This window comes from Sphingobacterium puteale, assembly GCF_050986225.1.
In the GTDB taxonomy this organism is placed as follows: domain Bacteria; phylum Bacteroidota; class Bacteroidia; order Sphingobacteriales; family Sphingobacteriaceae; genus Sphingobacterium; species Sphingobacterium puteale.
Window position 1 is genome coordinate 4,729,055 of record NZ_CP158959.1, and the last position, 57,671, is coordinate 4,786,725.

At 39.7% G+C, this 57,671-nt stretch carries 45 protein-coding genes, 6 tRNA genes and 3 rRNA genes (2 of these 54 running past the window's edge); 20 read left to right on the forward strand and 34 right to left on the reverse strand.

What is annotated here, in order from left to right; all coding sequences use genetic code 11:
• From ABTV71_RS20130 to ABTV71_RS20150, 5 genes are all read left to right on the forward strand, one after another.
• Window positions 1–512, forward strand: partial view of an OmpH family outer membrane protein gene (locus tag ABTV71_RS20130; RefSeq protein WP_121124002.1) — the 3' portion only. It extends 22 nt beyond the left edge of the window; the window shows 512 of its 534 coding nt (coding positions 23–534); its start codon lies beyond the left edge, outside the window; it ends in the stop codon at window positions 510–512.
• A 104-nt stretch (window positions 513–616) separates the two neighbouring features.
• Window positions 617–1,183, forward strand: a complete 567-nt coding sequence (locus ABTV71_RS20135; RefSeq protein WP_121124124.1) for an OmpH family outer membrane protein — start codon at window positions 617–619, stop codon at window positions 1,181–1,183.
• A 441-nt stretch (window positions 1,184–1,624) separates the two neighbouring features.
• Entirely contained in the window at window positions 1,625–2,296 is a 672-nt protein-coding gene (locus tag ABTV71_RS20140; protein ID WP_433900835.1) for a TetR/AcrR family transcriptional regulator, read from the forward strand.
• A 194-nt stretch (window positions 2,297–2,490) separates the two neighbouring features.
• Entirely contained in the window at window positions 2,491–3,789 is a 1,299-nt protein-coding gene (locus tag ABTV71_RS20145) for a (Fe-S)-binding protein (protein ID WP_121124004.1), read from the forward strand.
• A gap of 7 nt (window positions 3,790–3,796) precedes the next feature.
• Complete coding sequence (locus ABTV71_RS20150; RefSeq protein WP_121124128.1) at window positions 3,797–4,591, forward strand: (Fe-S)-binding protein; 795 nt, start codon at window positions 3,797–3,799, stop codon at window positions 4,589–4,591.
• Between the two features lie 1,080 nt (window positions 4,592–5,671).
• Here the strand turns inward: ABTV71_RS20150 and ABTV71_RS20155 are convergent.
• Genes ABTV71_RS20155 through ABTV71_RS20165 form a run of 3 tightly spaced genes read right to left on the reverse strand, consistent with a single transcriptional unit; the run spans window position 5,672 to window position 8,647 of the window.
• Window positions 5,672–6,262, reverse strand: coding sequence for a TIGR00730 family Rossman fold protein (locus ABTV71_RS20155; protein ID WP_121124008.1), 591 nt, complete (start codon window positions 6,260–6,262; stop codon window positions 5,672–5,674).
• Between the two features lie 24 nt (window positions 6,263–6,286).
• Window positions 6,287–7,678, reverse strand: coding sequence for an aldehyde dehydrogenase family protein (locus ABTV71_RS20160; protein ID WP_121124009.1), 1,392 nt, complete (start codon window positions 7,676–7,678; stop codon window positions 6,287–6,289).
• Between the two features lie 30 nt (window positions 7,679–7,708).
• Window positions 7,709–8,647, reverse strand: coding sequence for an SO2930 family diheme c-type cytochrome (locus tag ABTV71_RS20165; protein ID WP_433900836.1), 939 nt, complete (start codon window positions 8,645–8,647; stop codon window positions 7,709–7,711).
• A gap of 219 nt (window positions 8,648–8,866) precedes the next feature.
• Between ABTV71_RS20165 and ABTV71_RS20170 the strand changes: the two genes are divergently transcribed.
• Both ABTV71_RS20170 and ABTV71_RS20175 read left to right on the forward strand, forming a co-directional pair.
• Window positions 8,867–9,538: a DinB family protein gene (locus ABTV71_RS20170; protein WP_433900837.1), complete on the forward strand. Its 672-nt coding sequence runs from the start codon at window positions 8,867–8,869 to the stop codon at window positions 9,536–9,538.
• A 4-nt stretch (window positions 9,539–9,542) separates the two neighbouring features.
• Window positions 9,543–9,992 carry an SRPBCC family protein gene (locus tag ABTV71_RS20175; RefSeq protein WP_121124015.1) on the forward strand — a complete coding sequence of 150 codons (450 nt, stop codon included), beginning with the start codon at window positions 9,543–9,545 and terminating at the stop codon, window positions 9,990–9,992.
• 89 nt (window positions 9,993–10,081) lie between these two features.
• Here the strand turns inward: ABTV71_RS20175 and ABTV71_RS20180 are convergent.
• The 4 genes from ABTV71_RS20180 to ABTV71_RS20195 form a co-directional block, all read right to left on the reverse strand.
• A tRNA-Leu gene (locus tag ABTV71_RS20180) sits at window positions 10,082–10,165 on the reverse strand.
• A 74-nt stretch (window positions 10,166–10,239) separates the two neighbouring features.
• Entirely contained in the window at window positions 10,240–11,118 is an 879-nt protein-coding gene (locus ABTV71_RS20185; protein WP_121124017.1) for an exopolyphosphatase, read from the reverse strand.
• A 308-nt stretch (window positions 11,119–11,426) separates the two neighbouring features.
• Window positions 11,427–11,972, reverse strand: a complete 546-nt coding sequence (locus ABTV71_RS20190; protein ID WP_121124019.1) for a hypothetical protein — start codon at window positions 11,970–11,972, stop codon at window positions 11,427–11,429.
• Window positions 11,973–12,047: 75 nt separating this feature from the next.
• Complete coding sequence (locus ABTV71_RS20195) at window positions 12,048–14,624, reverse strand: phosphoenolpyruvate carboxylase (protein ID WP_433900838.1); 2,577 nt, start codon at window positions 14,622–14,624, stop codon at window positions 12,048–12,050.
• A 259-nt stretch (window positions 14,625–14,883) separates the two neighbouring features.
• Here ABTV71_RS20195 and ABTV71_RS20200 point away from each other — a divergent pair, with 259 nt between their 5' ends.
• Both ABTV71_RS20200 and ABTV71_RS20205 read left to right on the forward strand, forming a co-directional pair.
• A complete protein-coding gene (locus ABTV71_RS20200) occupies window positions 14,884–17,076 on the forward strand; it encodes an FUSC family protein (RefSeq protein ID WP_245971314.1) in 2,193 nt (730 codons plus the stop codon).
• A 30-nt stretch (window positions 17,077–17,106) separates the two neighbouring features.
• Window positions 17,107–18,093, forward strand: coding sequence for a YpdA family putative bacillithiol disulfide reductase (locus ABTV71_RS20205; protein ID WP_433900839.1), 987 nt, complete (start codon window positions 17,107–17,109; stop codon window positions 18,091–18,093).
• Here the strand turns inward: ABTV71_RS20205 and ABTV71_RS20210 are convergent.
• A complete protein-coding gene (locus tag ABTV71_RS20210; protein WP_121124025.1) occupies window positions 18,090–18,704 on the reverse strand; it encodes a TetR/AcrR family transcriptional regulator in 615 nt (204 codons plus the stop codon). The genes ABTV71_RS20205 and ABTV71_RS20210 overlap by 4 nt on opposite strands.
• Window positions 18,705–18,808: 104 nt before the next feature.
• Here ABTV71_RS20210 and murB point away from each other — a divergent pair, with 104 nt between their 5' ends.
• The 3 genes from murB (at window position 18,809) to ABTV71_RS20225 (ending at window position 20,874) form a co-directional block, all read left to right on the forward strand.
• Entirely contained in the window at window positions 18,809–19,825 is a 1,017-nt protein-coding gene (murB, locus tag ABTV71_RS20215) for a UDP-N-acetylmuramate dehydrogenase (RefSeq protein ID WP_121124132.1), read from the forward strand.
• A 261-nt stretch (window positions 19,826–20,086) separates the two neighbouring features.
• On the forward strand, window positions 20,087–20,596 hold the full coding sequence (locus tag ABTV71_RS20220) for an RNA polymerase sigma factor (RefSeq protein ID WP_121124027.1): 510 nt from the start codon (window positions 20,087–20,089) through the stop codon (window positions 20,594–20,596).
• Between the two features lie 32 nt (window positions 20,597–20,628).
• Window positions 20,629–20,874, forward strand: a complete 246-nt coding sequence (locus ABTV71_RS20225) for a cytochrome b5 domain-containing protein (protein WP_121124029.1) — start codon at window positions 20,629–20,631, stop codon at window positions 20,872–20,874.
• Window positions 20,875–20,881: 7 nt separating this feature from the next.
• Here ABTV71_RS20225 and ABTV71_RS20230 read toward each other — a convergent pair whose 3' ends face one another.
• The 5 genes from ABTV71_RS20230 to mgtE form a co-directional block, all read right to left on the reverse strand.
• A complete protein-coding gene (locus tag ABTV71_RS20230) occupies window positions 20,882–21,796 on the reverse strand; it encodes a PfkB family carbohydrate kinase (protein ID WP_433900840.1) in 915 nt (304 codons plus the stop codon).
• A gap of 57 nt (window positions 21,797–21,853) precedes the next feature.
• Window positions 21,854–21,927 (reverse strand) — tRNA-Asn (locus tag ABTV71_RS20235).
• A gap of 94 nt (window positions 21,928–22,021) precedes the next feature.
• A tRNA-Asn gene (locus ABTV71_RS20240) sits at window positions 22,022–22,095 on the reverse strand.
• 49 nt (window positions 22,096–22,144) lie between these two features.
• Window positions 22,145–22,218, reverse strand: a tRNA-Asn gene (locus ABTV71_RS20245).
• A 254-nt stretch (window positions 22,219–22,472) separates the two neighbouring features.
• The gene (gene mgtE / locus ABTV71_RS20250) at window positions 22,473–23,849 is read right to left on the reverse strand and encodes a magnesium transporter (protein WP_121124033.1); all 1,377 of its coding nucleotides are present in this window, start codon (window positions 23,847–23,849) and stop codon (window positions 22,473–22,475) included.
• A gap of 644 nt (window positions 23,850–24,493) precedes the next feature.
• On the opposite strand from mgtE, the gene ABTV71_RS20255 reads away from it, so the two are divergent.
• Window positions 24,494–27,343 carry a hypothetical protein gene (locus tag ABTV71_RS20255; protein WP_433900841.1) on the forward strand — a complete coding sequence of 950 codons (2,850 nt, stop codon included), beginning with the start codon at window positions 24,494–24,496 and terminating at the stop codon, window positions 27,341–27,343.
• On the opposite strand, the gene ABTV71_RS20260 is transcribed toward ABTV71_RS20255, so the two are convergent.
• From ABTV71_RS20260 to sppA, 3 genes are all read right to left on the reverse strand, one after another.
• Window positions 27,340–28,182 (reverse strand): endonuclease/exonuclease/phosphatase family protein, encoded by an 843-nt coding sequence (locus ABTV71_RS20260; RefSeq protein WP_121124036.1) that lies wholly within the window; start codon window positions 28,180–28,182, stop codon window positions 27,340–27,342. The two genes, ABTV71_RS20255 and ABTV71_RS20260, sit on opposite strands and share 4 nt — an antisense overlap.
• A gap of 279 nt (window positions 28,183–28,461) precedes the next feature.
• Complete coding sequence (locus ABTV71_RS20265; protein WP_121124038.1) at window positions 28,462–29,652, reverse strand: phosphoglycerate kinase; 1,191 nt, start codon at window positions 29,650–29,652, stop codon at window positions 28,462–28,464.
• Window positions 29,653–29,763: 111 nt separating this feature from the next.
• The gene (sppA, locus tag ABTV71_RS20270; RefSeq protein WP_433900842.1) at window positions 29,764–31,530 is read right to left on the reverse strand and encodes a signal peptide peptidase SppA; all 1,767 of its coding nucleotides are present in this window, start codon (window positions 31,528–31,530) and stop codon (window positions 29,764–29,766) included.
• Between the two features lie 121 nt (window positions 31,531–31,651).
• On the opposite strand from sppA, the gene folK reads away from it, so the two are divergent.
• Window positions 31,652–32,155, forward strand: coding sequence for a 2-amino-4-hydroxy-6-hydroxymethyldihydropteridine diphosphokinase (gene folK / locus ABTV71_RS20275; protein WP_433900843.1), 504 nt, complete (start codon window positions 31,652–31,654; stop codon window positions 32,153–32,155).
• Window positions 32,136–32,480: an Hpt domain-containing protein gene (locus ABTV71_RS20280; RefSeq protein ID WP_433900844.1), complete on the forward strand. Its 345-nt coding sequence runs from the start codon at window positions 32,136–32,138 to the stop codon at window positions 32,478–32,480. Before folK ends, ABTV71_RS20280 begins: the two co-directional genes overlap by 20 nt.
• Here ABTV71_RS20280 and pssA read toward each other — a convergent pair.
• Together pssA and rho are read right to left on the reverse strand one after the other, a co-directional pair.
• Window positions 32,477–33,163 carry a CDP-diacylglycerol--serine O-phosphatidyltransferase gene (pssA, locus tag ABTV71_RS20285; protein WP_121124046.1) on the reverse strand — a complete coding sequence of 229 codons (687 nt, stop codon included), beginning with the start codon at window positions 33,161–33,163 and terminating at the stop codon, window positions 32,477–32,479. The genes ABTV71_RS20280 and pssA overlap by 4 nt on opposite strands.
• Window positions 33,164–33,239: 76 nt before the next feature.
• Window positions 33,240–34,742 carry a transcription termination factor Rho gene (gene rho, locus ABTV71_RS20290; RefSeq protein ID WP_121124048.1) on the reverse strand — a complete coding sequence of 501 codons (1,503 nt, stop codon included), beginning with the start codon at window positions 34,740–34,742 and terminating at the stop codon, window positions 33,240–33,242.
• Window positions 34,743–35,037: 295 nt separating this feature from the next.
• Between rho and ABTV71_RS20295 the strand changes: the two genes are divergently transcribed.
• From ABTV71_RS20295 to ABTV71_RS20305, 3 genes are all read left to right on the forward strand, one after another.
• Window positions 35,038–36,765: an MFS transporter gene (locus tag ABTV71_RS20295; protein WP_121124049.1), complete on the forward strand. Its 1,728-nt coding sequence runs from the start codon at window positions 35,038–35,040 to the stop codon at window positions 36,763–36,765.
• 241 nt (window positions 36,766–37,006) lie between these two features.
• Window positions 37,007–37,870: an N-acetylglucosamine kinase gene (locus ABTV71_RS20300; protein WP_104380805.1), complete on the forward strand. Its 864-nt coding sequence runs from the start codon at window positions 37,007–37,009 to the stop codon at window positions 37,868–37,870.
• A gap of 204 nt (window positions 37,871–38,074) precedes the next feature.
• Complete coding sequence (locus ABTV71_RS20305; RefSeq protein WP_433900845.1) at window positions 38,075–38,896, forward strand: UDP-2,3-diacylglucosamine diphosphatase; 822 nt, start codon at window positions 38,075–38,077, stop codon at window positions 38,894–38,896.
• A gap of 76 nt (window positions 38,897–38,972) precedes the next feature.
• On the opposite strand, the gene ABTV71_RS20310 is transcribed toward ABTV71_RS20305, so the two are convergent.
• Both ABTV71_RS20310 and ABTV71_RS20315 read right to left on the reverse strand, forming a co-directional pair.
• Entirely contained in the window at window positions 38,973–39,656 is a 684-nt protein-coding gene (locus tag ABTV71_RS20310; protein WP_121124134.1) for a metal-dependent hydrolase, read from the reverse strand.
• 10 nt (window positions 39,657–39,666) lie between these two features.
• On the reverse strand, window positions 39,667–39,972 hold the full coding sequence (locus ABTV71_RS20315) for a YbaB/EbfC family nucleoid-associated protein (RefSeq protein ID WP_121124053.1): 306 nt from the start codon (window positions 39,970–39,972) through the stop codon (window positions 39,667–39,669).
• A gap of 99 nt (window positions 39,973–40,071) precedes the next feature.
• Here ABTV71_RS20315 and ABTV71_RS20320 point away from each other — a divergent pair, with 99 nt between their 5' ends.
• The gene (locus tag ABTV71_RS20320; RefSeq protein WP_433900846.1) at window positions 40,072–40,698 is read left to right on the forward strand and encodes a hypothetical protein; all 627 of its coding nucleotides are present in this window, start codon (window positions 40,072–40,074) and stop codon (window positions 40,696–40,698) included.
• A gap of 80 nt (window positions 40,699–40,778) precedes the next feature.
• Here ABTV71_RS20320 and ABTV71_RS20325 read toward each other — a convergent pair whose 3' ends face one another.
• Entirely contained in the window at window positions 40,779–41,774 is a 996-nt protein-coding gene (locus ABTV71_RS20325) for a hypothetical protein (protein ID WP_433900847.1), read from the reverse strand.
• A 234-nt stretch (window positions 41,775–42,008) separates the two neighbouring features.
• On the opposite strand from ABTV71_RS20325, the gene ABTV71_RS20330 reads away from it, so the two are divergent.
• Window positions 42,009–42,614 (forward strand): thymidine kinase, encoded by a 606-nt coding sequence (locus ABTV71_RS20330; RefSeq protein WP_433900848.1) that lies wholly within the window; start codon window positions 42,009–42,011, stop codon window positions 42,612–42,614.
• A 339-nt stretch (window positions 42,615–42,953) separates the two neighbouring features.
• Here ABTV71_RS20330 and ABTV71_RS20335 read toward each other — a convergent pair whose 3' ends face one another.
• The 13 genes from ABTV71_RS20335 to ABTV71_RS20395 all read right to left on the reverse strand — a co-directional run.
• Window positions 42,954–45,677, reverse strand: a complete 2,724-nt coding sequence (locus ABTV71_RS20335; RefSeq protein WP_433900849.1) for a carboxypeptidase-like regulatory domain-containing protein — start codon at window positions 45,675–45,677, stop codon at window positions 42,954–42,956.
• A gap of 118 nt (window positions 45,678–45,795) precedes the next feature.
• Complete coding sequence (gene cls, locus ABTV71_RS20340) at window positions 45,796–47,259, reverse strand: cardiolipin synthase (RefSeq protein WP_121124061.1); 1,464 nt, start codon at window positions 47,257–47,259, stop codon at window positions 45,796–45,798.
• 57 nt (window positions 47,260–47,316) lie between these two features.
• Window positions 47,317–48,006 (reverse strand): sulfite exporter TauE/SafE family protein, encoded by a 690-nt coding sequence (locus ABTV71_RS20345; protein ID WP_121124063.1) that lies wholly within the window; start codon window positions 48,004–48,006, stop codon window positions 47,317–47,319.
• Between the two features lie 9 nt (window positions 48,007–48,015).
• Window positions 48,016–48,438 (reverse strand): FixH family protein, encoded by a 423-nt coding sequence (locus ABTV71_RS20350; RefSeq protein ID WP_433900850.1) that lies wholly within the window; start codon window positions 48,436–48,438, stop codon window positions 48,016–48,018.
• 11 nt (window positions 48,439–48,449) lie between these two features.
• The gene (gene ccoG, locus ABTV71_RS20355) at window positions 48,450–49,838 is read right to left on the reverse strand and encodes a cytochrome c oxidase accessory protein CcoG (RefSeq protein ID WP_433900851.1); all 1,389 of its coding nucleotides are present in this window, start codon (window positions 49,836–49,838) and stop codon (window positions 48,450–48,452) included.
• 15 nt (window positions 49,839–49,853) lie between these two features.
• Entirely contained in the window at window positions 49,854–50,747 is an 894-nt protein-coding gene (locus ABTV71_RS20360; RefSeq protein WP_433900852.1) for a cbb3-type cytochrome c oxidase N-terminal domain-containing protein, read from the reverse strand.
• A 3-nt stretch (window positions 50,748–50,750) separates the two neighbouring features.
• Window positions 50,751–50,945, reverse strand: coding sequence for a hypothetical protein (locus tag ABTV71_RS20365; protein ID WP_108632970.1), 195 nt, complete (start codon window positions 50,943–50,945; stop codon window positions 50,751–50,753).
• A gap of 4 nt (window positions 50,946–50,949) precedes the next feature.
• A complete protein-coding gene (ccoN, locus tag ABTV71_RS20370; RefSeq protein ID WP_433900853.1) occupies window positions 50,950–53,088 on the reverse strand; it encodes a cytochrome-c oxidase, cbb3-type subunit I in 2,139 nt (712 codons plus the stop codon).
• A gap of 565 nt (window positions 53,089–53,653) precedes the next feature.
• A 5S ribosomal RNA gene (gene rrf / locus ABTV71_RS20375) occupies window positions 53,654–53,765 on the reverse strand.
• 172 nt (window positions 53,766–53,937) lie between these two features.
• Window positions 53,938–56,821, reverse strand: a 23S ribosomal RNA gene (locus ABTV71_RS20380).
• Window positions 56,822–57,099: 278 nt separating this feature from the next.
• Window positions 57,100–57,173: transfer RNA gene (locus tag ABTV71_RS20385), tRNA-Ala, on the reverse strand.
• A gap of 12 nt (window positions 57,174–57,185) precedes the next feature.
• Window positions 57,186–57,259 (reverse strand) — tRNA-Ile (locus tag ABTV71_RS20390).
• 121 nt (window positions 57,260–57,380) lie between these two features.
• Window positions 57,381–57,671: ribosomal RNA gene (locus tag ABTV71_RS20395) — 16S ribosomal RNA — on the reverse strand (it continues 1,239 nt past the right edge of the window).
• Together the 16S, 23S and 5S rRNA genes with 2 tRNA genes alongside form the textbook arrangement of a ribosomal RNA operon.

Consider the following 57,671-nt stretch of genomic DNA (forward strand, 5'->3'; position numbering starts at 1 on the left):
TAGCTTTTGTAGTCGTGAGTGCTACAGCGACATTTGCTCAACAGCTTGCGTATGTAGATTCAGAATATATCCTAAAACATGTCCCCGAATATACCGCCGCACAAAAACAATTGGATGATCTTTCTAAGCAATGGCAGGAAGAGGTGGATCAAAAATATGCTGAAATAGAAAAATTATATCAGGCTTATCAAAAAGATCAAGTTTTATTAAACGAAGATATGCGTCGCCGTCGTGAGGACGAAATCGTTACCAGAGAAAAAGAAGTTAAAGATTATCAAAAACAAAAATTCGGATTCGAGGGTGAACTTTTTAAAAGACGCATGCAACTGGTAAAGCCTATTCAGGACCGTGTCTCAAAAGCAATTCAAGAAGTAGCTTCCGCACATAATTTTGATTTCATTATGGATAAAGGAAAAGAGTCTACATTCCTATATGCGAACCAAAAATTGAACAAAAGTAATGAAGTCATTACAAAATTAGGTTATAAACCTAATCCTAGTCTTGCAAACTAAGCTGGAGTTTATTATCATTGTGGACACAAGTAATACAAATAGTAATTAATTAGAAAACTAAAAAGATTGCCATAGAGATGGCTTATTAGATTAAAATGAAAAGCATGAAAAATTTATTAAAAGGTGCGGTTGCTATAGTGGCAGTATTTTTCTCAACTCAATTCGCAAATGCTCAGCAAAAACTTGGTCATATCAATTTCGCTGAAATCATTCAATCCACTTCAGATTATAAAACAGCTGAAGGCCAATTGAAAACATTGAGCGATGGTAAAACAAAAGAAATTCAAGATATGGTTACCATTTATCAAACCAAACAAAAAGAGGCCAATGATAAATTACGTAACAGAAGTGAAGCGAATAAAGAGACAGTTGATCCTGAAATCAATAAATTAGGACAAGAGTTACAAGATATTCAATCCCGTATTCAAACTGCACAACAAGCTGCGCAAGAGGAGTTGGGTAAAAAAGAAGATGAGTTAATTACTCCAATTCAAAGAAAAGTGGCTGAGGCGGTAAACGCAGTATCCAAAGAAAAAGGTATGGCTTATGTATTTGATATCTCAAGCACAAATATTCCTTATTTCCAAGGTGGCGAAGATTTGACTGCTGCCGTTAAAACAAAATTAGGTATTTCTGCTACAGCAGCACCTGCAGCACCAGCGAAAAAATAATAACATATTTTACAGCAAAAAAAAGGGATTATTCATCTGAATAATCCCTTTTTTTTATTCCCTCATTTCTTACCTACTCTCTGAAATCAGCAGCTAATAACGCTTCAGAAATAGCTGCCAAAATCAACTCATAAAAAAGAATAAAAATCTGGCATACGATTTTCTTGCATTTACCAGGTAAAATTTAGATATTGTAAAAAAATACATATCTACCCTAATGAAAACATCATGAGCTCAAATTTGTTTATTAACGAACAAAGAGGACAGCTTATGGAAGCTTCATTGCTAAAAATGGTTTTAATCGCATGAAATTATCATGGGCTTAAATCAGCTCAGAGGCTTATATAACTCAGTCTATGATAGCTTCTGTGCTATTAAACCGACGAAGGCAGCATATATGCCTTTGAAAACAAATTGGTAATGAATAAACAAATTATTCTAATGAAAAAGAAAGTAACTGAGGATCATCCAAAGAAAGAAAGAAAAGTAACATCTGGTCCCATCCGGGACAAAGAACGTACCAAAGCACGGATGATTGCTGCGGTAGGAAAAGTCATCCAAAAGAAAGGTTACCATGCCTTGAACGGTCCGAATATCGCGCTTGAATGTGGTTTAAATAAAGCACTTATCTGGAACTATTTTGGTGGTCTCGACCAATTGGTTGAAGCTTACTTAACACAAAAGGACTTTTGGCAAATCGGAGATAAAGGAATTTTGGAACAGATGGTATCAAATCCACAGGATATTGATGTTGACTTAGTAAATGAATTACTGAAATCCCAGTTGAATACATTTTTAAAAGATAAAACCAAACAAAAAATTATCCATTGGGGGCTGGGTGAAAAAACAAAAGCACTAAAAAATATAGCTGATCGCCGTGAAGCTCTTGGAGAAGAATTATTTAAACACTTTGATCCAAAATTTGAAAATTCTGAAAATGATGTAAGAGCGACATTAGCTTTATTGATTAGTGGAATTTACTACCTAAGCTTACAGGCCAAATCGACGGGCAGCACCTTCTGTGGTATAGATATCAATACAGAAGAAGGAAAAACACGTATCGAAAAAACGATTGGAAGAATTCTCAAACAGACATTTTCCGACGTAGAATAACTCGATAAATAAAATAACCTCAGCTTCCAGGAAATCGCGATAATTTCTTGGAAGTTTCTTTTCCCATTTCCTCTATCTCTTCCTTAAAAATTTTCAGAAAATGATGTGAACAATCTGGTTTTCTGATTTATTTTTACTATGTTAGCATAACAAAATAATATGGTATATTTGTTATGTAACCAATATTCGAGCATATGATAGGTCAACTAATATTTGCAGTTTGTTTTCTGGGCGCGCTATTTTTTTTTAGTAAAAATGCACGGCGGATCTATAGTAATATCAAATTAGGTCGCGAGTTAGATCGTTCTGACAGGCCTTCTGAGCGTTGGAGAACAATGCTTTTGGTTGCCTTTGGGCAAAAAAAGATGTTTAAGCGCATTATTCCTGCCATTCTGCACTTATTTGTCTATTTAGGCTTTGTCATCATCAATATTGAAATGTTGGAGATCATTATTGATGGTTTATTCGGAACTCATCGGGTATTTTCGTTTTTGGGAAGTTTTTATAATTTCTTGATCGGCTCATTTGAATGGCTGGCACTTGGGGTATGGGTATCCTGCTTAGTCTTCCTGATTCGAAGAAATGTCATTCGAGTAAATCGCCTAAACGGTAAAGAGCTTAATAATTGGCCCAAAACCGACGCTAATATGATCTTGGTCACAGAAATTCTGCTGATGTCGGCTTTTCTGCTGATGAATGCAACCGATCTTAAATTACAGCTTTATGGATTCGAACACTTTAAGTCTGTTGGTTCGTTTCCGGTAAGTCACTATCTCTTGCCCTATTTGCCAACCTCAACTGCGACTTTATATATCATCGAAAGATCTTGTTGGTGGTTTCATATATTAGGTGTATTGGCTTTTTTAAACTATCTCCCCTATTCAAAACACTTGCATATCATACTCGCTTTTCCCAACACCTATTTTTCAAATCTGTATGCCAAAGGAAAATTATCCAATATGGCTGCTGTGACAAATGAAGTAAAAGCAATGCTTGATCCAAGCTTTACGCCCCCCTCTTCGGATGGGATAGCTCGTTTTGGAGCTAAAGATGTTCAGGATTTAACATGGAAAAGCCTTTTGGATGCCTATACTTGCACCGAATGTGGCCGTTGCACATCCTCCTGTCCTGCCAATATCACAGGAAAACTTCTGTCACCCCGAAAAATAATGATGGACACAAGAGATAGGCTAACTGAAGTAGGTAATAACATTAAGGTAAACGGCAGTTTCGTGGAGGATGGCAAGTCTCTTATCGATACCTATATCAGTCGGGAAGAATTATGGGCTTGCACAAGCTGCAATGCCTGTGTAGAGCAATGTCCTGTCAATATTAACCCATTGGACATTATTGTAGAACTTCGTCGGTTTGCGGTTATGGAGGAATCTCAGGCGCCCGCAAGTATTAATAATATGTTTGGAAACATTGAGAATAATGGTGCTCCATGGAAGTATGCACAAATGGATCGCGCAAATTGGACTCAACAACAATAGTTTAATGATGGAAAATGAATTGAAAGTTCCAACAGTCGCTGAACTGTTAGCTAAGGGAAAAACTCCCGATATATTATTTTGGGTGGGTTGTGCCGGTAGCTTTGATGAACGCGCGCAAAAAATAACACGTGATATCTGTCGAATTCTCCAACACGTTGGTATTAACTATGCTATTCTTGGAACGGAGGAAAGTTGTACGGGTGATCCTGCTAAGAGAAGTGGAAATGAGTTTTTATTTCAGATGCAAGCCATGATGAATATAGAGGTTCTGAATGGATACGAAATCAAAAAAATCGTAACCGCTTGTCCCCACTGTTTTAACACGCTTAAAAATGAATATCCTGCTTTGGGTGGTCATTATGAAGTCATTCATCATACGCAATTGATCCAGAGTCTCATTGACGAGGGCAAGTTGAAACCAGCTGACAATAACATCTTTAAGGGAAAAAAAATAACCTATCATGATCCTTGCTACCTAGGGCGCGCAAACGAAGTCTATGAAGCACCTCGAAAAGTTCTTGAAAGTCTAGATGCACAACTTGTTGAATTAAAACGCTGCAAAAGCAACGGTCTATGCTGCGGCGCCGGCGGGGGCCAAATGTTTAAAGAACCCGAACCAGGCAAAAAAGATATCAACATTGAGCGCATTGAAGAGGTAATAGGAATACAGCCACAGGTTGTTGCTGCAGCATGTCCTTTCTGTATGACGATGTTAAAGGACGGTGTAAAAATAAAAGAGAAGGAGTCCGAAATAGAAGTACTCGATATTGCAGAAATAACAGCCCGGGCAAATAAACTTTAACTATTTCAGTTTAGAAATCATGATATAAAATAAGAAGGCTCGATCCGAAGATCAAGCCTTTTTTGTTAAAAGGATATTCCCCTTTAACGTTGCTAAAAGCTAGCTGTCATAGGCACCCCGCCGGTTAAAATATGGGTACCTATGATCGAGCTAACGATGGGTAAATTTCTCCTATTCCCCATCAATCAAACCAAGTTGATAGCCATTTCAAAGATAGAGCGCATTACCCAACTATCTATTGACCATTTTCTAGAAAAAATTGATCAAATCGTAAATTTCAAAAAAATCAATGGTTTCCTCAGGGACGACAGCAAAATCCAAAAATTGTAGTCTCTATATTCTGATTTAATAAAATCTGGTGTAGGAAAATCAATAAATGGCTGTCAGCGCGTCAATGGAGCAGCCGACACATCCATCTATCTTTTGCCCAACGGAATAAAATTACCGCATTGGCCTTATGGCGCTCAACATAAATAACCCCTCCTGTGTGGCCGCTTTTGAATCAATACGTCAATGAATCCTTTTGTCGGTATCCAAACGGACAAAACCTACCTTATCCGATAGATATAAATCTCTTTCTGCTCGACCGTATCAACTTATATGGGATATCTTTCATGACCATCCTGAAAAAAACGGTTGCGCCAAAATTTCCATCAAAAATTTAATAATGTTTCCAATGGGCCTTAATACCCGAATATTTCAACATAACATTTAAGAGAATCGTCCAGGCTATCAGACGTGTAAAAACAAAATCAAATTTATCTGCTTCAAATGTAAATCCCGGGCAACAATAACAGGATAATCTATAGACAAATTGAATGCATTGGAAACTTGCTTTACTTCATGGATCATATTTGGAGAGAGTAACAGTCACATGAAACGCTGTGCATCAAGACAAAAAGGAGCAGTAATTAATAGAAGTATAACAAGGTTTTTGAATTATAACCTAATTAGATAAAGACTTTTTGTTATAAAACCTCGAAACAATATTAAAATGCAATAAGAATGGTCTTCACAAAGAATAAGAGCCATATGAAGACCATATTAGAAAGCAAAAACCGTTAAAACAACAACGTTTTTTTAAATCTCATTTTTTTCGATCCATTTCGTTACTGCCTGTGGGGCATAGTTTTCCATCTGATCTAAAAGTTCTTCAATTGTCTGGCCGACCAAGAGCATCTCGCGGTTCTCCGGTCTTAAAAGCCCTTCATGAACCATATGGTCCATAAACTTGATTAGGTGGTCATAAAACCCGTTAATATTCAATAATCCCACAGGTTTTCCATGTAGCCCCAATTGCGCCCAGGTCGTCATTTCAAAAAGCTCCTCCAGTGTTCCAAATCCACCGGGCAGTGCAATTACTCCTTCAGCATATTCATTCATGATTCTTTTACGATCATGCATACTGTCTACTATGATTAACTTCGTTACGCCTCGATGTTCCCGCTCTTTTGAGTTTAAAAAATGGGGAATAACGCCAATGACTGAACCACCTTTTTCCAGAACGGCATTTGCAACCACGCCCATTAATCCAGCGCGTCCACCGCCATATACCAATTGAACATTCCGTTGCGCAAAAGTGTAACCTACGTATTTAGCCTGATCTTCATATATGGTAGAATTGCCCAAACTGGAAGCGCAAAATACAACAATGCTTTTGATTTTATTCATACACAAGTATAAAAAATAAGCAGCCTAAATCCATTTTTTTAGCAATTTAAATATTCCATTTTTATAAGGCGGATAAATCCATTTCGAAAGATCATATTTAGATTGACGCATTACAGCACGCTCATGTGAAAATGCCTTGAAGCCAAAAAAACCATGGCAGCTTCCTTGGCCACTACCGTTTATGCCTCCGAACGGTAAATGGGGATTAGAGACATGGATGAGCACATCATTGACACAGACACCTCCGGAAGCTATCTGTTGGATGATAAGCTGGGTATGGTGCTTGCTTTCGCTAAAAATATACAATGCCAATGGTTTTTCGTCTTGATTTACGATAGAAATTGCGTCTTCCAATTTGTCATAAGTTATAATAGGAAGGATGGGGCCGAATATTTCTTCGCTCATGATCGCATTATCCAAAGAAACGCCTGTCAACAAGGTCGGATTTAAAGTTAAATCTTCCGACAGCAAGCCTCCTTCAACCAGCGTTGCCCCACCTTCAACAGATCTTGCGATCAAAGTACTGAGGCGATCAGCATGCTTCTGATTGATAATCTTAGCATAACGCGTTGGGTCTATTTCACCACTCCCTGTAAAAAACATTTTTTTTACAGCATTTAAGTAATGTTTTACAAATTCATCCCGCAATCCATTTGGAAGAAGAACATAGTCTGGAGCAATACAAGTTTGCCCTGCATTGATCAATTTTCCCCAGGCTACTTTATTTGCCGCCTTTTCAAGATGAGCTGTTTCATCCAGTATAACCGGTGATTTCCCGCCGAGCTCCAAGGTTACGGAACTTAAATGATCAGAAGCAGCTCTCATAATCTGTTTGCCCACCACTGAACTACCGGTAAAAAAAATATGATCAAAAGGAAGTTTCAGAAGAGTCTCCGCTGTAGACTTTTCACCTTCGATACAAACGATTTCTTTGCAATCAAATGCTTCGGAAATCATCATCCGAATTACGGATGAAGTATATGGACTATGTTCAGACGGCTTCAAAACAATACAGTTACCTGCAGCAATAGCTGACACCAAAGGGCTCATGGTAAGCTGAAAGGGATAATTCCAGGGAGATATAATCAGAACAGTCCCTTTCGGTTGATATACAATCGAACTTTTTGCCAGTAGGTTCGTCAATGACCTTCCCACGCGTTTTGGCCGCATCCATGTTCGCAAATGACGAATAGCAAATTTGATTTCACCATAAATAAATAATACCTCGCTTATTGCAGCTTCATTTTTTGATTTGCGTAAATCTTTTGCCAGTGCTTCATAAATTAAATCTTCTTTGCTTTCAATTACACGACGTAATTTGCGTAACTTTTCTATCCGTTCATTGACATCACTAAGTCGCAATTCAACTTTAAAAATTTGCTGTTTCTGAAATATGGAATCTATTTGATCGATCATGTTATTCGAAGTTACTTTTTCTTTGGCATATTATCTATCCATTGTCGAATCAAATCCACCTTCCTTATGGATTATACTTCGGGCCAATTCAGGCATTGCTGTCCCGGGTTCTGTACTATTCATTCGATATAATAAGATAGAATGCGCTGAATCTCCGGGTATAATATCATAGTTTAGCCCACCTGCTCCCCCTCCTACTGATACAGGGGCCTTATCCACACCCAGACGTGCAGGAGTATCCTCTTCGTAGTTGAGAAATAATCCTGTGTTAAACGCATCCCCGCCTTTTGTATGACAATGGGCGCAATTGATATCTAAATAAGCCCGGGAACGATCTTCAAGACTAAATTTAGTCTTATCTGCCCATATCGGCAATTGCGCGACATACTTTAAGTCGGGCATATTTTTCAACAATTCCCTGGCAGTCCAGTGAGCCAATTGATTGACAGAATCGCCTGAATGGACAAAATTCAGATTACGGGCTTTAGGACCTATTGGCATTAATTGCGATGAACTATTATGACAACGCTTACAGTCATTGGTATTTGGCACCATATAATTTGTCCTATGCCTATTCCCCTTGTTATCCACCAAAGTGATCGCCAACTTCGCCCCACGAATATGCTTAATGGCATCTGTTTGCTCCACATTCCAAAGGTAGTTCATGACTTTCCAGTTATGATCCGCGGGGTCTTTGACCAATAAACGTGTTTCAATAATAATCTTCTGCCCCTGAACATTAATATAGGAGAAATTTTTAACGATTATTGTTGAATCCGAAAAATCTAAAGGTCCTTGTGACGTGTACGCAATTGATTTTCCAGAAGAAACAAAAATAAAACGATCTTTAACAGTATAATCTGAAAACAAAGGTGTACTTAATTCATATGGGAGAATACCTTCTTTCGGCAATAGATCACTCAACTTTCCCTTGAAAAATCCATAATCAGAAAGCTTCTCTTTAAACACGAATGAACTACTGACCTGTTCCGATTTATTGTTCCCCTGTCGGCAGCTTTAAATTTACCATTTAATAAGTATTTTTAGATTTACTATCGTAAAAAACGTAGTTTTTAAATGCCTACTTCCGGTTATTTATTTTCTTGCCTTATGAAAAGATTAAAAAAACAAAAATGAATTATAATTGTAAAGAGAAAGTGACATTCAACAATTTAAAAAAATATCAACATGTACAAGATTATGAATATGATAGCGATTGCAGGCTTTAGCGCAGTACTCCTTTCATCAACCCCAGCTTCAAAGCAAACAGCAAATCATCGCTATGCGATTGAAGCAATTGAACAAAGTCCGCTCACAAAAGACCAAGAGGGCACAGATTCCCTATTGCAATACTTTAATGAGACAACGAACGAACTTGAAAAACAAGTTGCCGGACTCAGTCAGGCTCAGTTACAATTTAAATCTGCTCCGGAAAAATGGTCAATCAGCCAATGTCTGGAACACATTGTACTATCTGAACGAATGATATTTGACATGGCAAAAGCAGCATTGACAAAGGCGCCACAACCCGAAAGAAAGAGCGAAGTGCAAATGACCGACGACAATCTAAAAACGACAATTACTGATCGAAGCCATAAATTTCAGGCTCCGAAAGAACTTCAGCCGACCGGTATCTACAAAGATTCCAAAACGGCTTTGGCTGATTTTCGTGCTGCGCGACAACCAGTAATCGATTACATTACGAAAGCAGATGTGAAAGACCTTCGCAATCATATCAACGATTACCCAACAGGCGTCGTCGACGGTTACCAAGGTTTGATGTTTATTGCCGCACATTGTGCCCGGCACACCAAACAGATTGCAGAGATAAAAGCGGATCCTAACTTTCCAAAACAATAAGATTATGAAGAAAATGAATTATCAGATCATCATCGACGCGACGATTGATCATGTGTTTGAGACAATGCTCAATAAAGAAACCTATAAAAAGTGGACGGCTGCCTTCAATCCAACTTCTGATTTTGAAGGTAGCTGGGAAAAGGGTTCCAAGATTTATTTCACAGGCATTAATAAAGATGGTGAAAAAGAAGGCATGGTTGCGGAGATAGCCGAAAATATTCCAAATAAATACATCTCCATTCGTCATTACGGTATATTAGACAAAGGCAAAGAGATCACCGAAGGACCGGCTGTCGAAGATTGGGCCGGCTCATTGGAGAATTATAGTTTTACCGAGCTTGATGGTAAAACATTATTAAAAGTTGATGTAGACACCAATGAAGAGTATATTGAATATTTTGATGAATCGTGGCCAAAAGCTTTACAAATACTTAAAGAAATCAGTGAAAAATAATAATCGACAGGATAGATCTCCATAAAAAGATGCTATCGTTGGAATAGAAAAAAGGCCAAATCTTATTTAAAGATTTGGCCTTTTTTAAGTGCCCAGGAGCAGATTCGAACTGCCACGCCCATACGAGCGCCACCCCCTCAAGATGGTGCGTCTACCAATTTCGCCACCTGGGCTCATATTCGCCTTTGGTATCACAAAAATAAATATTTTTCCTTCTTTTGCAAGGCGAAAAATGCTTTTTCATGCTTTATTTCACTAAATTCCTATTGATCAAGGTTCTAATTACACCATCAACCAAACCAACACGGGGTACAATGATCTGCTTTAGCCTTCCATGCTTCATAATCGTCAGAAAAATCTCACTTGCAGGAATGATGACGTCAGCTCTATCTTCATTGAGTCCCAATAAAATAATACGTTCTTTTAAAGAAAATGATGCCAAATGTTCATAAACAGCTTTTAATTTGGCGTATGATAATGGCTTATCAACTTTTTCATCAGACAATCGCGCTAATTTATTGATGTTGCCTCCTGTTCCGATCCCAATGACTTGTTTATACATATGCGTATTGCTTCGAACCCACTCTTTAAGCTCGTCCCAGGTTTCTGTTTTATCCTGATTATCCAAGATACGTATCGTACCTAAATTAAAGGACCTGGAATTTACCAGAACACCATTCGCAAATAAAGATAATTCAGTACTACCGCCACCTACATCAATATAAAGATACACCTTATCTTTTTCCATCTTATTATCCCAATGGCTATTGTAGATAATCTCAGCTTCCTTAGCCCCCTCTATAATATCTATATTGATCCCGTTTTTCTTAATTTCCGCAACAATATCGGCACCATTTTTGGCATCACGCATCGCAGAGGTTGCACAAGCCATATAGTCTTCCACATGATAAACATCCATCAGTTCACGAAATGCTTTCATTGTTTTTATCAAGCTCTCTGCCTTTCTAGGAGAAATTTCCTGTTGAATAAATGCATCATCGCCCAGACGTAAAGGAACACGTAAAAGCGTATTTTTTTTAAAATTGTATTGATCCTTTTGGCCAATGATATCAGCGATCAAAAGACGGACCGCATTGGAGCCTATGTCTATAGCAGCGTATCTCACGTTATATTGTTTCTTATATATTATTTGATTAAATCATGCTAAAATAAACACAGTTATTAACAACTGCATTATAGCAATGTTAAGTTATTATTAATTTAACAACTCAACAAATCATTTCTTTTCTGATTCTCCTGTATTATTAATGGGAAACCGTATCTATTCCCTTCCCGAAAAATCCCGCCAAAACTGATTACAGCGTTATAGACCTATCATTTATCTACAAGGAAGGAATGACAAGGAAACGATCGCATAAAAAAAGGAATATTCACCGGAGTAAATATTCCTTTTTCTTATTATATAGTCTCTACTTAATGATGACCGTGCCCTTCCACTTTACCACCAGCTAATTTATAGATTTCTTCCACTTTCTTCAAAGATTCTTCCGAAATATGAATAACCTCTTTATTGGTGTTATGTTCTTCGTGGGACAATCTGCTATTGATCTCACCTTGTTTTTCCATTACCAATGCTAAAAACGCTTTATCATTGAATGCCGCAGTGCTGTCTGATCCGATTGACGTCGGAGTCTGAAACGCTGGTACACCACGCTGCGTATCGCCTACATGCAGCTCCTTTGACAAACCGTCCAATTCAGGCAATACAGTCGCATAAGCTTCTTTAATTTTAGCCGCTACATTCTTCACTTCTGCTGAAGTAGATTGCTTTGCCGCTACGTCTGCAAGATTCACTAGATAGTTTCCGTTCTCACCAACGAATTTAATCATTGCAAAAGCATCGCCATCTGCTAAAGATGCATTGGCATATTGACGCTGTCTATTTGCAGCTGTTTCACCACAAGACGCAAATAAAGTACTTGCACAAGCAGCTGCAATAAATAACTTATTAATCTTCATATCAATTTTGTTAATTATACAAAAGTAGATAAAATATACATTCTTCGAAACCTAATCAGCGAAAAGAAGCAAAAATTAAGCAACATTTCTTCCCGCATTAATCACACCGAAGATTGTGCGTGCGATCAGCTTTGAATAATCCTCCCTTTGTGCCTCATCCAGCTTATCTGAATTGAGTGCACGAATCGCATAATGCTGAATAACCAATAGCGGCAAAACAATGCCTTCCCGGGCCAAAATTGACTCACGGTCTACCGGGTAATTCTCCATCAATTTGGACGTACCGCTAAGTTTTAATAGATATTCTTTGGTAATCTGATATTCTGCATACAGATTTTTCCAAAATTCACCATATACTTTATCTTCCTTCATATATGCCGTGATATCAAAATTCGATTTGGTCATGGACATCATACAGTTGTCAATCAAGGTTTGGAAGAAGCCGGAAGAAACATATAGCTGTTGCACGTCTTTCCATAGATTATTTTTCTCGGCCCATTGCAACGCAGTCCCTACCCCATAAAATCCCGGGATGTTTTGTTTCAGCTGGCTCCACGAGGTTACAAAACTGATCGCCCGTAAATCCTCAAGACGCAGCTCACGTCCCGAATTCCTTTTTACTGGACGACTTGAGATATTGATTGACGACAGTGCTTTCAAAGGAGACATCGTTTCCAAATAAGGCAGGAATAACTTATTGGTACGAAGATCCATAAATTTATGATGGCTCAATTCGGCCAGTTTATCAATAATCTCCTGTTGATGCTTGGTCAGGGTATCGCCTACACGTTGTTTCAAGTCAGAAATAATACCGGCGTGTAGGAGCTGCTCGATATTGAATCGCGCTGTATCCAACGAGCCATACTGGCTACTTATCGTCTGACCTTGGATCGTTAATTGAATATGATCATTGGCAATTTCCTTGCCCATAGAAGCATAAAACCGTTGTGTTTTACCGCCACCACGCGCCGGAGGTCCACCACGGCCGTCAAAAAAGACAAGATCAACATCATACTCACGCGATATTGCCGTCAACTCTATTTTTGCTCTATAGATTGACCAATTCGCCATGAGATATCCCCCGTCTTTTGTACTATCCGAATAGCCTAGCATAATGGTCTGCTTGTTTCCTCTTAGCTTCAAATGTGCTTTATATTCTTTATTGCTGTATAAAGTCTTCATCACATCCGCTGCTCTGGTCAGATCATCCACTGTTTCAAATAGAGGAACGAAATCAATTGTTAATGCTTCTTTCTTCCAGCCCGACCACAAAAACAACTGACGCAATCCAAGGATATCACTTGCTTGCTGGCAATTACTAATAATAAAACGTTGTGCGGCGCGCTCAGACCCCGAACGTTGGATCTCCTTGAGCAATTTGATCACACCTGAAGTGTCTTTCGTCAATGGATCTGCATCCTCTGGGACAGTAAGATCCAGTTCTTTAAACTTCAACGCTTTTTGTTTATCGACCTCACTCAGTTCCAGGTAATTTAATGGAACCCCAGTAGCCTCCTGATTCTGTTGAATCAGATATGCTGTTGCTTCACGAAGGATACGGCTATCCTGTCTGATATCTAAGGTTGTGAAAAAACAACCGAATGTCATTACTTTACGAAGCAAGTCATCAACAATCTCAACAAAAAGACCATTGTGATATTCTTCCAGGACGTTTTTAATAGCTTTTAAATTCGTAATAATGTTATCCGTTTCATCTTTTGGATTTTCAACAGGATTAAAGCTATTGTCGTAAAACAAAGTCTGCAAGTTCTCCATATACTCTTCGACTCCTCTGAATGTAATACGGCGTCGTACAATACGGAAATCGCGGTAATAACATCTAAATAAAATAGTGCGCAATAAAGCTGCCACCTTTTTGGTACTCTCAACGCTGACATTCGGATTTCCGTCACGGTCTCCTCCTGGCCAAAAGCCCAATTCGATGAGCTGTTTTACTTCCTCAGTATCGACATCCAATTCATCGTCAATAAAAGACTGGATTTCTGAAGCGACTTTATAAAACACATTTTCCAGGAACCAGGCTAAACTGGCAGCTTCATCTACTGGCGTTGGCTTATTTTTATTGATGAATGGCGTTTTGCCGAGTTGTTGCAGTAACAAATGTATACTATGGATATCGTTGGTCTTTATTGCATCAATCAAATCATTGATAATCCCCAATACAGGCCCCGGATAAAATTGGGTAGGGTGTGCCGTCAGTACCAGACGAACTGAAAAATCTTTTAATTTGGAAACGATTTTTCGTCGCATGTCACCATTGCCTTCCGCATTTTTGATCAATGCCCCCAAGACATTTTCATCGTCGCCGCGCCCCACCATTTGAAATGATGAATCCTCTATCGCGTCAAACAATACCACCTGGCGTTCTATATACTGGACAAAACGAAACAATAAATCAATACGCTGTTCTTCCGAAGAAAACTCTTCATGCTGATCAAAAAAACTCTTTATGATCTCATCTGGAGTTAAATGTTGATCAACCCCCTTCTCACATTGCTTTGCAAAAAATGGCAATAAAGTACCTGTATCCTTAACACGTTGGAATGGCAATGTTAAAAACAAACTTTTAAAAAGCTCAAAGCGTGTCAATACCTCGTCCTGAAAGACGGCTTCATTTTTACTTTGCTTCATATTTAAATCTTTGAAAAATGGTCAAGAGAGTTTAGGCGACTCTTGAGTTTCTGTAATATATCTGAAATTACCCTACGCACCAAATATAGCAATATTATATTTAAACAAATAAAAAAATATAAATTAATCAAAAAAAACATCAAAATATTATAAAGATATTAATGAAAATTCGTAATTTTTCGTTTTTAGTATATTATCGCAACAAGCAGGGAACCCTCAGGCTAATATAGCCTTATCTCGTATATTTGTGCTATACATTATGAAACAGACACAAGAAATAAAAAGTTTTTTCTATAGTCAATATTTTGCGGATGGACTGCGAATTACCATCGGATGCATTGTACCTGTCCTCATTTTTGCCACCATAGGCCAGTTTACCAATGGAACCATTGTATCCCTGGGCGCCCTTTTGGTTGGGCTATCCGATACTCCCGGAGCGCCAAGCCATAGACGAAAAGGTATGTTTGCCGGGGCCATACTGACCACCCTAACATTTATCCTGACCAATATTGTCAATCAAAATGTATATCTTCTTGCCGTTTTCATCGGAATCGCCTGCTTTATCTTTGCGATGTTTGCCGTATTCAACGGCCGGGCCGCGAATGTGGGTTTGATGTGTATATTAATGATGCTGATCCACGTGCAGATACACTATCCCCTCGATCAGGCAATTAATTACCTCGGATTCTACACCCTTGGCGGACTTTGGTATATAGCAATCAGCCTCTCTATCACCCAGGTACGCCCCTATAGGCTGGCTGAGCAGGAACTTGCAGAAACCATTCGTTATGTAGCTGATTATATTCGGCTGAAAGCAAATTTTTACGATGCCAAAATCGACAATGATAAAAACTACCTAAAACTGATTGACAAACAGGTTGAAGTAAATCAACATCAGGAAAACGTCAGAGACCTGCTGTTTCAGAGCAAAAGATCCATTAAAGACACCACAAAAGTAGGGCGGTATCTCACCTTAATTTTTAACGATATTGTAGATCTATTTGAGCAGAGTATGGCTGCGCACTATGATTACAATACTATTAGCGAACGTTTCGGCCCCACGGGTATCTTGGATGACTTCAAGAACGTTATTCTAAAATACACGAATGAACTCGACAATTTGGCCTACCAGCTCAACACGAATATTCAGCCCAAACCCCTCTATGATTTCGATGCGGACCTCACACGTCTCCACGTTAAAATTGACCAGCTCGATAAAGAAAATCAATACAGCACCTTTGCACTGCGTAAAGTACTGATCAATTTACGTGACTTGGTCCGTCGTATAAAAAATATCTACGGCTATTCCCACCTGCAACCTGACGACGTCAAAAAGAAAGAAATTGATGACGCCAAACGTTTCGTCCAAAGTTCAGCCATCGACCTGAAAAAATTCCGTGAAAATCTGACCTTAAAATCGACAATTTTTAGACATGCCTGCCGCATGGCAATCGTGATGTCGGTCACCTACTACGTTTTTGAGACAACCAATATCACCAACAATGTCTACTGGATCCTGCTGACGATCATGGTGATCCTAAAACCGGGTTTTGGCCTTACGAAAGAGCGTAATATACAACGCCTTATCGGAACGACCGTCGGTGGGTTGATCGGAGCCGTCATCCTATTGACGATACATGATCCAACCATACTATTTGTGCTGCTGGTATTTTTCTTCCTGACCGCATACAGCTTATTTAGAGTCAATTATGTGGTCGCAGTGCTATTTATGACCCCCTATGTGCTGATCATGCTCAGTTTCGTCAGTTCCAACACCCTTGAGGTCACCAAAGAACGTATTTTAGACACCTTTATTGGAGGGATGATCGCCTTCCTATCCAGTTATATTATCTTTCCAAATTGGGAGAGCATGCAAGTGAAAGAATCCATGCGCAAACTTTTGATCGCCAATTACAATTACATCTTTCAGGCGTTAAAGGAAATTGCAGGCCAGGCCCCATCGATTACAGATTACAAGTTAGCAAGAAAAGCCGTTTATGTCGAAACCGCAAATATGGGATCCACTTTTCAACGTATGCTGACTGAACCCAAAAAAAGGCAAAAATACAGCAAAGAGGTCAATAAGTTTGTCATATTCAACCATATTCTGGCCTCGTTTTCTGTTACACTGATGAACCATCTGGATGAAATGGACAATAACTACCTAAACAAAGACCATGTTCGGACCATTCGAAAAATATTAAATAGCTTGGACCAATCTATTCAATTGCTTTATTCATCAGATTCCAGTACCGTATTTTCGCCCTTGGAAATCGAAATCTCAAACCATCGCTTCGACAATAGCGACATCAATTCTGCTGACGGAAAACTATTGGAAGAGCAATTGGAGTTCCTGTACAAGATTGCCCAGGACCTAAACAAGATTGTTCAGGATCTCCATGATAAAAGTGCAGCCGAACAAGCAGCGGAATTATCTAAACTGGCAGGCTAATTTATCCCAGAAATTCACGAAATTTACATTATGAGTGAACATATAACAGCGTCTTATGACATTATTATCGTTGGAGGAGGCCCCATCGGTCTCGCCTGTGCCCTGGAAGCAAAACAGGCCAACCTCAACTATCTTATTCTAGAAAAAGGATGTTTAGTCAATTCGCTCTATAACTATCCGCAAAATATGACCTTTTTTTCTTCTTCTGAGCGACTGGAGATTGGGGACATTCCCTTTGTGACCACCAATCCAAAACCCCGAAGAACCGAAGCCCTGGAATATTACAGACGTATCCAGCAAAAATTTGAACTGGATACCCACCTGTTTGAGGAAGTATTGAATATTACAAAGAAAGATTCTACTTATTTTAACGTCAAAACCAATAAATGCAATTACACGACAAAAAAAGTCATTATTGCTACGGGTTTCTATGACATCCCTATGCTACTCAACATCCCCGGAGAAGAACTTAGCAAAGTACGGCATTATTACAATGATCCGCATTACTACAGCGGTCAGAAAGTAATTGTTGTAGGAGCAAGCAATTCATCCATAGACGCTGCCCTGGAAACATTTCGAAAAGGTGCTCAGGTAACATTGGTCATCCGCGGCAATGAAATCAGCCCAAGAGTCAAGTATTGGGTAAAGCCTGATATTGAAAATAGAATTGCCGCTGGAGAAATCGATGTACTTTACAATAGTCAATTAACAACTGTTACGGAGACAAGCGCCTCCATTCAAACACCAACAGGCATTGTTGAGATTGAAAATGATTTTGTACTCGCGCTGACCGGATATCGGCCAAACTTTGACTTTCTACGCAAGATAGGAGTTGACATACCAAAACAGGCCCCCTGTATCCCCTGTCATAATGAGCAAACAATGGAAACAAACATAAAAGGCCTATACTTAGCAGGGGTTGTCTGCGGTGGATTAAATACCCATCTTTGGTTTATTGAGAATTCACGTATCCACGCCAGGCAGATCATCGAACATATACAAACAACGGCGATTTAACGCTGTTGATACCGCAAACCATTTAAGAAGATTTTCATCATTTTCTTCTGTAAACTGAGGATATGATCAAATTCTTCTTTCGTGGGGAAGAGCATATTTTTCATGTCTTTCAAGATCCCCATACGCATACCAAACAATGAATACAATAAAATACGGGCTGTCTCGTTGAGATCATCTACCTGAATCTCCCTGGCGTCTATTCCAATCTTCAGAATTTTTTCAATAATTTCAACTTCCCGTAGATAAGATTCTTTGAATACTTGTTCCAATTCATCAGGAAGTTCTTTGACCATCTTCATGGTGTATTCAAACAAATTGTAATATTGATTGATTGCCTTGACACGCATATCAATGGAGTACATCATGATTTCTTCAAAGTTTCCCCCTTTATCGATAACTGTTTCCATTTCCTCAATCATCTTATCTATAACATACTCAAAAACAGCGGAATATAAACTATTCTTGTCGGGAAAATAATAATAAAGCAGTGCCTTTGAAAAATTAAGATCCTTAGCAATCTCCGACATTGTCGTTTTAGCCATTCCAAAGTGTGCAAAGCGCCTTGTTGCAGCTTCTAGAATTTTGATCCTTTTTACATCTGCGTTACCCATTAAACTTATATTTTTTATCGTTAAATAAACGGTTTATACTATCTTTACCGATTATCATGCTAAAGATAGCGGATTTTTTTGAATTTTTGAAAACTAAAGTCAATATGGAATTAAACATTCAATCGAATATCTCTTTGAAACCTTTCAATACATTTGGAATAGAAGAAAAGACAAATTTCTTGATCGAAGTGAATGATAACGAGACATTGACCGAAATTTTTAAACGAGGAATTTTCAGCAAAAACTTTTTTGTTCTTGGCGCGGGAAGCAATGTTTTATTCACCAAACCGTTTGATGGCTATATTATCCGAATGGCCAGTAAAGGTATACAGTCAAAAATTGAATCGGATCATGTATATGTCACTGCAAAAGCCGGGGAGATTTGGAATGACTTTGTTTGGCATTGCATCAGGAAAAATTATGCAGGAATAGAGAACATGGCTCTTATTCCCGGAACTGTAGGTGCGTCACCCGTACAAAATATCGGTGCTTATGGGACCGAATTAATGTATGTTTTTCATTCCTGCGAAGCTTTTGACACCAGACTGGGCACATTTAAAACATTCAAAAAGGAAGACTGTAATTTTTCCTACCGCGACAGTATTTTTAAAACGGAGCACAAGGGCCGTTTTATTATTACGGAGGTAACCTATAAATTAAGCCTTACACCTAAAATAAATACAAGCTACGGTGCCATTGAAGCTGAACTCGTAAAAGAAAATATAACACAACCATCCATCACTGATATCGCAACCATAGTATCAAAAATTCGTGTGGAGAAACTACCGGACCCAAGTACAGTTGGCAATGCCGGAAGCTTTTTTAAAAACCCTGTGATCTCTGCGGATAACTTTGAAAGGTTATTGACACTTTATCCAGCAATCCCACATTATCCGATGCCTGATCAACAAACAAAATTGGCCGCCGGATGGTTAATAGAACAATGTGGCTGGAAAGGAAAACAATATGGACAAGCCGGTGTCTGGAAAAATCAGGCGCTTGTACTAATAAATAGACAAAATGCTAGCGGTCAGGAAATTTACAATCTTTCTGTCCAAATTATTAGAGACGTACAAGACAAATTTGGCATTACGCTCGAGCGCGAAGTTAATTTATTGTAAAGAATCAAAAAAAATATTTGTATCTCTTAGAAACTTAAAAGAACAATAATATAGTCCCTATTTCATCTCAACATCAACTAAAGCCCATCTTATTTACTTAGGGTTAATATACGCACACGATTGCATGCCTTAAAATAATCTTAAAATTACATTAAGAAATTCATTTTTTAAGGAGTTTGGCGCATTATTTGCCTCATACTTAACGAACCGCATTTATAAACTTACTGTTTCCTAAAAAGAACAGTTATAATTCATTAAGCTATGACAAAGAATGAATTTGACAGCATGGTTATTGAGCAATCGGACTCATTAAAACTCTACGCCAGAAATTTTACCAGCGACTATGAAGATGCAAATGATCTTGTACAGGACACCATCCTCAAAGCTGTAACCTATTTCAAAAATTTTAAAGAGGGCACTAACCTAAAAGGATGGCTCTATACCATCATGAAAAATACGTTTATAAATAACTATAGACGGATTGTAAAAACCAACTCCTTTATTACAAAAGATGAAGATATCTCCAATTCAAATCTATTAATATCTGCTTCAAGCAACCAAGGAGAAAGTAAGTTTGTCATGGAGGATATTCATGAAGCCCTGTCTAATCTTTCAGAAGAATACTACATCCCTTTTTCCCTTTATTTCGAAGGATTTAAATACCATGAGATATCTGAACATTTAAACATTCCTATCGGAACTGTAAAGACAAGAATACATGTGGCACGAAAATTAATGAAACGGTCACTATCAGCTTATAAAGTCGCCTAGTTTTTTCTATCTTCGCCTTCTTACAGATTGTGATGGAAAAAGAAGGATTACCCGAATATAGTAGGAGCCAGCTCGCATTGCGAAATGGACAAGATAGGCCACAAATATGGGTGGCTTATAATAGTTATATCTATGATGTGAGTGATAGTAGGCTTTGGAAAAATGGCTTGCATTATGAACATTGGGCAGGCCAAGATCTAACTGAGGAGCTCATAGATGCTCCTCATTCAGACACCGTATTTTTAAAATTCGAGGTAATTGGAATCTTGAAGGGCTAATTAGCACTTATAGACTAAACTGTGACAGCGCAACAAAAGCATTCAGACGCTTCTGTATGTCTCCATCGGTGAGCTCAACGAGACGATCTGTCCCAAACTTCTCTACACAAAAGGAAGCCAATACAGATCCAAAAATCAAGGCGTTTTTCATGTTGTTAAAGTTGATGCTCTTCACTTTGGCAAGATAGCCGATGAAACCACCTGCAAAAGTATCTCCTGCTCCAGTAGGATCAAACACATCGGCTAAAGGTAGTGCTGGCGCAGAAAAAATCTGATTCTCACCAAAAAGCAATGCGCCATGTTCCCCCTTTTTTATGATCAAATATTTTGGTCCCATTGCCAAAATAACTTTTGCGGCTTTGACCAGGGAATATTCACCTGATAGTTGTCTAGCCTCAGCGTCATTGATCGTCAAGACATCAACCTTTTGGAGAACTTTCTTTAAATCGTCCAAGGCAACATTCATCCAATAATTCATCGTGTCCAGCACCACGAGTTTTGGTTTCTTGGTTAGACGGGCCAACGTCGTTAACTGTACCTGAGGTGTTAGATTCCCGAGCAGAAGATACTCACAGTCCTGATAACTGTCAGGAATAATCGGATCGAAATCTGATAGTACATTTAAGTCAGTCGCCAACGTGTCTCGGCTATTCATGTCATTGTGATATCTTCCGGACCAAGAAAACGTTTGCCCCCCCGGAACAATCTGAACACCTGATATATCGATACCACGATCTTTTATAAGTGCTAGATTGTGGCTTCCAAAGTCTTCTCCAACAACACTGACCAATTTGATCTGATCACATAAATAGGATGCCGCTATACTCGCAAAGGTACCGGCACCACCTAGAATTTTGTCAGTTTTACCGAACGGTGTTTCAATTGTATCAAAAGCCACCGTACCAATAATTACTAAACTCATAGTTTTTTAATAAGCATGGTAAACAAAAAAACCGGCATAAAGCCGGTTTCAATATTGCTCCTGAAGCTGGGCTCGAACCAGCGACCCTCTGATTAACAGTCAGATGCTCTAACCTGCTGAGCTATTCAGGAATCTTTATTTTTCCGAGAAACTCCTTTCTCATTGAATGCACAAAAATAGTACATTTTTATATTATTCGCAAATAATTTTATCATTTGCTTATTGCTCCTGAAGCTGGGCTCGAACCAGCGACCCTCTGATTAACAGTCAGATGCTCTAACCGGCTGAGCTATTCAGGAATGAAAAACTAAATACTTTAAAAACTCCGGTTATGTAAGTTTCTAATTGCTCCTGAAGCTGGGCTCGAACCAGCGACCCTCTGATTAACAGTCAGATGCTCTAACCTGCTGAGCTATTCAGGAGTATTTTTTCAATTTTTCCGGAGACTCTATCGCGTTTCCGTGATGCAAGTATCGGAAGATTATTAGAATACTACAAATTTTTTGAACACATTTTTTACAACTTCCTAAAATCCAACTAGAATAATTTATTTTTCTTTTGTCGAATCAGTAGCAAAAACCTCCTTCAAGCAATTCAAACAGCATAATCCACGTTTTACCACCACACAAAAGGACACCTTTAGCGATTGCTCCCAACGAATCAAATCAAACGGACCTTAGAGCAACACCCCTTTGAGAATAAGTGTCGCCACCGTGAAATAAATGAGAAGACCTGTAACATCAACCAGCGTAGACACAAATGGTGCCGATGAGCTCGCCGGATCCGCTCCCAATCTTTTCATCACAAAGGGTAACATAGACCCCATAAGCGACCCCCACAGAACAACACCGATTAAGGATAATGAAATCACAAAGGCAATCAATACCCAGTATTCACCATAGGTATGCGCAAAAGACTGCCATGCCATAATCCTTAAAAAACCCAATGCACCCAAAATAAGCCCAAGCAGCAGACCGGACAATATCTCCCTGCGCATCACACGCCACCAATCCGAAAGAGTTACCTCACCCAATGCCATCGCCTGGATGATCAATGTCGAAGCCTGTGAACCACTATTGCCGCCACTAGAAATAATGACCGGCATCAAAGCGAATAACATGATGGCACTTGCCATCTGCTCTTCGAAATGCTCAATAACCGTCGCGGTCAACAACTGCCCCAGAAACAAAACAATCAACCAGCCCGCCCGCTTTTTCACGAGGTTTTTAATGGAAACATCCAAATAAGGTTCATCCAAAGCCTCCGTACCTCCAATACGCTGCATATCCTCCGTATACTCCTCATTGGCCACCCATAAGATATCGTCCACGGTAACGATCCCAAGCATTACCCCTTGCCCGTCCACAACCGGAAGCGCAACCCTATTGTTCATCCGGAAAATATTAATGGCTTCCTCCTGCGGATCATAAGCATTCAGGGAAATCAAGCGGTAATCAATGAGGTCCCCTACAATTGTTTCGGGCTCCGCCATTAAAACATCCTTAATACGAATATCATCGATCAGTTTGCCATTTGAATCTATAACATAAAGCACATCTATGGTCTCAGAATCTTTCCCATATCGACGGATATGCCCTAATATTCTTTCGATACTCCAGTGCGCTTTTACCGTAATATAATCTGGCGTCATCAACCGTCCGACACTATCTTCAGGATACCCCAATAATGCCAGCGCCTCAACCCTGTCTTTAGGCGGTAATAGTAATATTAAATGCTTAATATCATCCTTCATTTCGGAGAAAAAAGAGGTCCGATCATCAGGAGGCAATTCATTAATTAATGCACTTATTTTAGCCTTGGAAAGTCTTTTAAAAATTCGATTTTGAGTGGGAAAATCCAGGATACGAAAAACGTTTACAGCACGATTTAAATTTAAGGATTCGATAAAGAGTGGACCATGTTCAGGCAGTTCATCAATCAGCTCCTCTACTTCAGAGATATTCAATTCATTTAGAAATTCCTCCAGCCCAACAAAGTCTTCATTTGCTATCAATTGTTCTATTTGACCTACCTGCATTTCCAGTTCTTCCATATCTTCCTTTCGATTTTAAAATCCTACATCGGTATAAAATTATATGTTACAAAAATCGCTTTTTTAAAGTAAATTCTGAATAAAAAAATAAATAATAAAAAGATATCGAAACTGCAGTTAAATTCCTCTTTCAGTAATGCGCCGAACAATCGAAGCTCTCCAAAATAAAGACATTTTGTCACTATTAAATGTAGCAAAAAAAACAACCTAAGATTCTATCAAAAAAAATAAAAGGGTCTCCTCTCAATAAAATCTTCGCCTGTGCTTTTATCTTTATAAACCGATCACAAAATTTAAAGGGCCCACAAGTCGAACGCTACAAGAACCGCAGCTTCGTCAGAACTCATCTGCAAATTCTTATCTGCAAAAAATATCCAAATATTTTTTGACACGCGCTATCTTATGGATGATTATTTAAGTATATTCGTCACATACTTCTTTCGGTTGAAAAACGAATTTCCGCGACGAAAGCAGCTAACTAAAATCAACAAAAAACACCAAACAAACAGCAAAAAAACAAAAACAAAATAAAAACATAACTATATATAAATCAATATATTTACTAAATTAATAAAAACACAAGATTTACATAAAATCAAAATATTCAGCTAAAAAAAATAGCAAACTACAAAATAGCCACATAAATGAAATATAAAAATATAATTATCAGTTTTTTAATATTATTCACCTTAACAATATCTTCAAAAAATACCTTCGCACAGTTTTTTGAAGATAGCCAGGCGCCGTTAAGTCAGAAATGGTTCAAAATTGAGACACCTAATTTTAAACTCATTTTCCCCGAAGAGATGAAAGACAAAGCCCCTACCCTAGCAAATCTTGTGCACAACTCCTTGCGTACAACAAGTAGGAATTACAAAATAACACCTCGAAAAATTCCTTTCATTATACACAACACGAACCTACAGACAAATGGTTTTGTGCAATTATCTCCTCGAAAATCCGAACTCTACAGCACCGCCGGTGCTGAACCCGACAATCAAACTTGGCTCCCCAATCTGATCCTCCACGAGTCTAGACATGTTAGTCAATTTGACAAATTGACAGGAAAATTAGGGGCTCCTTTTTTCGAACAATTAGCCTTAGCTTATTATGGACTAACAGTTCCTTCATGGTTTTTTGAGGGCGATGCCACGCTCACTGAAACCATTTATTCGCGTGGAGGAAGAGGTCGGTTACCCTCTTTTGAAATGCCGATCAAAGCCAACTTCCAATCTAAACAGAACTATAGTTTTGACAAATACTTGCTCGGATCCTTTAAGGATATTGTTCCCAGTTACTACACAATTGGCTACCTCATGACGTCAACCCTGAAGTCGGAACTACCACCAAACTATGAAGCAGATTTATTTTCAGAGCTCAACAAACGTCCACTCTATCCTTATAATATCAACCGCGTACTGAAGAAAAAAACAGGTGGAAATAGCCGCCATTTATTTAATAAAACGATTACAAAATTAGACTCAATTTGGGAGCAAAAAACAGCATATTATCATTCACAAAAATATACTGAAATCAACGGTCAAAACAACCGCTATTATAACAGTAATCTATTACCAAAATCAAATGGAAATTTGATTTATTTCATCAAGCAAAATCCTGAAAAAACAAATGCAATATATACGTATGACAACGATAAAAAATCGGAATCACAACTTGTAAAAACGGGTATACAGTTGACCCCACATTTTGACATCAATAAAGAATATATTGTATGGGATGAACTCCGAAAAGATCCACGTTATAACAAGAGAACATATAGTGTCATCAACTTAATGAACCGGAAAACAGGGAAAATCAAAACCCTGACCAAGCAGTCTAGATATTACTCCCCTATATTTAGCCCTGTAGACGAATCCATTGCTTGCATCGAAGTAGATTTATCCAACACAAGTTATCTTACGCTTATAAGCCTTAAAAATGGCTCTGTAATCAAGCGGATAAAAACAGCGGATTCAGAGCAGCTTCAACATCCCGCTTTTAACCCGACAGGAGACAAAGTAATTGCGATCCGCTTATCAGAAATTGGAACGGCGCTCTGCGAAATAGATCTCAAAAGTGATAAAATTACAAACATCACCTCCTGGGGCGATCAACAATACGAAAGACCACAATACCTTACAGGTATGGATATTCTTGTAAAAGCCAACTTTAATGGTATTGATAACATCTACAAAATAGATCGCAGATCGGAAGCGAAACATCTCCTGACTAAAGCCCCATTTGGCGCCTTTAATCCTTTTTACAACAAGGAAACAAAGCAATTACTTTTTAACAATTATCAATATAATGGCTATAAAATCAGCGAAGCCAGCATAGATACCGCATTCACTATAAAACCAGAAACCGATTATTTTTCCCACTACTATGCTGATGCTGTAAAGAAAGACAGTATGTTCAATATTGCTGCCACGGCGCCAGATTCTAATCAACATTACACCATTACACCATACAAAGGACTTGGACGAACATTTAACTTCCATAGCCTTTCTTTAAGTAGCAGTAACTTTGAAAGTTTCGATAATTTCAAACCTGGCATTTTTTGGTTATCAAACAACATTTTAAACACCACCCAAATTGCACTTGGTTATGAATATGATACAGATATCAGAAAAGGAATTTATTCAGCCGAACTAACATATAATAAGTATTTTCCAAAATTCTCGCTGCGTTATGAAAACAGAGGTCAGATCGCAGCAGCAAACATCCCCAATAAACCGGACAGTAGTGTAAGGTTCGACTGGAGAGAACATTACGTCTCTTCACAGATTTCCATTCCATTGTCTTTTTATAGACTTGATTACACTTATTCAATGGGATTCAATTTTGCCACTGCCTACCTAAAACGTTATAACCTAAGTCGCAATGACCTCAAAAACTTTAATTACGAAACTGCATTTCCGTTAACTTACCAACTTTATTTCAACCGAAACGCCCGAATGGCAACGATGGATCAATATCCAAGATGGGGACAGAATTTTAGCATAACCTACAGACACACTCCTTTTGAAAACAAGGCCAAAGGTGAAATTCTATCTGCACGAACAGTATTCTATCTCCCCGGATTCATGAATAACCATGGATTTCAGATCCGATTAAGCGCACAGGCGGGAACAGGTATCTATGAATACATCAACGACATTCCCTTGGTCAGCGGATTTAGTTATTATAAATATGAGAAAGTGAAAAATACCTTGCTGATCAACTATAGATTTCCTATTGCCTATCCTGATTTTGGGGTAGGGTCACTAGCCTATATAAAACGTATAAAAGGTGGTGTATTCGCGGATTATCAGAATATCCATAAACATAAGGAAGCGGCGCCAAAGAGCTTTGGAGCATACCTTTCCTTTGATTTCAATGCTTTTAGATATCCGCTGCCCGACTTCGAGTTTGTCGTGAAAGGCACTTATATCAATGATAATACGGCAACACAGCGCATCGTACCAACCGTAAGTTTAAATTACACCTATTAAGAATGAACGGCCCAATTAAAATTAGCCGCTAAAGCATAGTGATCCGACAAAGGCAAGCCCCTGATATTAGTAAATAGGTTGTGTTCTATATTATAATCCCGGGCGGTCAAACTCAGATGGCTATTGCTACGATAGAGAATCTTGTCTATTGATTCGCTCTGATTACCGATTGACAGCATATGAGGCGGTTTAAATGCATGCTTCGCTTCCGGCACAAGTCCTCCGTTCTGTAGTTCAACCCAACTATCCACTAATGTGGTTGACTCCATAAAATCGTGCAGGTTATCATCACCGAAACTATAATGTGCATTAAAGTCCCCCATAACAATCAACGCGTTTTCACTAGAATTCTCGCCTATATAATCACGTAACTGATTAAGATTATCCCTTCTCGCACTCGAAGCCCGTCTATTATTCTGGGCATTCGCATGTACATTATAGACATCTAGCCATACACCCGCAACGATCTCCACCTTGACCAGGGTAAAACCTTTCGGTGTCAAAAAATCAGCTCCAGTACGTTTTTTCCAAGGAACTCGCACAACATCCGACATGGGGAAATGGGACAAGGTGTTAAGACCGTCTCCAAAAGGCACACGCCCCTTAGGTTTGGTACGATAAGGGTGTTGATTCCCGCCCAAATAAAGACTATTGTTATAATTGAAATCCTCTTGCACGTTCACAATATCAAAAGGATTAATCTTTTTGCCTATTTCAGCAATACTCCTGCTTCTACCTGTAATCGCAGAAGAAATAAACCCCGGCAATCCCGCCACATTATAAGTCAACACCGAAAAAAAACCCGAACTATCTTTATCTTTTTTGTGATTAGCATCCATCAATAAAACCTATATAATCATGTCATGATAAATTTAAGAAATACAGTAAATACTCGCCACTGCCATACAGATATTTAACAGATAATTGATTTAAATCTGACATTAGCGGGAAAATATCGCTCATTATAAACCAAAGCAGCCTTTTTCAAACCATTGGCGCCTAATACAAAAGCATGCTCCTCAACCGAAACAAGTTTCAATACATGTATAAGAAACATTTTGCAATAAAAAAGGGATAACACACTATTATCCCTTTTCCATACTATTTTTTCTAAGCGATTAATCTTCCAGTGCTTTTACGCCTGGAAGAACCTTTCCTTCCATATATTCCAGCAATGCGCCACCACCCGTACTGACGTAACTGACATCTTCGGTCATACCAAATTTACTTACAGCAGCAGCTGAGTCTCCACCGCCTATTAAAGAAAATGCGCCATTTTTTGTTGCTTCCACAACTGCATCAGCCACAGCTTTTGTACCCTTTGCAAAAGTATCAAATTCAAAAACCCCCATAGGTCCGTTCCAAAGAACTGTTTTTGAATCTTTGATAATAGCCGCAAAATTTTCAGCAGACTCTTGTCCGATATCCAAGCCCTGAAGATCCGCAGGAATTTGATCATTTGGCCCGTCATATACATTGGCATCATTAGAAAACGCATCAGCAATTTGAGCATCTGTAGGAATAACAAGATTCACCCCTTTTTCTTTTGCTTTCTTTACCAATTCATTTGCGAGGTCAAGTTTATCCATCTCAACCAATGACTTACCGATTTCACCACCTCTTGCTTTAATAAAAGTATATGCCATACCACCACCGATCAGTAAGTTATCTACCTTATCCAATAAAGCCTCAATCAGCTGGATTTTATCAGAAACTTTCGCACCCCCCATAATCGCTGTAAATGGTCTGACCGGATTATTTAATACCTTCTCCGCATTACCTACTTCAGCAGCCATCAAATAACCGCTATATTTAGCTGAAGGGAAAAACTGTGCGATAATCGCAGTTGAAGCATGTGCTCTATGCGCAGTTCCAAAAGCATCATTCACATATACATCACCTAACTTTGAAAGTTTTTCAGCAAATCCTACATCACCTTTTTCTTCTTCTTTATAAAAACGTAGGTTTTCAAGTAATAAAACTTGGCCAGCTTGCAATGCCGCAGCTTTTTCTACAGCTTCATTTCCAATGCAATCATTGGCAAATTGAACCTCTGTACCTAACACCTTAGAAAGGTGAGCAACAATATGTTTTAATGAATACTTATCAGTAGGACCATCTTTTGGTCTTCCTAAATGGGACATTAATACCACACTTCCACCGTCATTCAAAATTTTCTTTATTGTCGGAGCAGCTCCCTGAATACGATTATCATCCGTAATATTGAAATTCTCATCCAAAGGAACGTTGAAATCTACGCGAACCAAGGCTTTTTTACCTGCAAAATTTAAATCGTCTACTGTTTTCATCATATAACTTTAATGTTTTAGGATCTGTCGTTTGCCAAACGAACAGCTAAATATAGAAAAAAGGCATTTATTTTCATCAAATAAATGCCTTTTTATCGGATTAAATTATCATTAATGAATTTCTACCGTGTAAGGTAACCTTGCCTGAACACCGCTATGCGTAGTTGCCTGCCGCATCACATCGAAATAACGATAGTATTCGCCCATTTGTTCTTTCGCTACCCAAGCCTGCACTTTTTCCTTTGAATTGTTCAATATCGAAGTGAATGGATCTTCCTTTTCAGGATATTGTGAAACCTTATACTTGCTTAGATTTGCTTTTTTAGCCGCCGCCTGAACAGCGGCATCCAGATTACCCAGGCGATCCACCAATTTAATACCCAGCCCCTGCGTACCTGTCCATACACGGCCCTGACCGATGCTGTCAACATTGGCCAATGGCATCTTTCTACCCTCTGACACAACTTTTGTAAAAGTAGCATACACTTTGTCGACCTCACGTTGGATAATATCCCTTTCTTCAGCGCTCAATGGGCGATCAAAAGTAGTCATCAAATCCGCAAATTTCCCTGTCTTTACACCATCATAGTGAACGCCAATTTTATTGTTCATCAGATTCTGAAAGTTCGGTATTACACCAAATACACCAATTGATCCGGTTATGGTCGTTGGCTCAGCAAATATGGAGTCAGCTGCCGCAGCAATATAATAGCCCCCTGAAGCCGCTACATCTCCCATAGAAACAATTACTGGTTTAACTTTTTTAGTCAAAATCACCTCCCTCCAGATAATATCTGAAGCAAGTGCCGACCCACCAGGTGAATTCACACGCAACACAACAGCCTTTACAGCATCATCTTCTCGCAGCTTGCGTAATTCTCTTGAAAATTTATCCCCTCCAATCTCACCCGGACGGGTACCTTCACCATCCACAATCTCACCAACAGCGTAAAGAACCGCCACCTCAGAACCACTGGCATCCTCCTTCACCTTTTTATTGTAATCGAGCAATGAAACAAAAGATATCTCATCCTTCTCGCCTATCTTCAATCGCTTTCTTAAATCAGAGAGCAGTTCGTCTTTATAGATCTTGGCATCAGCAAGCTTATAACGCACCGCATCATCAGCATTCCTAACCAGATAATCATTGGCTATACCACGCAATGAATCCGCCGGAATATTCCGACTTGCCGCAATTTCATTGATAAAAGTATCATATATACTTCCAAGATACGATGTTACCTGCAAACGGTTTGGGTCACTCATTTTATTTAAGAAAAAGGGTTCCACTGCGCTCTTAAATGTACCTACTTTCACAATCTGCATCTCTACCCCCACTTTATCCAATAGATCCTTGTAAAACATGGTCGAACTCGCAAGCCCCCTAAAATCAATGGTTCCTTGTGGATTAACGTACACCTTATCTGCAATACTGACTACATAATATGCTTTTTGATTATACCCAGCATTGTAAGCAACAACAAATTTTCCTGTTTTCTTAAAGGCCAGTAGTTCATCCCGCACCTCTTTCAAACTCGCAAAACCAGTTCCGATACTTCCCGCATCGATATAAATTCCCTTAATATTCCCGTCCGTTGCAGCATATCTGATTCTACCCAGGATATCATCCAAACCAATACTCTTTGTAGAATATCCCGGAAGATTTAAGCTTCCAAAAGGATTATTGTCGTTCCGCTCATTGATGTCATAGTCAAAGGATAGAAATAACACCGAATTGTTTTTGACAACGACCTCCTGCTCCGAAGAGGCTGAGCTGATAAGCGCCCCAATAATACCCATAAAAACAATAAACAGGATCACAAAAGATATTACAATCCCCGTAATCGTAGCCAATACATACTTAAAAAATGATCTCATATTTAATAATTAATCCCGATTTATACAGTTCCGATAATGGAATGATTTATTTTACACTAAAGGTAATGCAATATTTTTTATTCCCCCAGTATTTTATTTTATAAAGCCTTATTTTAGCAACATGAATAAGATTTTTATATTGTTGGGGACCAACTTGGGAGATCGTCTGCAGCAACTCTTACGGGCAAAACAAGCGATTGAAAAACAAGTTGGTGAAATTTTGATGGCATCTTCCATTTATGAAACCGCCGCTTGGGGTGTTGAAGACCAGCCCGCGTTCCTAAATCAGGTCATCTTAATAAAATCAGGTTTATCTCCAATTGATTGTTTGAATCACACACAGCAGATTGAATTGGATTTAGGAAGAGTACGTCTGAAGAAATGGGGCCAAAGAGCGATTGACATTGATTTACTTTATTTCAACGATGAAATTATCAACTACCCAAATCTAATTATACCACATCCGTTTATTCCAGAACGACGTTTCACCTTAGCACCCTTAGCAGAAATAGCACCGGACTACATTCACCCCGTTTACAAAAAAAATAACGTATATTTATTGCATAACTGCAAGGACGAATTACCCGTAAAGAAAATTAGCAACGATGAACCATATCGACATTGACCTGATCAACAAAAACATGTTTGACAATTCAGATTTGATCAAACAATTTGTATCAATGTATCTTATTCAAACCCCCGTAGATTTAGACAACTTACGAAATGCACTAACTGAAGGTGACCATCAAAAAATTGCCGATGCCGCTCACCACATCAAACCGACGATGGACTATATCGGGGCATTCCATTTAAAAGCCAAATTGGAAGAACTGGAAATGAATGCCAAAAATCAGGAATCCTTAGAGGGACTCCGAGCGACTTTTCAGGTCCTGGATATCGAAATGAAAGAATTGTTATTTGAACTTGAACAATATGAGAAAACGATCTAAGCCAGATCGTTTTTTTTATTGAAATGAAATGCCGACAGTATAAAATACAAAACTAGAATAACTGGTAAAGCCATAAACTGCCCGACTACAAATAAGATCAAAGTTAAAAATAGAAATATAAAGCGAAATTTGTTTGTTTTCCAATCCATCGAACTGAATTTCATCGAAAACAGCCGAATCTCACTGATCAACAGATAACTGGTCAACAGCACACTTCCAATCAAAAATATTGGATTTATAATGAGTTCGGGATACTTAACGGCAATATAGGGTAATGAAAGCACATAAAAGGTGTTCATTGGCGTATTAAGTCCAATAAAATCGGAAGTTTGTCGTTCATCCAAATTAAACTTGGCCAAACGCAAAGCCGAAAATACGGTTATAATAAACCCTAGATACGGTAGCAAGGAAGTATCAGGAAGCGCTTTCTGCAGTAATGTAAACATGATCGTACCCGGTAAAAATCCAAAACTGACCATATCAGCCAACGAATCCAGTTCTTTCCCAATAGGTGATTTTACATGGAGTAGTCTGGCTACCATACCATCGAAAAAATCAAATATTCCAGAGGCAAGAACACAGATTGTTACTGCTTTAAGATTCCCCTCCAAGGCCATCAGCACAGCAATACAACCACTAAAAAGATTCAGGCAGGTTAGCAAATTTGGAATATGTTTTTTCATCTAAGTGATTTATTTTTTATAAAAAAAGCCATCATTCGGTTAGAAATGATGGCTAAAATATTAAAATTTGACGGGATTACCCATTCATACTGATCAAAAATTCCTCATTTGATTTAGTACCACGCATTTGTCCCTGTAAGAATTCCATTGCTTCTGTAGAATTCATATCCGACAAGTGATTACGAAGCACCCAAATGCGTTGCAATGTTTCTTTATCTGTCAATAGATCATCACGACGCGTACTAGACGCTGTAATATCAATTGCAGGGAAGATACGTTTGTTTGCCAATTTACGATCCAATTGCAGTTCCATATTACCAGTTCCTTTAAATTCTTCAAAGATAACCTCATCCATTTTGGAACCTGTATCTGTCAAAGCTGTCGCAAGGATTGTCAATGAGCCGCCGTTTTCGATATTTCTAGCCGCACCAAAGAAACGTTTTGGTTTATGTAACGCATTTGCATCCACACCACCGGACAGGATTTTACCTGAAGCCGGAGCAACCGTATTGTAAGCACGTGCCAGACGAGTGATGGAATCCAACAGGATAACCACATCGTGACCACACTCCACCATACGCTTCGCTTTTTCCAATACGATATTAGCAATCTTTACGTGACGATCAGCGGGTTCATCAAAAGTAGATGAAACAACCTCTGCACGCACGCTTCTTGCCATATCCGTAACCTCTTCAGGACGCTCATCAATCAATAAGATGATAAGGTATACTTCAGGATGATTCTTGGCGATTGCGTTAGCAACTTCCTTCAACAAATTTGTTTTACCTGTTTTTGGCTGTGCAACGATCAATCCACGCTGACCTTTTCCGATAGGTGTAAACAAATCCATGATACGTGTGGAGTAATTACCCATACCCATATCTAAATTTAAGCGCTCATCCGGAAATAAAGGAGTCAAATAGTCAAAAGGTACACGGTCGCGTACTTCTGCAGGATTCTGTCCGTTGATAGCTTCTACTCTAACCAAAGGAAAATATTTCTCACCTTCTTTTGGTGGACGGATACAGCCACGAACGGTATCCCCTGTTTTCAAACCAAATAATTTGATCTGAGACTGTGATACATAAATATCATCAGGAGAAGTCAAGTAGTTATAGTCCGAAGAACGCAAGAAACCATAGCCATCAGGCATAATTTCCAAAACACCCTCATTAACGATAACATTGTCGAAATCTGTACTGGAAGAAGTATTATTTTCAGCTTTAGGAGTTTGAAGAGTTTTTTCAGGTTGGGAACCTTTATCTGTTGTCGGAGTCGTATCTACCGCAGGACTGCTTTCTTCACTTTCGACAGCCTCACGTTTTCTTACAGTTACAGGCTCTGCGGTTTTCACCGTTCTCACACGTTTACGTGTACGTTCAGCCTGTTCCTGATTGTCTTCCCCCACTTTAGCAACATTTTCTGTAGAAGCCGGAGCTGCTTCTTCTTCCCCACCGGTATTGCTAATTCTTTCTATTAATTCTTGCTTACGCAATTTATCAGCATCCGCGATACCGATCAACTTAGCAATCTCGCGCAATTCCGATACGAGTTTAGCGTTTAATTCGTTAATATCCATTAATGTGTTGTGTATGATTTTTGGATTTTCTTTTGAGCTTTATTCTGATTACACACTTAAGCTTGTTTCCTTGTTTAAGTGAATGAAGAACTTAATGATTTCTTTTAAACCCGAAGTGGGTTAAATCTTGAGAACCTAGACAAAGAAAAAAACAAATTTTGTTATTTCAAAATATTTCAAAAAAAATATTTACTATTGTAGCAAGTAAAACGATTTAACAACATTTTTAGATTGAATTTTATATTTTTTTTCATAAGTTCGTACCTTTCAAAATTTAAGTTTTTAGATCCCTTATATGGAACAGCAACAAACTAAAACCAATTACCCCGCACTCTACACATTGATTATTGTGTTTTTCTTTTGGGGGTTTATTGCGGCGGGAAATAGCGTATTTATCCCATTCTGCAAGAATTATTTTCACCTGGATCAATTTCAATCGCAACTTATAGACTTTGCCTTTTATACGGCATACTACATCGGTGCATTGCTCCTGTTCATTTTTAGTTCAATTGGCGGCAACGACCTTGTTGGAAAATGGGGTTACAAAAAAAGTATCGTTTATGGCCTGTTGTTTTCAGCACTTGGTGCTGCAGCGATGATTGTAGCGGTCGAGGTAAATCTATATATTGGCATGTTGCTGGGCCTATTTGTGGTCGCACTGGGATTCTCTTTGCAGCAAACTGCAGCCAATCCCTTCGCCGTTTTATTGGGCGATCCAAAGACAGGGGCTTCCCGAGTCAACCTTGGCGGTGGTATCAACTCCTTTGGAACAACGATAGGACCCCTCGTGATCGGATTTTCGCTTTTCGGTACATTTGAACCTATTTCCGATTCTGAGATTGCCAATCTACCTTTAAATAAAGTAGTATACCTCTACGTCGGTGTGGGTTTGTTGTTTATCCTCGCTGCGGCATTGTTCAACTTTAGCAAAAAAGTACCGGCTGGAATCAGCAATGAACCCATGGAAAAGGCCAATAAGGCTTTACGTACCTTGATTATCATGACAGTTCTACTATTCGGTATGTTCACTCCAGTATTCCTAAGTTACAAGAGTGACCTTGCATTGCATATCGAACAGCTCCATCAACAAGCAACAAGCCTCACTGATCAGTTACAAATCGATCAATTAAAAGCACATATTAAAGAAGTTGCCAAACCACTTGAAACACAACGTATGCTATGGTTAGCAGGTGCTTTAATCGTTGTCATCGGCGGTTTGCTTTTCTCCAACAGAAGCGCAAAAAAGAATCCGGAAGGATGGGGAGCAATGAAATATCCCCAATTGGCCTTGGGAATGCTTGCTTTATTTATCTATGTAGGTATCGAAGTAGCGATCGGTAGTAACCTAGGTGAATTGTTGACTTTAAAAGAATTTGGTCACCTACAATCTTCGCAGATTACTCCTTATGTATCCATGTATTGGGGAAGTATGATGATTGGCCGGTGGGCAGGTGCAATTACCGCATTCAACTTGAGCAAATCCACTAAAAACAGTTTACTGATTATCGTCCCCTTAGTTGCATTCTCCATCATTGTTGGTGTCAATACACTTGCAGGCTTCGAAATGTCACACCTTTATTATTATGTAATCTGCATTATTCTGCAAATCGTGGCTTTCTACCTAAGTAAAGAAAAACCTGCGCGTACATTGATTATTTTTGGTTTATTTGGAATCATTGCCATGTTAATCGGGCTTTTCTCTTCCGGTACAATTGCTATTTATGCATTCTTATCAGGAGGTCTTGCTTGTTCAATTATGTGGTCATCCATCTTCAGTTTATCAATCGTTGGTCTTGGAAAATATACCGCTCAGGGTTCAGCATTCTTGGTTATGATGATTCTTGGTGGTGGTGTCCTTCCTCCTATTCAAGGAAAATTGGCCGATCTCATTGGAATACACAACTCCTATATCCTACCATTAATCGGATTCTGTTATATTGTTTTCTTTGCTGTATTTGTCAAAGGAATTTTAACCAAACAAGGAATCAATATTGATGAAATCGAGGCTGAAGGAGGTCACTAACAGCATCAACTAATTGTAAATAGTACACTATTTAAACAATTTTATTACACTATTCAAAAACTGGCTTAACAACACCGTTAAGCCAGTTTTTTTATATAATGAGCAAATTCTTAAAATTTATTTTTTTAAAAATACATGGATAAGTTATGATATTTAAAATTAAAAAATGTATTTTCGGGGAATTGATTAATGAATTGATTACTCATTTTATAACGATAAACACAATTAAAACTACTCAATAATGATAATCATTGCTGACGGGGGATCAACAAAAACAAACTGGTGTTTGTTAGATGATTCAAATAAAAAGATCTACTTCAATACCGAGGGTTATAACCCTTATTTTGTTGACAGTGAATACATTGTAAACTCCCTAAAAAAAGGATTACCGCAGGATTTACCTTTTGAAAAAATCGCGGAAGTAAATTATTATGGTGCCGGTGTCCATAATAAAGAAAAAGCTCAAATTGTAGTTGATGCTTTAAAACAAGTATTTACTACAGCGAAAGTGGAAGTAGGGCACGATCTACTTGCTGCTGCAAGAGCATTATTAGGGTCTCAAGCCGGATTTGCTGCAATTTTGGGTACAGGAACAAATTCTTGTCTCTATGATGGTAAGGAAATTACATTAAATATTGACTCCGGAGCTTACATTTTAGGTGATGAGGGATCGGGTAGCTATATTGGTAAAAAGTTACTTGCAGACTATGTTCGTAATTTAATGCCCAAAGATGTCAAAGAAGTTTTTTGGAACACGTACAAAATGACAAAAGACGAAATCATGGATGCGGTTTATACCAAACCAATGCCTAACCGTTTCTGTGCAAGTTTCAGCAAATTCGTCTATGACAACAATGTGAACATTGAGTATACACGTAATATCGTAGACGAAGCATTTGAAGCCTTCTTTAGAAATTTAGTCAGCAAATATCCTAATTATCAAAGCTATACCTTCAATTGCATTGGCTCAGTAGGTTACAATTTCAGAAACGTACTGGCTGAAAAGGCAGAACAATATGGTATGAAAGTAGGCAAAATCCTGCGTTCTCCAATTGATGATCTTGTCCAGTTCCACATTGATAGAGCAGCTGCAGTTGCCAAATAACAAGATAAATAATCTTTAACATATTATAGGGTGTCTGATCTGTATCAGACACCTTTTTTATTCAATAAAAAAGCTAATATTAAATTCTAATAAACTTACTCATACTGTTTTACAGCATATTTTAATGATTTAATAACAGGAATTTCATCAGTGCAAAATAAATTTACCTTTTTTTTGTAAAAAGAATATTTATAGTTTATTCCGATGAAAAGAAGCCTTGATATACTTGTACTCTCAGACATACACTTAGGTACATACGGAAGTAGAGCCAAAGAGCTTTTACTTTACCTGGAATCTGTCGCACCCAAGATATTGATCCTCAATGGCGATATTGTCGATATCTGGCAATTTAAGAAAAGTTACTTTCCGCAAGATCATTTAAAGGTTATCAAGAAGATCATTGACTTGAGCTCGACGGGTACTGAAGTCCATTACATAACCGGCAACCATGACGAAATGCTCCGAAAATTTACGGACCTTAAACTTGGTAATATCAAACTGAGCAACAAACTTCTTCTTTCACTCAATAATCAAAAAGTATGGATCTTTCACGGGGATGTTTTCGATGCATCCATCCATCACTCGAAATGGCTGGCAAAACTTGGCGGCTGGGGTTATGATAAGCTGATACAGCTGAACAATGTCATTAACTATTGCTTGGATAAAATGGGAAAAGAGAAATATTCGCTTTCAAAAAAGATAAAAAACTCTGTTAAAAAAGCCGTCAAATACATCTCGGACTTTGAGCATACGGCAACGGAACTGGCGATTGAAAAAAATTATGATTTCGTGATCTGCGGTCATATTCATCAACCCCAGATAAAGGAAGTTATCACCAGAAAAGGCACCTGCACCTATATGAATTCTGGTGATTGGATCGAAAATCTCAGTAGCTTAGAATATAAAAATGGTGAATGGAAGCTATTCTATTTTGAAGAGAATAAGAAACAGATCCTTAAAAACAAAATCATTGACACTCCCCTTTTCAGCTTAGAGGATCTCAAGAAAATCGTCATCTCATCCTAGACGGAAAATGGATAACCGCATAGCTGGATAAAATTATTTAGACAAAAAAGCCGAACTAGTTCGGCTTTTTTATCTTTTACAAGGTTATTGTTTCCCCTATTTTTGGAAGAGACAGTGAAATATCTTCGTTTTGAAATTTGTCCAAAGCCTTTTGTTTATCAATCTGAATTGGCGGAAATGAATCATAATGAATCCCTACCACACGTGAACAGTTAATAAATTCCGCTGCTTTGATCGCGTCATCTACATCCATGGTATAATATCCACCGATTGGTAGAAATGCCCAATCTAATTTCAGATCTGCCAACAGCTTCATTTCCATGGTCAACGCCGTATCGCCGGCGAAATAAATCTTTTTCCCCTGTACATTAAAGACAAATCCAACCGGAAATCCGCCATATTGGCCATCCGGCGTACTATTCGTATGCGCAGCATAAACCATTTTGACAGTGCCAAAAGGCAGCTGTATCGTACCGCCAAGATTGAACTCAATCACCTTATCGTCAGGCACGCCCTGTCTTCTTACCCATGCCGCTGTTTCTACAATGGCCAATACTGTAGCATCGCTATTTTTTTGGATGGTTGCCATATCTGCGACATGATCTTGATGTCCGTGGCTTAAAAAAATGTAATCGGGCTTAATCGCGTTTACATCAATTGCTTTCGCCAGTGGATTATACGTTACGAAGGGGTCCAATAAAACCTTCGCTCCATCAAAATCAAACTCAACACAAGATTGACCGTAATAAGTTGCTTTCATGATCATATTGCTATTGATTAAATAAACCGCCTAAGCCGCCTAACATATCCTTACTCGCTGCCTGCATTTCAGCCTGACTGATATTCTCTGCTTGGACTAATGCCTTGTTTAAAGCAACAACCAATAATTCCTCCAATTCTTCTTTATCCGCATTGGACAAAAAAACAGGGTCTATCGTAATCTCCTTAATCTCTTTATTGGCTGTTGCAACTACCCGGATCAAACCACCTTCAGCCTCACCGGATACCGAAATAGTATCTAGTCTTTTCTTGATTTCTTCTGCCTTTTGTTGTGCCTGAAATAATTTGTCAAACATATCTATCACATTTATTTGATGCCAATTTACAAAAATCCTCCAATACCTACTATTGCTAATTTACTTTCGCTAATGCTCGCCTTTTTGTATTTTTGCAGCATGCAAAGCAATCAGGAAAAATTAGTTGCCCATTTTTTGGAACAGCTGAATCTAAATAACAGCACTTTCTCACCGGAAACATACGCTAAATTAGCAGCAAAGCAATCGGCAATCGTTAGCATCGAAGACGTCATTGCTTATATCAATACTCTTGGCGAAGAATTAAACAGCGAAGAAAATATCAATGAGCTCATTGAAAAAATAGAAGACGAAACCAGCATCTTGATTCATAAGCTCAAATTTATAACGGCCAGTGACAGGCCCAAAGTATTGGTTTTAGATCAAATTGAACCATTGGAATTCAATGAATCGGCCTACCTTCAGGAGTCTATCAAAATAGCGGGCGGAATTCCGACGACAACTGCCCATGAGGCAGATAAAATTATCCTCATTGACAGCGGTGAAACTGTATTTACCCATATTCCGCTATTATTAAATGATCCGTCAATTGCACAATCAAAGGCCATTGAACTCGATCAGCTTTTTATTATGACAAAACCCGGTTTTGCCCAGACCCCAGGATACGAATACCTTACTGAGCTGGAATCTCTGGCGGAAATCTTACAGCCAAAATATTTCGTTTACGGCCACGAAGGCAAAGACTGGTTACAATTTCAATTGAAATAGCAGCAAACAAGTAGTTCATATCCATCAAAAAAAAGCATCTTTAAATTGATTAAAGATGCTTTTTTTGATGGAATTATGCACTAGCTGTACCTTCTTCGCAATACCTCATATAATTTTTCAACGGTATGGGGTTTATCTGCCCACCTATTTTTGATCGCATAATTGGTTTGCAAAAATGCATCAGCTTCTGCATAGCTGCTAAATCTGTTTAATAACTCTACTGCTTCGCTATAAGCCAAACTATAGCCATTAAATAGGTCCTTAATAAATAAAAGCTTATCGTTCAAACTTATTCCGGTTTTGATGTCGGTCAGTTTATCGGAACTTCCGGATTGATTGACTTGATATACCCGGTTTTGTACTCCGGCTTGCTTTTGCTGCGAGATAATCTCATTTAGGGTGAGCGGTCTGGAAGGAGTCTCCTGCACTACCGTATTGACTTCTTCCTGGATAAGGCTCTCCTGAACTTCTTTGATGATAACCTGTTTTGGTTCTTCTATAACCTCGGTAACCACCACCGGTTCTTCATCAATGAGGTCTATCTTGGGTTCATTTATGGTATACTGATTTTCCTCAACCGGTTCTACAGCAGCTTCGGGTGTTGTAGGTGGAGCCTGATCAACGGTTGGTGAATTAGCTTCATCTGCAATCTTCGTCGAATATGAAACTGCTGGCAGATCCACTGTTTCTTCTGCTTCCGCCTGCGCTTCTACAGCAGCTTCATTTGAGTTTTTAGATGTGCCGCTATCCACATTATGCTGTGCGGTGTTTTCAGTTTCAACAATGGGCTGGTTAGAAGTCCGTATCGAAGATGGCGGTGTAAAATAATCATTGAATGTTATTTTTTTACTCTCCAAAACCGATTCTTTTAAGGTATTTTGAACTTGCCCACCTTGTAATACAGCATCTGTCTTAAGTAAAGTGACGTAAGCTGCCACAGATTGTGCTTTCGCTTCCAAACGCACCAAATCACTTAATTCGGCAGTACCGTCTTTTTCCGACAAATCCAAATACTGTGCATTCAAATCTTGTAATAAATCTCCTATCTGATTAAAAATTTCTTCTTTAGTACCCATAATTCTATTTGAAATCGCCTGTTAATCGTTTATAATACCTTTACATTCCTTACCTTAAAAAGTGGAAAACTCAATCCTTTGATTTATAAATATTTGAATTCGCAATCACTTTTTTGCTACTCAAATTTAATATTTAATTCTGATATTAGCATTGTCAAAAACAGAATATAATAGGAGGCCCATGGACAAATAATACCTTATTTGCTGGCCATCCGAAAAAAATAATTTAATCAAATGCTTTTTTCCGAACATAATCTGACATTGAGACCAGCTCGATATGGAAGTATTGAGGTTATCTGTGGATCAATGTTTTCTGGCAAAACCGAAGAATTGATACGCAGGCTAAAACGGGCACAATATGCGCGGCTAAACGTTGAAATTTTCAAGCCTGCGGTCGATAAACGATATGATGAAAAATTGGTCGTTTCCCACGACAGCAATAGTATCCCCTCTACTCCGGTTGAAAATTCTTCGGCAATCCTGCTATTGAGTTCGGCTACCCAAGTTGTTGGCATAGATGAAGCCCAATTTTTTGATGACGGATTGACAGAAGTATGTGTCAAATTGGCAAACAGTGGAATTCGTGTAATTATTGCCGGATTGGATATGGATTATAAAGGTCAACCCTTCGGTCCAATACCAAGTTTGATGGCAGTTGCTGAACATGTCACCAAAGTTCACGCAGTATGCATGCAATGCGGCGCTCCAGCGAATTATTCTTATCGGCTCACAGATGACACACAAACCGTACTACTCGGTGAAAAGGAAGCCTATGAACCACGCTGTAGGCAATGTTATTATCATCTGGATCAACAAGGTCACTCGCATAATCAAGGCTAGGGATACACCCCCCAATAGCCATCTCATTCTTCTACCGGGTATCTATCGATCCCTCCGATCAAAAAACAGCAGCTTGCCATTTGCATTTACTTGATCTATTTATAACATTTCTGTTAGAAATAACTGCCAGATAGACCCAGAATCAATTTGGCATAGGATTTGAAATACACTTTACAAATAAGAAGCTAAACGCTTTCAAAAGCGACAAAATACTTTTCATAATTTAGGTTTATAATTGGTTAGTTTGCACCTCCTTGCCCATCAAGGAGGTGTTTTTTTGTTATAAAAAAACGCTGCTCTTTTCAAAGAACAGCGTTTCTATTGGTAAGCTCAATCTCATTAGGGTTGCACGCGATAGTTGATCACTTTTCGACCAATATTACCCGTCTGGTCCATCCCTTCGACAATCACTTTATAATTGCCGTTTCCATCCGCATTGTAGAATTGGACGGTGGCCTCCCCTGTCTCGGTTACCGTTACCTTTGGATTCCAATAAATGGTGGTCCGCAGGTCATTTGCCGATTTTCGCTCTGGTGTATCATATTTCGGCGTGTAGAACTTACGTTCTTTAACATAGCCTAGCGGGAACATGTCTATAACATTCGATTTTGGCAGGAGTTTCTCAATTTCACTCAAAGCCATCCGAGGTTTCTTGGCCTCCACTTTCTTAGTATAAATAGAGACAACACCATTGTTTTGATACATTCTCGATACCGTACCCAATTCGTCACGCAAAAAGATTTCTATTCCCTCGATATCTGCGACATTTATACTGTTCAATCCAGGTTCGTCTATGGCCATACCATTTAGGAAAAACTGAACAGGTGTACGTCCACCAGCATTGTAATCACGCGAAACATAATATTTCAATGTTTGGGGATCATAAGTAATTCCCGTTAAAACAGTCTGCAGACACATAGTCAATACATTACATCCTGTTAAGCGTTCTGGCTCGATACGATGTTCAGGCATAGACAAACCCGAAATAGATGGAAAATCCTTATTGGTGATGACCTTTTTCTGAACTCCCGTCACCTCTACTTCATCCAACAGAATAGATTTTCGATACTCTTTTCTGCTATTATCCAGATAAGGCGCTATTGCTTGGTCGATATTGGGAACAAAATAGCTTTTATAACCATTATTCTTATCTATTTCGGGATAATAACTCTGATCCATATTGATCACCAGACTCCGATAATTATCATTTGACCGCGCATTTACGGTCACTTTAGATGAATCAGGAAAAACAAGGTCTTTGAATGTAAATCGGCCATTTTGATCGGTGTAAACATCCTTTTTGATATTCCGTGAAGGTACAGACAACAACAGGCCCCCATTTGGATATGGACGACCGGTATTCATGCGCAGAATCCCCGATAACTCGATCCCCTGTTCAGGAAGAAAACTAATCGGAGGTAACTTTTCAGCGATTAATGCAGGATAATCAAAACGGCGATACCCCTGTGTCATTAATAAGGCATCCAAGGCCTTTTCGCGGTTTGGATTTTTTTCGTCAAAATAAGCATTCGGGTTTTCGACATTCCCTTTCAGATCCGAAGTCAACAGAAAATTACTCACAATGGAGAGGTCAGCCTGGTCATTATAAGGGACCTTAGACTCATCAATTACTGAAACGGAATAACTGCCTGGATATTTCTGTCCATTATTATCAACGGAAAGTTTTAAATTAACCAGATCTTTCGCCTTATAACTTTGTTTGTCGCTGGCGACCTGAATGTTGAGTAATTTCTCACTCTGTACAAATGCCAGACGCTCGCTTACAGGTTTGCCGTCAGGAGTCATTAAAGTGACCTGAACGATACCGTTAGGTAATCTTTCTTTTGGAATATTGACCAGCGCAGATGAAGATTTTAGATTAACCTGAGCCCCAAAACAGAGATGACCATTCGACTGAACCAATACATAATAAGATTGAGCAGGATTTTTCGAAAAATTATCCTCGCTAGTCACAACAGCAAATTCGGCATTTGTTTCATCCTGCTTGACAAATACAACATTTGTCTTATCATTAGCAACAGCCGGAAGCTTATATTTACGTTCCTGTCCATTGTCAAATTTGATGACTGCCTGGTAGTTTTCTCCAGCTAAAGGCAACAAGGAGAAATACCCCATTCCCGATCCAAAATCTTCGAATTCTGCAACAGATTTTCCTTTTGAATCGAGAATTGAACCTTTTACTTTCAGACTCTTGCCATCAGATCCCACAGCTTTAAAAGCCACCTTTTTGGCAAGTCCGGCAATTAAGTCTCCACCCTCAGGAAAAAATTGCACATCCGCATCCCAGAGGGCATTTTTCAGCAGAAAAGAACTGGACAGCGGCTTTTCATTTTTATTTTCCTGGATACTCACTTTTAATTGGCCTTTCTCCAGATTAGCCTTCTCTTTTACCGATAGATTGATCGTCACCTTCCCCATCGCATCCGTTTCACCTTTGCCTTTATCGACAGTTTCCCATCCCGACACAAATTCCCAATTGATCTTTGAATTAATCATCGGCTTGCCTGTTCGGTCCCTGAACTGTATGACAGCCTGGCTTTTATTTCCACCGAGATTATTCTGAAATTCAATATTTGTGGCCAATTTCTTATTGATCACATCACCTATTGGAACAATTTTATTGAAGAAGTAAGCAGCGTCAAAATTTGACATCCATTTGGTATAAGCTCTGAAACGATAGTTATCCTGCACCATGAACTGTGGATCAAGCACCATCTGTCCATTTCCGACACCTTTGTCCAGCGGAATTCTAAAGGTCTGAATAAGCGAATCACGACTATTCAAAACTTCCACATAGGCAATTTTACTCGGCTCGTATTCTGGAAGATTCCGTGATAAATAAGTAGAAAACCATAATGTATCTCCCACGGCATAATAGGGCTTATCGAAATGCAGGTGTACTTTCTCTGTCGGGTAACCCTGGAAATATTTTTGAACGCGTTCTACGATCGTATTAATAGGTAATGTAGGTACAGTCTGAGCATACGTTGACCCAACTCCTAAAATCCCTATCGATAAAGTCAATAGTTTTATGTGCTTCATTGAAAGTCTTAGAATTAAAAAAAGAATAGCTAAATATATTCAATTTTACCCAAAGGCCAGCCCTATTACGGCATTTTTAACATTTATTATATCATTATACCTGCATTCAGGCAAACTGCTAAAGTAAAGGCGCCAATAAACGGCAGATGGAATCGACCCCCCGTTTCCAGCGGCTTCTTTGCATCCATTTACGAATTGTAATTAAGTCCGAAGCTTCAATATCCGCAAGAAATTGATTGTTCAGACGTTCACATAACGCTTTGTCAGAGACAATTCCCGATATCTCAAAATTGATGTAAAAGCTTCTAATATCCAGGTTCGTAGTACCCACATAGGCTAGTTTACCATCGATACAGATCGTTTTGGCATGTAGAAATCCTTTGGTGTAAAGGTATACATTTACTCCCCTTTCAAGCAGTGGTTTAATAAAGGAAAAAGACGCATGCTGTACAAAAAAGGAATCGGATTTTGCCGGCAACATCAGATCAACGCGAACCCCTGAAGAAACCGCCAGCATCAAGGCAGTTGTCAATTCATCACTCGGAATAAAATAGGGTGTACACAACTGCACATATTCCTTCGCTTCATTGATCCCGGCAATAATTGCCTCCATATTGAATGGAGCCGGGGAACCGGGATCGCTCGCTGTAAAGCCAACACCACTCGCGTCTTCATCAGCAATCGGAAATCTATTTAAATAGCCTTTACCTAATTCAAATGATTCCGCGTCCGTTTGATTCCAGCTATTCCAAAATTGAATCTGTAAGGTATTTACGGCTGCACCGATAATCATCATCGCAGTATCACGCCAATAAATATCATTTTTTCCATTATTGATATAGCGGTCTGAAATATTGATTCCACCGATAAAACCAACCTTTCCATCGATGACCGCAATCTTTCGGTGATTTCGATAATTACTATTGGCTAATGAAGTGAATGTAACAGGAAGAAAAGCCTCAAAAAGGAAATCCGGCTTATGTCGATGTAAATATTTAATTACATCAGGAGCACCAAAACTGTCCAGGATCAAACGCACTGTCACTCCTGCTTTTGCTTTCTCTTCTAGAATTTGTAATATTTCGCGTCCGACCTCATCCATTTCCCAAATATAGTACTCCATATGAATGGAATGTTTTGCGTCTTTCAATTGCTGAATCAATACCGGAAATTTTTCCTCGCCATTAATAAACAATGTCACGTCGTTATTTAGGGAAAATGTGGATATTTTCTGGTTTTTTAGGTACCTATAGACCATAGCCAAACTACCTATGCGTTCGTTCAGGGTATCAATATGTTCCTCCATAATTTCCGATTCCTTACGCCAGGCATCAAGTAATTTTTTTGACTGCTCACGGTACATCCGCTTCATTTTTTTAACTTTCTTAAATTTTTGGCCAAAGAAATAATAACTGAGCAGACCGATTACAGGCAGAAAAACAATCACCATAATCCAAGCGATCGTTTTGGCAGGGTTTCGGTTTTCAATCAAGATGGTGCCGATTACACCAATATATAAGATAAGTAAGGGAATCCAGTAATATTGTAAAGCAATTTGTAAAATATGATGAAGTACCTCCATATGATGCGCTAAGTTTAGTATCAAATATAATACTTAGCGCCGACAAATTGTTTCCCCTTAAGCACAGTTTATTGTACCTTCAATATGGATAAGAGGACTTAAATAAGGGATATTTAAGTTCGCTCCTCTAAGTATAAACCAGATTCCGAGTAGGAAATATAAAAAAGGCACCCATTTTGAAAAGCCAATTTTGAAAGCTCTGGAGAAGTTCCCTAAAAAGGAAAACAAAAACAACAGTGGAATTGTCCCCAATCCAAAACACAACATAAATAGAAAACTCTGTTGCGGACTGTCGGCATTCATTGCGGACATTAAAGCCATATATACCATACCACAAGGTAATAATCCGTTTAAAATTCCCGCAACAAAACTTCCCCCCGGTCTATACAACCATTTCGACAGAAGTCTGACAAAGGGCTGCACGGAACGAGTCTGCAAGCGGGCGAGGGTACGATTGTTCTTCCCTACGAGCTGAAAGACAGCAATCAGCACCAGTATTATCCCTGTGATCCAGCTCAATGCACGTTGCCAGCCCTGAATTTGTGCAAATGTACCAATGGTTCCCAGAAGAAATCCCAGGCTACCATAAGTCAAAACCCGGCCTAATTGATACAGTACTTTATTTAGAAAAATACACCAATTCAGCTCTCGCCGACCCTCAATCGCAAAAATTAGAGGACCACACATGACAGCACAGTGTATGCTTCCAAATAAGCCCATAAAGAATGCAAAATAGGTATAGTTCATACTCCCGTTTTAAAATAAAATATGCTCCTCAAATAAAAAATCCTTGCCTTCGCTTTTCCAGTCCACATATAAATTCCACATCCCTTTGTCGAATGTGGAAATAGGCAATACCAGCAGATTATCCGTTGTCTGGAATGGCAGCTCCCTATCTAGCTTACTATCCGATGGTTTACGAAACAATAGCTTTCCTTTGTTTACTTTCGATACAAAATGTATGTAAAGTGTGTCTTTTCTGAGCGCAACCGTCGGCATCTCTTTCATGCTCAATACATTCTGTTTTTTTTCATAAGCCTGATCGTAGTTCAAGCCTTGTTCATAATAATCGTCTTCTTCTAAGCTGTCCGTATCTTGAGTGACCATGTAAAATCCAACCGCAACGATGCACAACATAAATACCGCTAAGATTAAAAAAATTTTTGTACCCCAATTCATTGTTCTATTTTTTAATTCATCCCGGGAGGAGCAATAAAAGTTGTTTTTAAGCTTTCAACTTTTTTATCTCCTGAATAGATAGATAATTTGATATTACTTTTATATGTTTCGACGTCCTTGTTTGCGATAATCAGAAAGAAGCTTAAAGTCGCGTGTCCATCTTTACCAAGCTTTTGGATGGGATTAACCAATTGAATTTTGAGTTTCGGATCCTCGCATACTAATCGAAAAGGCATCTCCTTGCCTGATTTATTAATTAATTCCAGGGCGTAAAGATTACTGATTGTCTTATCGTCCCGAAGCTGGTAGGTACTTCCTTTTGCCCGCAACAACCGGCCATCAACAAGGGAGCGATTGAACAGCAAAAAACCAAATACCGACATCAGCGCCACCAAGACAATGGAGTATGCCACCGCCCGGATATTGCTTTTCTTCTTGAGCGTACCTTCAATCTCCCCCATTGGGTAAAAACCGATCAGCTTTTTGGGTTTCCCGATTTTTTCCATGACAGCATCACAGGCATCGATACATGCTGTACAGCTCACGCATTCCAATTGTAGGCCTTTACGGATATCAATTCCTGTTGGACAAACGTGCACACAGAGTTTGCAGTCCACGCAGTCCCCCCGTGAAGTAGAAGTACCTTTTTGTTGCTTTCCTCTGGGTTCACCACGTCTATGATCGTAGGCTACTGTAATACTTTGATCATCCAGGAGGACGCCTTGCAATCTTCCATAGGGACAAATTGCAATGCAGACAATTTCTCTGATGTAGGCAAATACAGCATAAAATACCAGTGTGAATACGATGATGGAGATTAAGCCGGCAATATGCTGATCCAATGGGTCGGTGATAATTTTAATCAATGCATCCGAACCGATGATATAAGCTAAAAAGATGTTTGATATAAAAAACGAGATAATCAGAAATATGCCATGCTTTAATAGCTTCTTCATCTGTTTCTGATCGGTATCAGGACCTTCATCGCATTTTTTTTGTTGTTGCCAATCCCCTTCAATCCAATATTCAATTCTCCTGAAGATGAGTTCAAGAAAAATTGTCTGTGGACATGTCCATCCACACCAGACACGTCCAAAGACCACTGTAAATAGCACTACGCAGACCATAATGATCAACATCCCAAAAACAAATATATAGAGGTCCTGGGGGTAAAAAAGGTTTCCTAGAATCGAAAATTTCCGTTCAATAATATTAAACATTAAGAACGGTTCGCCATTTACCTTGATGAAAGGAGCTACAAATAAGAACAGTAGCAGTGTATAACCAACCCACTGTCTCTTTCTATAAAGTGCTCCCTGCGGTTTTTTAGCATAGATCCACTGTCTCTTTTTTGACTTAGATCCACCATTATTGGCATTATTAACTACTACTGTACTCATTTCAATCTTGATTAACTATTCAGCTTTTTTTTCTTTCCCGGCACCATCATTTGCTTTTGCTGTATCCTCAGCATTTCCGTAGGTTACCTCTTCTCCTTGTGGTTCTTTTGGATTGGCAGGATGTGTATCTCTCAGCGTAACAATATAACTTGCCACCTGTGCAATTTGCGCAGGGCTTAAAGTTTGCTCCCAAGGCACCATTCCTTTATCCGGAACACCATACTTAATAGTTTTAAAGAGATCTTTAATCTCACCGCCATGCAACCAAAATTTATCTGTCAAGTTGGGGCCAATACCGCCCTCCCCGTTTCCACCATGACAGGCGACACAGTTTGCAGCGAATATTGCTTTTCCTTCAACCGCCATGTCTGGCTCAAATTCAACAGTATTTTCATCAACATTGCTGGCAGAAGCAGCTAGATACGCTTGTCTTTCCTTTTCTGCGACAACCATTTCATGTGCATACTCCTGGTCCTGGTTCATACCGATCCCAGAAACCTGATAGATGAATAAGTAGACCACCCCAAAGAAGATCGTCCCATAGAATAAAAAATTAAACCAGATTGGAATGGGATTGTCCAGTTCGCGGATACCATCGTATTCGTGATCGATGACTATGTCCTTTTCTTCAGAGATAGGTCTTATTCCCATGATCTTGTTCCAAGATCGTTTCAACCATCCCCTATTGGCTAATTTCTTGAGTTCTTCTTCTTTGACCAATTCAGGCATCGTAATCTTAATGATGGATTTCATTGCGCGGTTGACCATCAATGCCGAGGCCAGAAGGGCCAACATCACGATTATCAATACGATAATTAAGATATCTGTGTATAAATTATCCGTACCAAAACCCCAGGAAGGCTGAATGACTTCTACGGTGGCAGGCGCAGTATCTAATAATAAACTCATATACTATATACTTTCAGGTGAATGATTCGTTTCCTTTTCAGTTTCCTCCTCCAAAGGCAGCTCCTTCATATAGTTTACATAGTCCTTTTTCATGCGAAACAACATGATTGCGACCGAAATAAAAAAAATCAGGAATATCCAAAGTGATACAATAAGGTAAAGCTCACTTCCGTTCAAATTTGTGATTTGTTTAAACATAGTCTTATTGAATTACGTTAACATCCTCAGCCGCTTTCGGAGCTGCTTTTATATCCGTTCCCAATCGTTGTAAATAAGCGATTACTGCTATAATTTCGCGATCGGCCAATACATTGACTTGATTCTGTTTCAGATCGTCCGCAATTTTTTGCGCCTGTTTATGCAGATCTTGTTCCGCATTTGCTATCGCCGCATCCGTATAGGGAATTCCTAGTTTGCGGAGAGCCTCCATTTTATCTTTCAAAATAGAGTTATCCAACTGCTGGTCTATTAGCCAAGGATAAGAAGGCATAATACTTCCCGGAGAAGTTATGGTTGGGTCCAAAAGATGATCAAAATGCCATTTATTTGGATATTTGGAACCAATACGATGCAAATCAGGCCCGGTACGTTTCGATCCCCATAAGAATGGTGTATCGTATACATATTCGCCAGCTTTGCTATATTCACCATAACGGGCAGTCTCCGATCTAAACGGACGGATTGTTTGTGTATGACAATTGACACAGCCCTCTCTGACATAAAGGTCACGTCCTTGCAGTTCCAGTGCTGTATAAGGCTTCACACTTGCAATTGTCGGTACGTTTTTGGAAATGGTAAATGTAGGAACCATCTCAACCATACCACCGATCAGAATCGCGATAAGCGCCAATACCATGAACAATATAGGTTTACGCTCAAGACGACGGTGCTGGGACTGCTCATTGACCTGAACCGGTAATAGAGCTGGTGCTTCGGCAGGCTCATTGGCCAGCAACTTCCCTTGCTTCATGGTCTTAATCAGGTTGAACGTCATCAGGAAGACACCTGATAAATAAAGCGCCCCACCTAAAGCTCTCATCATATGCATTGGTAGAATTTCCAATGTTGTTGCTAAGAAGTTTGGATATTTCAAAACCCCTTCTGGTGTAAACTCTTTCCACATTAGCCCTTGTACAACTGCTGCCCAATACATCGGAATAGCGTAAAATAGAATTCCAAGTGTACCGATCCAAAAGTGCGTGGAGGCTAATTTCTTCGAGTAAAGTTCTGTTTTATAAATACGTGGGATTAGCCAATAAAGGATACCGAATGTCATAAAACCATTCCAGCCCAATGCACCAACGTGTACGTGCGCAACGATCCAATCGGTAAAGTGTGCAATCGCATTTACCTGCTTCAAAGACAGCATCGGTCCTTCAAACGTTGCCATACCGTAACAGGTCAGTGCGACGACCATAAATTTCAACATAGGTTCAGTCCGTACTTTATCCCAGGCACCGCGCAGTGTCAACAGACCGTTTATCATACCGCCCCAACTTGGTGCAATCAGCATAATCGAAAATACTACGCCAAGGGACTGAACCCAACTTGGTAATGCTGTATATAACAAATGGTGAGGTCCGGCCCAGATATAAATAAAGATCAATGACCAAAAGTGCAGAATACTTAATTTATAGGAATAAACCGGGCGATTAGCCATTTTCGGCAAAAAGTAATACATCATTCCCAAGTAAGGCGTAGTCAGGAAAAATGCTACAGCATTATGGCCATACCACCACTGCACAAGTGCATCTTGTACACCTTTGTAAACATAGTAGCTTTTCCATCCTGCTACCGGCAGTTGAATGGAGTTAACGATATGTAATACCGCTACCGTAACAAATGTGGCAATATAGAACCAAACTGCGACGTACATATGACGTTCACGCCTTTTGATAATTGTACCAAACATATTGATGCCAAACACCACCCAAATAAGAGTGATTGCGATATCAATTGGCCACTCCATTTCGGCATACTCATGACTTGAAGTAAGTCCTAGCGGAAGAGTGATGGCCGAGGCGACAATAATTAACTGCCAACCCCAAAAATGGAGCTTACTTAAAGCATCACTAAACATTCTTGCTTTAAGTACCCGCTGCAAGGAGTAATAGACTCCCATAAAAATACCATTACCTACGAAAGCGAATATCACGGCGTTGGTATGCACCGGGCGTACGCGGCCAAACGTGGTATACTGCAACCCGAAGTTCATTTGAGGCCAAACAAGCTGCGTCGCCACAAGCAATCCTATGGTCATACCAACTATCCCCCAAATAATGGTAGCGATTCCGAAATTTCTGACAATTCTATTGTCGTAATTAAATTGCTCTAACTGCATTACTTAAATTGTTGATTCTGAATCAAAATTAAGCAGCATTTTATGACAATCTAATGATAGAGAATGCGTACAAAAGTGATGTACGTCACTTTACTTTATTGGGTCAAATATCGAATATCCGTTACGTAATACTTGATTTTAAGCCATTTAAACAACAACAATGAATAGCACAGTAGTTCACGCTATCCATTCTGAGATCAAAAGTGACGGTTATCACATTCATAGAAGAAGTAGGTATATTTTCTTCCGATTAAGGCAGCATTCAATAAGGTTATTTTCATCGTTCGAATGGGAACATCCAATGGCTATCAATGCTAGACCCAGTATATAAATGCATTGTATTTCTGGGTAGCACTATCGGCAGCAGGAGGTCACTGGTATTTGCTTAAATCTGCTGCTCTATTCCTATTCAGGAAAGATTCAAATTATAGAGGTTCTTTCAATTTAAGATCACTATGGTAAGAGCAGCAATAACATTGGCCTAGCCATTGTTCTCTGGAATCTTATGGGAAGTATGTAAACGAAAGAAGCCCTTGACTGTTTCCAGCAAGGGCTTCCGTGTAAAAAAAGGCACCGACCTACTCTCCCACCTGTTACGGCAATACCATCGGCTCTGGCGGGCTTGACTGCTCTGTTCGGAATGGGAAGAGGTAGACACCGCCGATATAGGCACCTAAAGTTTTTTTATAGTATCAAGCTGTCAGACATGAGTATTTAGACTTTCCTCTGAAAGTGTATACCCATCCTATAGCTCACACTATATTGACATATATATTGAAAGAGTTCTGTTTCTTTTTTATTCTTTTTTCGTTTCAAAAATTAAAGAGGAAGACAACAGTGTCTGTCTGCTTGAGAAAGCTTCGGGCTATTAGTACCACTCGGCTTTGGTCTCTCAACCTTTACACCTATGGCCTATCAACGTAGTCATCTCCTACGACCCTATTAGGAAGTCTCATCTCGTGGCTAGTTTCGCACTTAGATGCTTTCAGCGCTTATCTATTCCAGACGTAGCTACCCTGCCGTACACCTGGCGGCATAACAGGTTCACCAGAGGTCTGTCCAACCCGGTCCTCTCGTACTAAGGTCAGATCCACTCAAACTTCCAACGCCCACAACAGATAGGGACCGAACTGTCTCGCGACGTTCTGAACCCAGCTCGCGTGCCACTTTAATGGGCGAACAGCCCAACCCTTGGGACCTTCTCCAGCCCCAGGATGTGACGAGCCGACATCGAGGTGCCAAACCTCCCCGTCGATATGAGCTCTTGGGGGAGATCAGCCTGTTATCCCCAGCGTACCTTTTATCCTTTGAGCGATGGCCCTTCCATACAGAACCACCGGATCACTATGTCCGTCTTTCGACCCTGTTCGACTTGTCGGTCTCACAGTCAAGCAAGCTTATGCCATTGCACTCCGCGTACGGTTACCAAGCGTACTGAGCTTACCTTTGAAAGCCTCCGTTACCTTTTTGGAGGCGACCACCCCAGTCAAACTACCCACCAAACAATGTCCTCCACATGATGGAGTTAGAAACCGGATACAGAAAGGGCGGTATTTCAAGGGTGATTCCATGACTCCTGGCGAAGCCACTTCAATATCTCCCGCCTATCCTACACATCCTGTACCCAATCTCAATGTTAAGCTATAGTGAAGGTGCATGGGGTCTTTCCGTCCCGTTGCGGGTAATCGGCGTCTTCACCGATACCACAATTTCACCGAGCTCATGGCTGAGACAGCGCCCAGATCGTTACACCATTCGTGCAGGTCGGAACTTACCCGACAAGGAATTTCGCTACCTTAGGACCGTTATAGTTACGGCCGCCGTTTACTGGGGCTTCGATTCAATGCTTCTCTTGCGATGACATCCCCTCTTAACCTTCCAGCACCGGGCAGGTGTCAGGCCTTATACTTCATCTTGCGATTTTGCAAAGCCATATGTTTTTGTTAAACAGTCGCCTGGGCCTTTTCACTGCGGCTGCTCATCACTGAGACAGCGCCCCTTCTCCCGAAGTTACAGGGCCATTTTGCCGAGTTCCTTAGCCATGACTCACTCGAGCACCTTAGGATTCTCTCCTCGACCACCTGTGTCGGTTTGCGGTACGGGTCTTCATAACCTGAAGCTTAGCGGGTTTTCTTGGAAGTCTGTTTACCTGCTCTATCAGCGCCACCGGAGCTTTGCTGTACTATTGGGTTTCAGCTAGAGTTGCGGATTTGCCTACAACTCCAATACCTACGCCTTTCAACGAACTATTCCGTCAGTTCGCGGCAGTGTCACTACTCCGTCACCACATCGCAGTTATCAAGAGTACTGGAATATTAACCAGTTGTCCATCGGCTTGCCCCTTTCGGGTGCGCCTTAGGTCCCGACTGACCCTGATCCGATTAACGTTGATCAGGAAACCTTGGTCTTTCGGTGGGCGGGTTTCCCACCCGCCTTATCGTTACTTATGCCTACATTTGCTTTTCCATAACCTCCACACAGCATTACCACTGTGCTTCCCCGGCGATGGAATGCTCCCCTACCAGATGCATATCTTTCAATGCAAATCCATAGCTTCGGTACCGTTCTTGATGCCCGTTTATTATCCACGCCCGGCCGCTCGACTAGTGAGCTGTTACGCACTCTTTAAATGAATGGCTGCTTCCAAGCCAACATCCTAGCTGTCTGGGCAACCGGACCTCGTTAGTTCAACTTAGAACGGATTTGGGGACCTTAGCTGATGGTCTGGGTTCTTTCCCTCTCGGCCTTGGACCTTAGCACCCAAAGCCTCACTGCCGGCCATATCTGATAGCATTCGGAGTTCGTCTGGATTTGGTAGGATTTGACTCCCCCGCACCCAATCGGTAGCTCTACCTCTATCAGACTCCATGCCGACGCTGTTCCTAAAAACATTTCGGGGAGTACGAGCTATTTCCCAGTTTGATTGGCCTTTCACCCCTACCCTCAGGTCATCCGGAAACTTTTCAACGTTTATCGGTTCGGTCCTCCATTACATGTTACTGCAACTTCAACCTGCCCAAGGGTAGATCACAAGGTTTCGCGTCTACCTCATCTGACTATGCGCCCTATTAAGACTCGCTTTCGCTTCGGCTGCGTCCCTGAAGGACTTAACCTTGCCAGACAAGAGTAACTCGTAGGCTCATTATGCAAAAGGCACGCTGTCACAGAATCTCTCTGCTCCAACCGCTTGTAAGCACACGGTTTCAGGTTCTTTTCACTCCCCTGTTCGGGGTTCTTTTCACCTTTCCCTCACGGTACTGGTTCACTATCGGTCTCTCAGGAGTATTTAGCCTTACCAGATGGTGCTGGTGGATTCCCACAGGATTTCTCCGGTCCCGCGGTACTCAGGATACCACTATGCCAATATTCTTTACCTGTACGGGGCTCTCACCCTTGTCGCGCAGTTTCCCACCTGCTTCCAGTTCATAGCATTGTACAATCTCGTGGTCCTACAACCCCGACCATGCCGTAACATGATCGGTTTGGGCTCTTTCCCGTTCGCTCGCCACTACTTGGGAAATCATTGTTATTTTCTTCTCCTACGCCTACTTAGATGTTTCAGTTCAGCGCGTTCGCGTTTTATACGACTATTCTTCAAATAGTCAGGTTGCCCCATTCGGAAATCTCTGGATCAAGTCGCATTTGCCGATCCCCAGAGCTTATCGCAGCTTATCACGTCCTTCTTCGCCTCTGAGAGCCTAGGCATCCCCCGTGTGCCCTTATTTACTTTCTTCACCGGCATAGCCTTTTGCTACTATGCGGCTGCTTTTGATATATATACCCGTATGCTACGCAAAGATTCGTCCGGCATTCACCGGGGGTCTCCTCTTTACATCAGACACATACACGTATTGTCTCTACTGTTGTCTTCTCTTGTAATTTTTTTTCTCTTTCAATATGTCAAAGAACTCTTTTTTTAGTAACCAGTAGTTAGATGTTAGTATTTAGACTCCTATATATCGCTATACCGTCATCTTCATACTAAATACTTGATACTATGTACTAAGAACGTGGAGAATAACGGATTCGAACCGTTGACCCCCTGCGTGCAAGGCAGGTGCTCTAGCCAGCTGAGCTAATTCCCCTTTTTAATTTCGTAGTCCCGAGCAGATTTGAACTGCTGACCCCTACATTATCAGTGTAGTGCTCTAACCAACTGAGCTACGGGACTAGCTATTCTGTTCATCTATCTCTCTCAGGGACCGCTCCATCCGGGGCGGGCACTTTCTTCTGATGTTTTATTCTTTTTCAATCATATGTAACGTGACGAGTACCGGTCCGCGATACTCTAGAAAGGAGGTATTCCAGCCGCACCTTCCGGTACGGCTACCTTGTTACGACTTAGCCCCAATTATCGGTTTTACCCTAACACGCTCCTTGCGGTCACATGCTTTAGGTACCCCCAACTTTCATGGCTTGACGGGCGGTGTGTACAAGGCCCGGGAACGTATTCACCGCGTCATTGCTGATACGCGATTACTAGCGAATCCAACTTCATGGGGTCGAGTTGCAGACCCCAATCCGAACTGTGAATGGCTTTTAGAGATTAGCACCATATTGCTATGTAGCTGCCCGCTGTACCA

Bases quoted from the DNA above. Each gene is read 5' to 3' on its own strand.
- ABTV71_RS20175 (WP_121124015.1), top strand. From the start codon at position 9,543: ATGAAGAAAATGAATTATCAGATCATCATCGACGCGACGATTGATCAT.
- pssA (WP_121124046.1), bottom strand. From the start codon at position 33,163: ATGAAAAAACATATTCCAAATTTGCTAACCTGCCTGAATCTTTTTAGT.
- ABTV71_RS20145 (WP_121124004.1), top strand. From the start codon at position 2,491: ATGATAGGTCAACTAATATTTGCAGTTTGTTTTCTGGGCGCGCTATTT.
- ABTV71_RS20160 (WP_121124009.1), bottom strand. From the start codon at position 7,678: ATGATCGATCAAATAGATTCCATATTTCAGAAACAGCAAATTTTTAAA.
- ABTV71_RS20315 (WP_121124053.1), bottom strand. From the start codon at position 39,972: ATGTTTGACAAATTATTTCAGGCACAACAAAAGGCAGAAGAAATCAAG.
- ABTV71_RS20230 (WP_433900840.1), bottom strand. From the start codon at position 21,796: ATGAGTTTAGTAATTATTGGTACGGTGGCTTTTGATACAATTGAAACA.
- sppA (WP_433900842.1), bottom strand. From the start codon at position 31,530: ATGAGATCATTTTTTAAGTATGTATTGGCTACGATTACGGGGATTGTA.
- ccoG (WP_433900851.1), bottom strand. From the start codon at position 49,838: ATGAGTACAGTAGTAGTTAATAATGCCAATAATGGTGGATCTAAGTCA.
- ABTV71_RS20260 (WP_121124036.1), bottom strand. From the start codon at position 28,182: ATGGATGCTAATCACAAAAAAGATAAAGATAGTTCGGGTTTTTTTTCG.
- ABTV71_RS20150 (WP_121124128.1), top strand. From the start codon at position 3,797: ATGGAAAATGAATTGAAAGTTCCAACAGTCGCTGAACTGTTAGCTAAG.
- rho (WP_121124048.1), bottom strand. From the start codon at position 34,742: ATGGATATTAACGAATTAAACGCTAAACTCGTATCGGAATTGCGCGAG.
- ABTV71_RS20305 (WP_433900845.1), top strand. From the start codon at position 38,075: ATGAAAAGAAGCCTTGATATACTTGTACTCTCAGACATACACTTAGGT.
- ABTV71_RS20335 (WP_433900849.1), bottom strand. From the start codon at position 45,677: ATGAAGCACATAAAACTATTGACTTTATCGATAGGGATTTTAGGAGTT.
- ABTV71_RS20265 (WP_121124038.1), bottom strand. From the start codon at position 29,652: ATGAAAACAGTAGACGATTTAAATTTTGCAGGTAAAAAAGCCTTGGTT.
- ABTV71_RS20295 (WP_121124049.1), top strand. From the start codon at position 35,038: ATGGAACAGCAACAAACTAAAACCAATTACCCCGCACTCTACACATTG.
- ABTV71_RS20310 (WP_121124134.1), bottom strand. From the start codon at position 39,656: ATGAAAGCAACTTATTACGGTCAATCTTGTGTTGAGTTTGATTTTGAT.
- ABTV71_RS20330 (WP_433900848.1), top strand. From the start codon at position 42,009: ATGCTTTTTTCCGAACATAATCTGACATTGAGACCAGCTCGATATGGA.
- ABTV71_RS20320 (WP_433900846.1), top strand. From the start codon at position 40,072: ATGCAAAGCAATCAGGAAAAATTAGTTGCCCATTTTTTGGAACAGCTG.
- ABTV71_RS20170 (WP_433900837.1), top strand. From the start codon at position 8,867: ATGTACAAGATTATGAATATGATAGCGATTGCAGGCTTTAGCGCAGTA.
- ABTV71_RS20300 (WP_104380805.1), top strand. From the start codon at position 37,007: ATGATAATCATTGCTGACGGGGGATCAACAAAAACAAACTGGTGTTTG.
- ABTV71_RS20155 (WP_121124008.1), bottom strand. From the start codon at position 6,262: ATGAATAAAATCAAAAGCATTGTTGTATTTTGCGCTTCCAGTTTGGGC.
- ABTV71_RS20190 (WP_121124019.1), bottom strand. From the start codon at position 11,972: ATGAAGATTAATAAGTTATTTATTGCAGCTGCTTGTGCAAGTACTTTA.
- ABTV71_RS20205 (WP_433900839.1), top strand. From the start codon at position 17,107: ATGAGTGAACATATAACAGCGTCTTATGACATTATTATCGTTGGAGGA.
- ABTV71_RS20140 (WP_433900835.1), top strand. From the start codon at position 1,625: ATGAAAAAGAAAGTAACTGAGGATCATCCAAAGAAAGAAAGAAAAGTA.
- ABTV71_RS20255 (WP_433900841.1), top strand. From the start codon at position 24,494: ATGAAATATAAAAATATAATTATCAGTTTTTTAATATTATTCACCTTA.
- ccoN (WP_433900853.1), bottom strand. From the start codon at position 53,088: ATGCAGTTAGAGCAATTTAATTACGACAATAGAATTGTCAGAAATTTC.
- ABTV71_RS20225 (WP_121124029.1), top strand. From the start codon at position 20,629: ATGGAAAAAGAAGGATTACCCGAATATAGTAGGAGCCAGCTCGCATTG.
- murB (WP_121124132.1), top strand. From the start codon at position 18,809: ATGGAATTAAACATTCAATCGAATATCTCTTTGAAACCTTTCAATACA.
- ABTV71_RS20195 (WP_433900838.1), bottom strand. From the start codon at position 14,624: ATGAAGCAAAGTAAAAATGAAGCCGTCTTTCAGGACGAGGTATTGACA.
- mgtE (WP_121124033.1), bottom strand. From the start codon at position 23,849: ATGGAAGAACTGGAAATGCAGGTAGGTCAAATAGAACAATTGATAGCA.
- ABTV71_RS20135 (WP_121124124.1), top strand. From the start codon at position 617: ATGAAAAATTTATTAAAAGGTGCGGTTGCTATAGTGGCAGTATTTTTC.
- ABTV71_RS20365 (WP_108632970.1), bottom strand. From the start codon at position 50,945: ATGTTTAAACAAATCACAAATTTGAACGGAAGTGAGCTTTACCTTATT.
- ABTV71_RS20345 (WP_121124063.1), bottom strand. From the start codon at position 48,006: ATGAACTATACCTATTTTGCATTCTTTATGGGCTTATTTGGAAGCATA.
- ABTV71_RS20210 (WP_121124025.1), bottom strand. From the start codon at position 18,704: ATGGGTAACGCAGATGTAAAAAGGATCAAAATTCTAGAAGCTGCAACA.
- ABTV71_RS20200 (WP_245971314.1), top strand. From the start codon at position 14,884: ATGAAACAGACACAAGAAATAAAAAGTTTTTTCTATAGTCAATATTTT.
- ABTV71_RS20325 (WP_433900847.1), bottom strand. From the start codon at position 41,774: ATGGGTACTAAAGAAGAAATTTTTAATCAGATAGGAGATTTATTACAA.
- ABTV71_RS20360 (WP_433900852.1), bottom strand. From the start codon at position 50,747: ATGAGTTTATTATTAGATACTGCGCCTGCCACCGTAGAAGTCATTCAG.
- cls (WP_121124061.1), bottom strand. From the start codon at position 47,259: ATGGAGGTACTTCATCATATTTTACAAATTGCTTTACAATATTACTGG.
- ABTV71_RS20220 (WP_121124027.1), top strand. From the start codon at position 20,087: ATGACAAAGAATGAATTTGACAGCATGGTTATTGAGCAATCGGACTCA.
- ABTV71_RS20280 (WP_433900844.1), top strand. From the start codon at position 32,136: ATGAACCATATCGACATTGACCTGATCAACAAAAACATGTTTGACAAT.
- ABTV71_RS20350 (WP_433900850.1), bottom strand. From the start codon at position 48,438: ATGAATTGGGGTACAAAAATTTTTTTAATCTTAGCGGTATTTATGTTG.
- folK (WP_433900843.1), top strand. From the start codon at position 31,652: ATGAATAAGATTTTTATATTGTTGGGGACCAACTTGGGAGATCGTCTG.